Genomic DNA, 57,671 nt, shown 5'->3' with positions numbered 1-57,671 from the left:
GCGAAGTAAAACAAGAGGCTCAGGGCATAAATATACAGTATCGCATCGTAAAACCAGGTTTGCGTGACCATGGTCTTCCTTTCCGGTTAAGCCTTGGCCAGAGCATCGCCGCCAGGCACCGCATGCCGCACCTTCGCAAGCAGTTCCTCTTTCGCCCGCTCCTGTGCCGCCTCGGCTTCCCGCTGCCGCAGTTCCTGCTCCGCCCGCTTTTGCCCTTCCAATTGCTCTTCCAAAGCAAAAATTTTCGTGAACATGTCCAGCGCGTCATCCCCGTGACGCTCGGCAGCCATTTCTTTGATGCGGACAATGGGATCGCGCAGCATTTGATTGACAATGCTCTTCGTTAGTTTACGTATAACCTTCAGCTCGTGTTCGTCGAGCTCCGGCAGCTTCTTCATTAAGCTGTCCATCGTTTCCTCATGGATCGCGGACGCTTTCGTTTGCAGCGCTTGGATAACGGGACTGATGCCCAGCGTTTTGGACCATTGCTCGAATGCGGCTATCTCGGCCTTGATCATCTCTTCGATTTTCACCGCCGCTTTATGGCGTTCTTCCATGTGCGAATTGACAAGCGACTGCAAGTTGTCGATATCGTACAGGAACACATTCGGCATATCCCCGAGACGCGGATCCAAATCGCGCGGCACGGCAATATCGATCATGAACAGCGGTCGCGATCTGCGCCGCTGCAAAATACAGGACACCTGCTCCGACTTCAATACGTAACCTGCGGAACCGGTGGAACTGATTACGATGTCGGCATCCTCCAGATGCGTAAGCAGCTTGTCCATCGTACTGGCTACGCCCCGGAACCGTTCCGCAAGCTCTTGAGCACGGGTTAACGTACGGTTGACGACCGTCACCTTATTGGCGCCGTTGCTGACGAGATGCTTGACGGTGAGCTCGCTCATTTTGCCTGCGCCGACGATCAGCACGTTCTTGTTCTCATAGCTGCCGAAAATTCGTTTGCCAAGCTCAACCGCGGCGTAGCTGACCGATACCGGATTCTCGCCGATGCCCGTTTCCGTATGCGCCCGCTTGGCCATCGTGATCGCCTGCTTAAACAGCGTGTTGAACAGAACGCCCGTCGTCTTCTCTTGCTGAGCGAGCAGGAAGGCATCCCGCACTTGCCCCAAGATTTGCGTCTCGCCAATAACCATGGAATCGAGACCGCTCGTCACCCGGAACAAATGCTGGATGGCCATCTCGTTCTCATAAATATATAAATGCTTGTTGAACTGCTCTTTGGGCACGTTGAACCATTTCTCGAGAAAGGCACGCAAATGGTGCCCGCATAAGTGCTGCGTATCCACCGCCACGTACAATTCCGTCCGGTTACAGGTGCCCACAACGACGCATTCCATCACGCTCTTGGTCGCTTTCAGCTCCTGCAGCGCTAACGGTAAATCTCCGTCGACGAATGCAAACTTTTCACGAATCGACACCGGTGCCGTACGATAATTCAAGCCCGCTACGACGATATGCATCTGGTTCACCTGCCTCCCCCTCTATAAATTTCAATTTATTATACCATACGATACTTGATACTTCGATCTTATTTATGAAGATTTTATTACAGCCACAGCCTGAAGGACAGTTCTGCCAATTTAGTTTCAACGGAAAATCGTTCCGTTATACTTCTGACGGTTAATTCTTATGTACCCGACCACCGCTTATTACATCTCTAGGGCAGCAGCTTCCGGTCGAGCAGCTCCGCCAGCGCCTTGTCGGCTTCCGTCAGCTTGGTGTTCTGCGAACTGACGACCGCGTCGCCCGGCGACATCAGGCTGCCGTAAGCCGCGAACAATGCTGCGAAGCCGCGCGCCGCTTCGGCAAGTGTCTGCTGCTCATCGGCTTTCAAAGGGCGCGTTCCGGCAATTTGAAGCCGCACCAAATATTGAAGCAGCTTCGAGGGCGCCTCCAGCTTCGCCAGCTTGCCTTCCCCGTAGGCTAACACCAGATGCTCGTGCGCGTAAGCCGCGGAATACGCCGCCTGCCGCAATGAATTGAGCCCGTCGGTATCTTTCGCTTTCGCGCTTTCCGTCAAATGACTGCCGAGCAGCTCCATCTGAAACCGCGCGACTTGATACAGCATTTTATCCGCACGCTCCACTGGCGTCCCGCGGCCGGCCAGCTCGACGATTTGCAGCCCCGACCATAATACAAGGACGCCCACGACGGCGTACATAAACCATTTTTTTCGCTGCCGCTTCATTTACCGGTTCCACCTTTCCCGCACCGGACAACAGGCGCCGATGCCCATACAAGCCTTCTCTGAGATTGTATGGGCCAAGCGAAAAAGAAATAACCTCGGAATTTGACCTCCGAGGTTACCATATATGCATTGCCTTATTATTTAACCAATTGCGCTTGCTTCAGAACCGGTGTTTCAACTTGCAGCTCGCCCATCCCGCGAACCAGCTTCTTCGCATGAACCGTCTCAGGCTTCAAAACGGACAGCATATGCTCGATTGCGAGCTGTGGATCAACCGTTTCACCGCAGGTGTAACAGTCAAGGGCCGCGAATCCTTTCTCAGGATACGTATGAATGGAGAGATGGCTTTCCGAGAGCAATACGAGAACTGTTGCTCCTTGGGGTTCAAATTGTTTGGATTGTACCGACAATACAGTTGCTCCACATACCTCAGCAGCTTCTACCATTTGCGCCTGCAACCATTCTGCATTGTTGAGAAGATCAAAATCGACTCCCCAAGTGTCTACAGCTACGTGTCTTCCGAAAGTTGAGTATTCCATCTTTCGGTTCCCCCTTCCTAGGAATAAAATGTTTTGAAAATTTCATCCGCTAGGACCTACGTCATTCACTTCTCGAGGGAATAATCTCTCGCAACATTCAATGTCCTGAGTGAATCCTGGTTCCTATTTTGTTTTCAACGAGAATAAAAATAACATCTATTGAACAGAAATGCAATACTTTTTTTATGAAGATTATTTCCATGTCCCCGCTTCCTCTGCGCATGACACCCTGTATTCGATGCCCTGAGCGGTGTGATCGCCGCGGAATCCGCCAACTAGCCCGCTTATGCACGGTTGAGCTGAATAAAAAAAGAACCCTGATCCCCTGCTGTGTGCTCCAGGGAATCGGGCTCTCGGCCAATCCTGTATATTAAGCTTCAAGTACGAACAGTCGGTGTGTGAGTTTGTGCAAACGGCCGTCGATATGTTCGCGGATGCCGTTCTCTGCGATCTCGTTTCTCAAATCGAGCAAGCTGTTGATTTGAGCCCGGATAGCGTCGATCTCGGCTTCCACTTCGTTTTTGTTATACAACCGCTCCAACTGGCCGGCCGTATCGCGGTATTCGTAAACGATTTTTTCGGACGTTTCGGTATTTTCCGTAATCTTTACCACGGCGCCTTGCTTGTACGTATAAACCATCGTGTAGCCCGTGTAAATCCGGTGAACGATAGCATCGCCTTTGAAGACAGACACTGCTTTTCGCATCAAATTGACGATGTTTTTGTTATGAATGCGGCAGGTTCCTTGGCACACGTACAAGTTCATTTTTCGTTCGAACGACAGGACGATTTCTTCGCCCGCGTCATCCTGCAATACCACCTCTTGATTTCCGTTTTCGAGTACTTTGACTTGCATAGAAGCTCCATGATCTTTGAACATCCGAATAAAGCTGTCCATTTCGGCTTCCGTTAACTGTAGGCAGGTTTTGACATATTCAGTCGCTAACCTATTTGCCATAAAAATCCCTCGATTCATTTTTTTCGAACCATTTCGAACCATGCTGCTTGTGATTATTTTCGTTGCTCTATATACATTATACTACATATTTATTTAATATTCCTGCTAGACGAATTGTGTTTTTCGCCAGAATTCAGAAAATAATCCATTCTCCCGTGAGGAAGACGACGGAATGTTCAAAAAACTCGAGTTCCCTATCGATGTTCCGCAGTTCGCTCCCTGATGTAAGGAACGGGCACGGCCAAAACTCTTGGCCCGGGATAGGCCAAAAAGCCCCCGGCCATGTAGCGGCAAGAGGCTTTGTTTATAACGGGTACGAGGATACGCTTCGTTCTACTCGCCGTCGATAGACGGTTCTTTGACTTCGTCCTTGTCAGCGGCGTTCCCGGCCTTATCCGCCTGCTCGCCGGATGCAGCATAACCGATTCGCTGCTCGATCACGCTCCACAGCTCTTCTTTGCCCATGCCGGTTTCCGAAGAAAACAGCACGAGCGGGTCGGACTTGTCCGCCTGCAGCGTTTCCTTGATGATCTTGATATGCTTTTGCCACTTGCCCTTCGGTATTTTGTCGGCCTTCGTCGCGACGATGCAGATCGGTACCCCGTGATGCTTCAGCCAAGCGTACATCGCCTGATCGTCTTTGGAAGGCGGATGGCGCAAGTCAATCATATGCAGCAGCAGCTTCATCGGCTCGCGGTGCATTAAATATTGTTCGATGAACTTGCCCCATTTCTCACGTTCGGTTTTGGACACTTGAGCGTACCCGTAACCCGGCAAATCAACGAAATACAAATCGGAATTAATGCGATAATAGTTCAATTGCTGGGTTTTGCCAGGCTTCGAGCTTGTTCTTGCCAAATTTTTGCGGTTGATCATCCGGTTAATCAGAGAGGACTTCCCTACATTAGAACGCCCTGCCAGAGCAATCTCCGGCAAGGCATCGACAGGGTACTGACTCGGACCAACCGCGCTGATAATAAACTCAGCTTGATTGACCTTCATGTTCGTTCACTCATTTCACAAAGTTATACGCGCGCGGGCTTCACAAGCGCATGCTCGAGCACCTCATCCATATGCGACACCGGAATGAACGTCAGCTCGCGGCGGACGCTTTCCGGTATTTCTTCAATATCCTTCGCGTTATCCTTCGGCAGGATGACCGTGCGAATGCCTGCGCGGTGCGCAGCCAAACATTTTTCCTTCAGACCGCCGATCGGCAGCACACGGCCTCGCAGCGTAATTTCTCCGGTCATCGCCACATTCTTGGAAACCGGTATGTTGGTAAGCGCCGATATTAACGCCGTTCCCATCGTAATCCCCGCGGAAGGACCATCCTTCGGAATCGCGCCTTCCGGAATGTGAATATGGATGTCGAACTTCTCGTGGAAGTCCGGTTGAATGCGAAACTGATCGGCGCGGGAGCGGGTGTAGCTGAACGCGGCTTGCGCGGACTCTTTCATGACGTCCCCGAGTTTCCCCGTCAGCGTCAGCTTGCCGTTGCCCGGCATAACCGTCACTTCGATCACGAGCGTATCGCCGCCCACCTCTGTCCAGGCCAGACCGGTAACGGCGCCGATTTGGTCACGTTCCTCCGCCATGCCGAAGCGGAATTTCGGAGGTCCGAGAAAGTCCTGCAAATTATCCGGCGTCACGTGTACGGAGGCGGTGCCGCCGACCACCTGCTTCGCCGACTTCCTGCAGACGGAAGAAATCTGCTGCTCCAAATTGCGCACGCCCGCTTCACGCGTGTACTCACGCACGATACGCATCAGCGCAGATTCTTCGACGTGCAGTTGGCCGTCCTGCAACCCGTGATCGCGCTGCTGCTTCGGCAGCAAGTAATTTTTCGCGATATGCAGCTTCTCGATTTCCGTGTACCCCGGAATATAAAGCACTTCCATCCGGTCGAGCAGCGGCCGGGGGATATTATGCACAGCGTTGGCTGTCGTCACGAACATGACGTTCGACAAATCAAACGGCACTTCGACGAAGTGGTCGCTGAACGTGCTGTTCTGTTCCGGATCGAGTACTTCGAGCAAAGCCGAAGCCGGATCGCCGCGGAAGTCCATCGCCATCTTATCGATCTCGTCCAATAGAAAGACGGGATTGTTTGTACCCGCCGTCTTCATCCCTTGGATAATCCGGCCCGGCATAGCTCCTACATAGGTGCGGCGGTGACCGCGGATCTCCGCTTCATCGCGCACGCCTCCAAGCGAGATGCGTACAAATTTACGGTTGAGCGAACGGGCGATCGAGCGGGCAATCGACGTTTTGCCGACGCCGGGAGGCCCGACGAGGCACAAAATCGGCCCTTTCAGCTTCTGGACCAGCTTCTGCACGGCCAAATACTCCAGCACCCGTTCCTTTGGCTTCTCCAAGCCGTAGTGGTCCTCGTTGAGGATCTCTTCCGCTTTGCGGATGTCGAGGTCCAGATCGTCATTCCCCGCCGGCGACCAAGGCAGGCCCAGCAGCCAATCGATGTAATTGCGGATGACCGAGCCTTCCGCGGATGTCGCCGGCATTTTCTCCAGCCGGTCAATCTCCTTCTCGATCTTCTCGCGCACCTTCTCAGGCACTTCGCTCTGCGCCAGCTGATTGCGCAGATCGTCAGCTTCTCCGGCCCGGCCTTCCTTGTCGCCAAGCTCCTTCTGGATCGCTTTCATCTGCTCGCGAAGGTAGTACTCCTTCTGCGTCTTCTCCATCTGCTTCTTGACGCGCTGGCTGATCTTCCGCTCCAGCTCAAGCACTTCCCGCTCGTTGTTGAGGATGCCCAGCAGCTTCTCCAAACGCTGCTTGACGTCGACCGTTTCCAATATTTCTTGTTTATCTTTAATTTTTAACGATAAATGACTGCAGATGACATCGGCCAGACGGCCGGGCTCATCAATGTCCGACACCGCGGCAAGCGTCTCGGGCGTTACTTTCTTGGACAGGTTGATATAGTGTTCGAACTGGTTCAATACCGTACGCATCAGCGCATCGATCTCCGGGTCGGACGTTTCCTGCTCCGCCAACTCCCGGATGTTCACTTCATAGTATTCGTCGTTCGTCAAAAACTCAACGATTTCTGCACGGATGACGCCTTCAACCAGCACGCGGATCGTACCATTCGGCAGTTTCAGCATTTGCCGTACTTTCGCAATGGTCCCGATGCGGTAAATATCTTCGGTCTTCGGTTCCTCGATGTTGACTTCGGACTGCGAGCACAGCAGTATCATGCTGTCGTCGACCATCGCCTTCTCGAGCGCACGAACCGACTTCTCTCTGCCGACGTCCAAGTGCAGCACCATACTCGGGTACACCAACAGACCCCGCAGCGGCAGCAGCGGCAAGCGGCGCATCTTATGTTTGCTCGGTCCCATCCGCGAGCACCTCCAGACTATACTAACTTGCGTGTGAATTACATTTTAACAAAATTAAAATCAAAACACCAATGAGGGGCGGTTCGATCACCCCTCATGGAAAGACGCTCTCTATTCGAGCGCATCAGCGTGCAAAATCGTAACGGAAGCCGGCGACATCGCATCCTGCTGCGGCAGCGCTTCAGGTTCGGACGTTACGGCGAACCGAAGCCCGAGCGAATGAAACAACGCTTCCTCCACACTATCGACAGGAACGACCTCAAGCCCGTTCAACCCCGCGAATATTTCCTGCCAATTTTCTTTCGGAATGATCACTTTCGTAGCCCCCGCTTGAAAAGCAGCCTCCACTTTAGCGACGACGCCGCCCACCGGCTTCACTTTACCGTGGATGCTCATTTCGCCTGTCATGGCAATATGGTTATCCACCGGAATTTGCTTAATCGCGGAAGCGATGGCAACGGCCATCGAGATTCCGGCCGACGGACCGTCAATAGGCACCCCGCCGGGAAAGTTGATGTGCAAATCATAATCGTTCGGCTTCAATCCCAGACGCCGCAGGACGGTCAGCACGTTCTCCACCGAGCCGCGGGCCATGCTTTTGCGCCGCAGTGTCCTGCTGCCGCCGCCCATCTCCTCTTCGTCGACAACCCCGGTAATGGTGAAGCGTCCGGCTCCAGGCGCGGCTGCAGGCATCGAGGTGACTTCGATGTCCAGCAGCATGCCAAGATTCGGACCGTATACGGCGAGTCCGTTCACTAAACCGATTTCCGGACGGCTGTGAATTTTTTTCTCGGGACGCGGCGCAATTTGCGAGCTGTTGACAACCCATTCCACATCGGCGGCCGATAACTCCCTCCGTTGGTCCGTTAGCGCCATCCCCGCAGCCAACTGGATGATATTAACCGCTTCGCGGCCGTTGGTCGCATACTTCTTCACGACTTCAACGGCGGCCTCATTGTCGGGGAAGCCGATTTTCTTTAGTGCCTTGGCCGCAATCAAACCAATTTCCTCCGGCAGCAGCGGGCGGAAATAAATTTCCAGGCAGCGCGACCGAATCGCCGGCGGCAGCTCCTGCGGATTGCGCGTCGTCGCCCCGACAAGGCGGAAGTCGGCGGGCAGACCGTTTTGAAATACATCGTGAATATAACTCGGTACATTCGTGTCCTCAGAGTTGTAGTAAGCACTCTCCAAAAACACCTTGCGATCCTCCAGCACCTTTAATAATTTATTCAGCTGATGCGGATGCAATTCACCAATCTCGTCAATAAACAATATGCCGCCGTGCGCCTTCGTCACCGCCCCCGGTTTCGGCTGCGGAATCCCCGCTACGCCCATCGCGCCGGCGCCTTGATAAATCGGATCGTGCACCGAGCCGATCAATGGATCCGCGATGCCTCTTTCGTCAAAGCGGGCCGTCGTCGCATCGATCTCGGTAAATTTGGCGTCCGGCCGAAACGGCGACTCCGGATTTTTCTTCGCTTCCTCCAGCACGACTCGTGCAGCGGCCGTCTTGCCGACGCCCGGCGGCCCATAGATGATCACATGTTGGGGATTGGCTCCGCACAGCGCCGCTTTAAGCGCCCTCAGCCCTTCCTTCTGGCCGACAATGTCCTCCATCGCTTGCGGCCTTGTTTTTTCAGCCAGCGGTTTATTTAAGGAGATGTTCCGCAGCCTGCGAAGCTTCTCCAATTCTTTTTTCGACTCTTTATCCACCGCTGAACGGTTGGTTTGTTGGTTGCGCAGCAAATTCCAAAAATACAAGCCGATGACAATGGCAAAAAACAATTGAATCACCATCAAAACTACACTGATACTCATCCCACGGATCGACCTCCCGTTACTTAATATATTTGGTAGTATTGCCCTCCGTTGGTAGCATTAATCCCCCTATGCGCAATCTTTTTCGGGGAAGCTATGGACGATGCGATTTGCAAGCATCGTACACTCGGAAGAGGATGGTGACTGATGATGAAACAACGCGTTAGGGCCTTGCTTTACGCCGTAATTTTAGCGATAGCCTCGGTTTGGCCTGCCTCGCCGACCGCAGCCGGCTCCGTTCTTCCAGATTCGTTCTTACTGCCTGAAATCAAAACGGATCACCCGGCTATCTCGGGGGTTGACATTGTCATAGACGTCGGTCACGGCGGTATCGACGGCGGGACGTCCCACGGCTCCATTCTGGAAAAAAACATCAATTTGGCCATCGCCCAAAAAACGTATGAGGCACTGCGCCGCAACGGTTATTTGGTATTGATGAACCGGATGAACGACTATGCGCTCAGCGGCGAGAACCTTTGGCTGCGCAGCCGCTCCCGGCATATTAAAGACTTGGCCCAACGCAGCCATCTGGCTAATGAAGTAAACCCGAAGCTGCTGATCAGCCTTCACGTCAACTCGGCCCGCAACGCCAATACGCGCGGAGCGCTGCTGCTTCATCAAAAAAACGAGCAAAGCAAATCGCTCGCTGCCGCCTTGCAAAGCCGCTTAAACGAATTGTACGGAATCTCGAACGATGCGGTATACGGACGGACGTATTACCTTCTCAAGCATACGAACGCGCCCGCCGTTATCGTCGAGATGGGCTTTCTGACCAACGCGTCGGATCGCGCGTTCCTGACCAATGCTGCCGGCCAACAAGCGATTGCCGACAAAATTGCCGAAGGCGTCGTGGCTTACTTGAAATCCGCTGAGCAGCCGAATTGAACGCGCAAAACACGCAAAAAGCGCTCCAAGGATTATCCCTGGAACGCTTTGTTCACTTTACGCCAGCATGATGTTTTCTTCCGGGAATTTCCCCGGTTCGTTCGTAATGCTCCACGATGAGGTCGATTTCTTTCTTCAGCTCGGACAACAGCTCCGCTTCCGGCACTTTACGAATCATCTCGCCGTAGCGGAATAACATGCCCTCGCCCCGCGCGCCGGCGATGCCGATGTCGGCTTCGCGCGCTTCGCCGGGACCGTTAACCGCGCAGCCGAGCACCGACACTTTGATCGGCACCTTCAGCTTAGAGATGTAATCCTCCACCTCATTGGCGATCGAGAACAAGTCGATGTCCAGTCGGCCGCATGTCGGGCACGATATGAGGGTAGCGGCGTTGGTTATAAGGCCGAACGACTTTAACAGCTCGCGACAAACCTTCACTTCTTCAACCGGGTCGGCGCTGAGCGAAATGCGGATCGTCGATCCGATGCCCATGCTGAGCAGCGCTCCGAGTCCGGCCGCGCTTTTCACCGTACCCGAGAACAGCGTCCCCGCCTCCGTGATCCCGAGATGCAGCGGATATTTAAAGGTCGACGCCGCTTGCGTATAGGCGGCAATCGCCATAGGCACGTCCGATGCTTTCAGCGAAACGATAATATCCCGGAAATCGAGCTCCTCGAGAATTCGAATGTGGTATAAGGCGCTCTCCACCATCGCTTCAGGTGTCGGGTAACCGTACTTCTCCAGCAAATGGTTCTCGAGCGAACCAGCATTCACGCCAATACGGATAGGAATGCCGCGCTCCTTGCAGGCTTTCACGACCGCTTCGACCTTCTCCCGGCGGCCGATATTGCCCGGATTGATGCGCACTTTGTCGATGCCGTTCTCAATCGCCATCAAAGCCAGACGGTAATCGAAGTGAATATCGGCGACGAGCGGAATCGAAATTTGCTTCTTGATGTCTTTAATCGCTTCTGCCGCTTCCTTATTGTTTACCGTCACGCGCACAATTTGGCAGCCCGCATCTTCCAGACGGTGAATTTCCGCGACGGTCGCTTTTACATCGGCCGTCTTAGTCGTGCACATGCTCTGAATGATAACGTCATTGCTTCCCCCGATGGTCAAATTGCCGACTTTAACCGGTATCGTTTCCCTTCTGTGGAACATGCGTTTTCTTCTCTCCCATGATACCAAACATCCTCCGCTCCGCTGACGGATTTCGCCTGACAAGAAGACGATCCATCAACGGATTGGAGGTGTCCGGTTTTTTTAGTATACGTGCGCTTACGCGCTTTCTTCTTTTTTCTTGACCGGCGGCGCATCGGCAGCCGTTATCGGCGGCGCGATTTTCGCTTGAACGGCATCCTTCGTGACGAGGCATTTGGACGATTCGGTGCGCGAAGGCGCTTCATACATCACTTCCAGCATAATGCCTTCGATGATGGCCCGCAAACCGCGGGCTCCGGTATTCCGCTTGATCGCTTCCTTGGCAATTTCTTCAAGCGCCTCGGAATCGAATTCAAGCGTCACGTTGTCCATCTCCAGCAGTTTCTGGTATTGCTTCACCAGTGCGTTCTTAGGCTCTGTCAAGATACGCACAAGCGCAGCTTCATCAAGCGGCTCCAGGGTGGAGATGACTGGCAGACGACCGACGAACTCGGGAATTAAGCCGAATTTGAGCAAGTCTTCCGGCAGCACGAGCGACAAATATTCACCCGGTTTCAGGTCGGCTTTGTGGCCGTCCGTACCGAAGCCGATCACTTTCTTGCCGATACGGCGTTTGATGATCTGCTCCAGGCCGTCGAACGCCCCGCCGCAGATGAACAAGATGTTCGTCGTATCGATCTGGATAAACTCTTGATGCGGATGCTTACGGCCTCCTTGCGGAGGAACGGAGGCAACTGTGCCTTCCAAAATTTTCAGCAACGCCTGTTGGACGCCCTCGCCGGATACATCGCGCGTAATCGACGGATTCTCGGACTTGCGGGCCACTTTATCGATCTCATCGATATAGATAATGCCGCGTTCCGCTTTTTCCACGTCGTAATCCGCCGCTTGAATCAGCTTCAGCAAAATATTCTCGACGTCTTCGCCTACATAGCCGGCTTCCGTCAAAGACGTCGCATCGGCGATCGCAAACGGTACGTTCAAAATTTTGGCCAGCGTTTGGGCAAGCAGCGTCTTACCACTGCCCGTAGGGCCGACAAGGACGATGTTGGACTTTTGCAATTCCACGTCCTCGCCTTTGCTTGCTTGAGAGTTAATCCGTTTATAGTGGTTGTATACCGCGACGGACATGGACTTCTTCGCTTGCTCCTGGCCGATGACGTAAGAATCCAGAATGGCGCGGATTTCTTTCGGCTTCGGCACGTCCTTCAAGTCGAGCTCTTCCTCGTGACCCAACTCTTCCTCCACGATTTCGGTACAAAGCTCGATGCATTCGTCGCATATATAAACGCCGGGTCCGGCGACCAGCTTACGCACTTGTTCCTGCGACTTGCCGCAGAAGGAGCATTTCAGCTGACCTTTCTCATCGTTAAATTTAAACATGGGATCACTCCTTTTCTAAGTCAAATCACTCCGAGTGATAACCGCATCAATAAGCCCGTAAGCTTTCGCTTCTTCCGCGCTCATGAAATTGTCGCGGTCCGTGTCGCGTTCGATTTTCTCGTAAGGTTGACCTGTACGGTTCACGTAGATTTGGTTGAGCTTTTGCTTCGTCTTAATGATCCAGTCAGCGTGGATTTTAATGTCCGACGCCTGTCCCCGAACCCCGCCGAGCGGCTGATGAATCATCACTTCGCTGTTCGGCAGCGCAAACCTCTTACCCGGCGCGCCTGCCGTGAGCAGCAAAGAGCCCATGCTGGCAGCCATGCCTACGCAAATCGTCGACACGTCCGGCTTGATAAACTGCATTGTATCATAAATACCCATTCCGGCAGTAACTGAACCGCCCGGCGAGTTAATGTACAAGCTGATATCCTTCTCGGAATCTGTAGCAGCCAAAAACAACAGCTGCGCAATAACCAGGTTGGCGACGTCATCGTCAATCGCGCTTCCCAGAAAAATAATGCGATCCTTCAGCAAACGGGAGTATATATCGTAAGATCGTTCTCCGCGTCCTTCCTGTTCCACTACCATAGGTACTAGAGTCAAATGTCCCAACCCCTTTACGCCAAAGTGCCTAACCTTTTACGCCTCAACCAACATTGTAACACGTTTGAAACCCAAAGTCATATTCCGCTGCCCCATGCTTGTTTTCCCGCGACGTTCCCGGGCTTCCTTGCCCGCCCTGCGGCTATTGTCACCAAGGTCTGCCCTATGTATGTATAGCGTTTGAAGGTAAAACAAAGGCACGCATGAAGGTACACGTGCCTTTGTTAACTATGTGCGCCGTTCGCGACGCTTAAGCCGTTTTGCTGTTGTCTACAAGGAATTTAACCGTTTTGCGGGCTACGATATCTTGCACCAGTGTACCAAGCGTACCGTTGGAAGCGAAAATGCTGCGAATCTCGTCCGCGGAACGGCCGTACATTTTGGACAAGCTTTCAAGCTCGGCTTCGATTTCTTCTTCCGAAGCCTCAATGTTTTCCGCTTTCGCTACCGCTTCAAGCACCAGGTTGTTGCGTACGCGTTTTTCCGCATCGCCTTTCATTTGGGCTTTCAAGTCGTCGGCGCTTTGACCGGTGAACTGGTAGTACATTTGGATGTTCATGCCTTGCGTGCGCAAACGGTTTTCGAATTCTTTCACCATTTGCTCCGCTTCATCATCCAGCATAACTTGCGGGATTTCCACTTGGGCAGCGGCTGCCACTTTCTCGACAACTTCCGCTTCTTTTTTGCTGTTGAGCTCGTTTTGCTTGCGTTCCTTCAGCTTCTCGGCAAGATCCGCTTTGTACTCGTCAAGCGTTTCGAATTCGCTTACGTCTTTAGCGAATTCATCGTCGAGCGCCGGCAAGTTTTTACGTTTGATGTCGTGCAGCTTGATTTTGAATACAGCTTCTTTGCCTTGCAATTCCTCGGCCTGATAGTTCTCAGGGAACGTGACGGTGATCTCTTTCTCGCCGTCTTTGGCCAGTCCTACAACCTGCTCTTCGAAGCCAGGGATAAAGCTGCCGGATCCAAGTTCGAGCGAATAACGCTCGGCTTTACCGCCTTCGAACGGTTCGCCGTCGACGAAGCCTTCGAAATCGATCACGACCACGTCGCCATTCTCGGCTACGCCTTCTTCAACAGGCACAAGCTCGGCATGACGTTTTTGCAGTCTTTCCAGCTCTTCGTTGATTTCTTCTTCCGATACGGATGCATCGCCGGCTTCAACCTCAATGCCTTTGTACTCGCCAAGCTCCACTTCCGGCTTAACGACGACTTTCGCTTTGAATTTCAAAACCTGGCCTTTACCAAATTGCTCGACGTCCACTTCAGGACGGTCGACCGGAACAATGCCGGTTTCTTGTACAGCCGCCACATAAGCGTCCGGTACAATAATGTCAAGCGCGTCTTGATACAAGCTTTCCACACCGAATTTCGATTCGAAAATCGCGCGCGGCACTTTGCCTTTGCGGAAGCCCGGGACGTTCACTTTTGCTACAACTTTCTTAAATGCCTTGTCCAGAGCGGCGGCCACCTGTTCCGCATCCACTTCGATATCCAGAACGCCGACGTTCTTCTCTATTTTTTCCCAACTTGCTTTCATTTTATGCCTTCCCCTCCAAAAATGTTCCTTCGCGTATTTTTTCACGTGCGGCTGCCAGCCTCCGATCATTCGGACAAGCCCGCCCATATAACCATTCTATTATAACCATAATGAATTTCGTTTTCAAGGTATGGATCAAACGGAATCGAGAGAGTTACAACCTCCGCGTAAATACGGCCGATGCGAAATGCTGCATAATCCGATACGACTGCTCCCACTGAAAAGAAAGCTCGGAGGTGATTCCGTAAAGTTCCATCAATTCGGCCTTATCTCCGCCCTCGAAAACATGCTCAAGCAGCGTCAGATGCAGGGCGGCCGCCCACACATCCACACATGCGGCGTCCTGCCTGAGCATTTGCCGGTAAGCGGACGTACCATAAATGTAAGCAAGAAATTCGTTCCACATCTCGCTGGCGAAATACGCCAGCGCCGGGTGGTTCATTTCGCTGATTTCCTGCACGCGGGCGATAATGTCCTGGATTTGCGAAGGAAATCTTTCGAAATTTTCAGGCGTGTCTTCGATGTCGCAAATGACGTCTTCGCCGTTTTTCCGGATCGAAACAGAGCCCGCAGCTCCCCGCTTCTTCAACGTCTGCAGCGTTTTGAACTGGATCAGGGGGTGAAGCTCCTCCTCCTCCAGCCATCCGGTCAACGTTTCGTCGATCCCGGGGTGCTCGAGAAACGCAAGCTGGTCGAGCGCCAGCATCAGCTTATCGGGCGCATGCTGACTGCGAATGCTCTCCAGCAGCCGCTGCGCGTAGGCTTCGCTCTGCTCGCCCTTCGCCAGCATTTGCTGCCGCAGCAAATCGGACTCGCTCTCATCCTCCTCATCCGGTTGGTCCTGATTCTGCAAGGCCATATCCGGAAACATCATCTGCAGCCATCCGAGCAAAGATTGCCATTCCTCCCGCGCGGTGACATCATCCGAACGGCAGCCCAGCAAAAAGCGAAGCATCTTCATCGCTTCGGCGTATCGTTCCGCTTCAAGCAGCCGAGTCAGCTCGTATTGGTAGTACTCGACGGTTTTCGGAAAAAGAATCACGTTTTCATGGGGCAGCGAATTCATCAAGTCACCGCCTTTCCTCGGTACTTTCGTCTTTGAAAGCCAGTGTACCGGAATTTGTTGGCGAAAGCAAAACTTCTATCCGCCATGCAAAAAAGCAGCCGGAGTGCGATCCCCGGCTGCCGTATGTAACAGGCCTATTCCATTTTCATGGCGGCTTGAATCAGCTGCGCTTTAATGTTCGGATTTTGATCGATGAATGCGTACATACGATCGACGGAATCTTTGTTTTTCAAATAGTCGCGCTCATTCTGAATCATTTCGTGCGACCATTCAAGCAGTGCCTTCTCCGCAGCCCCGAGCCGGTTTAAAGCGGTGTGCAGCCCCGTATCCTCGACCAAACGCTCCATCACTTCCTGAGTGACCTTCCCAAGTTTCTTGGTCGTAGCCAGCTTTTTCTCAAATTCGCTGTTTGCTTGTTGGAAAAGCTCCTTGGCTTCTTTATATTCCTTTTGCTGCTCAGACATTGTCCTTTTCAATGTGACGACCACCTTTCATGTTGATCCATTCCACCCTGCCCTCGTCCTAAGGATAGATTGGGACAAAACCAGCCTTTTCTATTCACGGAGAAGTTGGCGGGACCTACCAAGTAATTACTGTTCTATTAGTGTAGCTTGTCCGAAGCCTTTTGTCCAATCTGTACCTGTCAATTTCGGATTGTCGAAACGAAGCGGACAGACATGAACCGCCCCCCGCCCGCATAACCTTTATCATCTTGCTGTCGCCTGCGAAGGCCTAGAAAAGCCGCTCACTTATGAGACCAGAGAGGATGAGACGTATGTGTGGCATAACGGGATGGATTGATTGGAACCGAGATTTAACCCAGCATCCTTCCATTCTTGTCAATATGACGGATACGCTGTCGCTGCGCGGACCGGACGCATCCGGGACGTGGATCACTCCGCGATGCGCACTCGGACACCGGCGCCTTAGCGTTATGGATCCGGCGAACGGCTCCCAACCGATGACGCGCAAATACGGCGACAATACATTCACCGTGGTGTATAACGGAGAGCTTTACAACGCCCCCGAATTGAAGAGGGAGCTGGAAGCGAAAGGCCACCGTTTTACTACGACGTGCGATACGGAGGTGCTGCTCGTTTCGTTTATTGAATGGGGCCGCGCTTGCGTAGACCGTTTTAACGGCATTTTTGCATTCGCAATATGGGAAGACGAGGAACAAACGTTGTTTCTCGCCAGGGACCGGCTCGGCGTCAAGCCGCTGTTCTACTCGCATTCCCCGGGTCGGCTGCTGTTCGGCTCGGAGCCGAAGGCGATTTTGGCGCATCCCGATTTCCCTGCGCAGATCAACGGGGAAGGGCTCGCTGAAATATTCGCCGTCGGACCGGCGCGCACGCCCGGCCACGGGATCTATAAAAATATGCATGAGCTCAAACCCGGCCATCTGATGGTGATGGATGCGAACGGCATTCAAATACGCGCCTATTGGAAGCTGGAAAGCAAGCCGCATGAGGACGACGTGGACACGACGGCGGCCACCGTGCACGATTTGCTGAAAGACACGGTAATCCGCCAGCTGGCGTCCGACGTGCCGATCTGCACCCTGCTGTCGGGAGGTCTCGATTCCAGCGCGTTAACCTCGTTCGCCGCGGCCTATTACAATGAGCAGGACCTCGGTACGCTTCATACGTACTCCATCGATTATGTCGACAACGATAAACACTTCAAGGCGAACGTCTTCCAGCCGAATGCGGACGCCCCGTGGATCAAACGGATGACCGAATACCTGGGCACGGTTCATCATTATAAGGAATTCGATACCCCGGAGCTCGTTGAGTCGCTGAAAACGGTCGTAGCGGCCCGCGATATGCCGGGGATGGCCGACGTCGACGGCTCGCTGTACTTGTTCTGCCGGGAAATCAAGAAGGACGCTACGGTCGCGATATCCGGCGAGGCCGCCGACGAAATCTTCGGCGGGTATCCCTGGTTTCACCGGGAGCAATCGCTTAACGCGGATACGTTCCCTTGGGCGCTGGCCACCCCGGACCGCGTGTCGCTGCTGGCGCCGGACTTCGTGGACTGGGTGAAGCCGGAGCAGTACGTGCATGAGCGCTACCGTCAAGCCTTATCCGAAGTGCCCCGGCTCGCCGGGGAAAACCAGCAACAAAACCGGATGCGCGAGATGTCGTATCTGAACATCACCCGCTTCATGCCGACGCTGCTCGACCGCAAAGACCGGATGAGCATGGCTGTCGGCCTCGAGGTTCGGGTGCCGTTCTGCGACCATCGCCTCGTCGAATACGTCTGGAACATCCCCTGGGAGATCAAAACGTCCGGCGAACGGGAAAAAGGCATTCTGCGCAAGGCGCTTCGCGGCGTGCTGCCGGAAGACGTGCTCGGCCGCAAGAAAAGTCCGTACCCCAAAACGCACAACCCGAACTACTTGGCCGCCGTCCGCAGCTGGGTGCTTGAAATATTGAACGATTCCTCCTCGCCGCTGCTCCAATTCATCGACGTTGCCAAAATCCGCGCGCTCGCGGAGAACGACAACGGCGCCTTCAACCTGCCGTGGTTCGGCCAGTTGATGACGGGTCCGCAGTTGTTCGCCTATTTGGCGCAGGTGGATACGTGGCTGCGTCAGTATAAAGTCGCGATTCGTTGAGGAACACCGACCCGATTGGCGGAAAGCGATGCCGGTCGGCGGGGCGCTCGGGAGGGCCCGGCGCGATGCGCTGGGCGGCAGCTAGCCGCGCCTGTTACGGGCGCGTACTTTTCCAAAAAAGGCGAGTTTCCGCAGCCGCGGGAACTGGCGGAACCGCAACACAAATAGCGGAACCACCGTACCTTATTTCACCCGAAACCGTGCCGGAGCACGGATTTTCGAGAAATAGAGTACCAGAGTTCCGCTATTTGGTATACCCATAAATAAACGGCGAAATAAGGCATCGTAATGCGGCTCTAGCCCTGCTTGTCCATGGCCTGCCACAGCTTGCGCAGCGCTTGCCCCCGGTGGCTGAGCGCGTTCTTCTCTTCCATCGACAGCTCAGCCATCGTGCGGCCGAGCTGCGGGATGTAAAACAGCGGATCGTAGCCGAAGCCGTGTTCGCCTCTCGGCTCCGCCGCAATCGCGCCGTCGCATTCGCCCTCTACCGCCGCAAGGACTGTCCCGTCCGCGTCAACGAACGCCATCGCGCAGACGAACTTCGCGGCGCTGAGCAGCTTCACGCCGCCCGGATTCGCGGCAGCGCCGGCCGTCGCCCCAAGCTGCCCGAGCTCGGCGAGCAGCTTGCGGTTATTCGCCGCGTCGTCGGCCGGTTCACCCGCATAACGCGCCGAGTAGACGCCGGGGGCGCCGTTCAGCCGCTCCACGGCGAGACCCGAATCGTCGGCGACGGCAGGCGCGCCGATAGCCTTCGCTACCGCTCTCGCCTTGATGAGCGCGTTCGCTGCGAACGTTTCGCCGTCCTCCACGATATCCGGAATATCCGGATAATCCCGAAGGCTTCGGACGGCGATTCCTCGTTCACCGAACAGCGCTTGAAATTCCTTCACCTTACCGGCGTTCTTGGTGGCGATGACCACCTCAGGACCGGGAAGCGGCATGCGAATTCCCCCTTATCCGATCTGCGATCGGCCCCAGGGCTTGCTGCTGTTCCGCGATCATCGCCTGGATGCCCGCTTCGGCTAAAGCGAGCAGCTCGTCGAGCTCCTGGCGGGAGAACGGAGCTTCCTCGCCGGTTCCCTGCACTTCGACGAACTTTCCTTGACCGGTCATCACGACATTCATGTCGACCTTGGCTTTCGAATCCTCTTCGTAATTCAGATCGAGGCAGGCGGCGCCTTGAATGATGCCGACGCTGAGCGACCCGAGAAAATCGTTGATCGGAAAGCGACTCAAATTTTTCTCCCGCGATATTTTATCGATCGCGATCGCCATCGCGACGAATGCACCCGTAATCGACGTCGTTCGCGTGCCGCCGTCCGCTTGAATCACGTCGCAGTCAAGCGTAATCGAGCGTTCGCCGAGCGCTTCCAAATTAACGACAGAACGCAAGCTTCGGCCGATCAGACGCTGAATTTCCATCGTGCGGCCTCCCAGCTTGCCTTTGGCCGACTCCCGCTGATTGCGAACCGTCGTAGCCCGGGGCAGCATCGAATATTCCGCCGTCACCCAGCCTCGCCCTTGTCCTTTCATAAAAGGCGGCACCCGTTCCTCAACCGTCGCCGTGCAAATGACCTTGGTGTCTCCGACTTCGATTAATACGGACCCTTCCGCATGTTTATTATAGCCCGTCGTAATCCGGACCGGTCTTGCCTGATCGGCTCTTCTCCCGTCGCTTCTCATGAACTCGTCGAATCCTCCTTTTACTTTAACGTACCCATTGTACCAAACGCTTCCTGGAAAACCAAACGCCTGATGACCGGCCGCGTCAAAGAAAAGCGCCCGATCCCCGAGGCGTCGAAGCTTCCGGAGAGGGCGCGGCTTGCGGCGAAAGCCCTATAATTTATTCGGGTTGACCGTCGAAGGGCGGCTGACCGGCTTGGCATAACTTTGATTGTCGGTTCCGTTGACTTTGGCATCGCCGTTCACGAGAATTTGCACCTTCGTGCCGGTCCCGGCATTTTCGGTAATCGACAGAACGACCGCCTTCAACGCTTCAGCCGGCGCTTTGGCATCCGGTCCGAGCACTTTGTCAGAGAAGTTGACGGTGATCACGTCGGACGACTGACTGACGCCGAGCAGCTCGCTGCCCGCGTTCAAGACGGCTTCAAGCCCTTTGCTTTGATCCGGTCCCGCGATCAGCTGCTGTACGACCGCTTCGGAGATTTGGTCTGTACGTTTAATCAAACGGGTAACCGGCACATAATACGGATACTCTTCTTGGTTTTGGCTCAGGAAGTACAGCGTGACCGGCGTCGTCTGCCCGTACTCAACGCCGTCCGGCTTCTCAATGTTGATGCCCATTGTGCGGGACAGCGGCTCGTCGAGCGGCGTTCCGCCAACCGGCATCTCTTTGATCGCCGTGCCTTCGACCCGGATTTGCACCTTATCGACAGTCGGAAATCCGGTCACGGTCCACGTTACGGCTTCCAATATTTTACGCTCGTCCTGCAGGTTGTAGTCGTTAAAGGCTTTGGAAAAGTCGACAACCGCGAGCTTCTGATCTTTGATAATGTTGATGCCCTTGACCTCGGTGCCTTTGGGCAGCAGCGCGCTGAAGCCCGCAGGCAGACGTCCCTCGGAAGGACCGCCTTCGACCATATACTCGAGCGCTTTCTTCGCTGTGCCTTCGGTTTTCTCCACCTGCAGCGAAATCGGGGCTACGAACCCTCGCTCGTCTTTGGCGTACACGGTCAGCTGCATCGGATTGGCGATCTCCGCGGACGGCTGTACACTCGTCGTTTTCGCTTCTATACCGCTCGGAGGCTGGTCGATGGGCTGCGATTGTTCCTTCGTGTCCAATAACGAGCAGCCTGTCGTCACAACCATGACAAGGCCGGTAACGGCGGCCCACCGGATCCACTTATCCTGTTTCATTTACGTTTCCTCCTTGGTATTGGGGTGTTGTCCGTTTACCTCTATATATACGGGAGGAAGACAAGTTTATGCCTGTACTTTGTCCATTTTGAGCAGAAACTTATTTGCTTCCAAAGTCGCATATTATCTTGATTTAACTAGCCCCCGAAACCTATAATAAAGGAGAGTTTTTCCAAAAAGAGGTGATTCCGATGGAAAACCGTCTCCCCGATTCTTTCACCGACCGTCTATACCGGACAGCCGTTCAGCAATCGCCGGACTGGTTGTGGCTGTTTGATGCAGCCGGAACGCCGATCGGCGTCTCTCCTGCTCACAATGCGGGCGAGCCTTTATATGCCAAGGTATTCGACGGGGATTTACAGGGGCTTCAAAACGCCTGCCAGGTGTTGCTTCAGCAGTCCCAATCCTTTGTCATGATGTTCCGCATCTTCCTGCCCGACGGCAAGCTGCTTTGGCTGGAAGCCAAAGGCTACCCGCTGAACCACGACGGAGCCTGTGGACAAGCCGCTCTATCCGCGAAAGACATCAGCTCCTATAAGCAGCAGGAAGAACGGCTTACTCGTCTTGCCTATCATGATGCGTTAACGGGGCTTCCTAACCGCCGTCTATTTCACGATCGATTCACGCAAGCGCTGCATATTGCGAGGCGCTATCATCATAAACTAGCCCTGTTGTACTTGGATTTGGACGATTTTAAGCGCATCAACGACACCTACGGGCACGCCATCGGCGATGAGCTGCTCGCTACCGCCGCCTCCCGTCTCTCCCATTCCATACGCGAGCCGGATACGATATGCCGGATGGGCGGGGATGAATTCGTTGTGCTGCTGCAGCAGTTCGAACTGCGGGAGGATGTCGCCAAGATCGGAAGGCGCATTGCAGAGGTGCTCAGCCAGCCGTTCGAGCTGAGCGGCCAACAGATCGCGATTACAAGCAGCATCGGAGCTGCTTTCTACCCGGAGGACGCCCCTGACGCCGATTCGCTCCTCCAGTGCGCCGATATCGCCATGTACGCGTCGAAGCAGCAGGGCAAAAACGACTTTCAGTTTTACACGCAGCCCAAAGGAGGATCCGCATGACCTACAGCTTGAACAGTCAACAAGTAGCCGAGGCTTCCAAGCAATGGCTGCAGGAGCGCGGCGTTCGTATCGAAGATATCGCCGAACTTACGTTCTTACTTCAGCAAAATTATTACGACACCTTGACGATCGAAGAATGCCAAACAAGTGTCGAGCAGGTGTTGTCCAAACGCGAGGTGCAGAACGCCATCCTGACCGGCATTCAGCTCGATATTCTCACCGAAGAAGGAAAGCTGCGTTCCCCGTTGCAGGAAATGATCGAGAACGACGAAGGCCTGTACGGCTGCGATGAAATTTTGGCGCTGTCGATCGTCAACGTGTACGGCAGCATCGGATTAACGAACTTCGGGTACATCGACAAGCTGAAGCCCGGCATCGTCCAAACCTTGAACGATAAATCCGGCCCGCACAAGCATACGTTTCTGGACGACATCGTCGGCGCAATCGCCGCCTCGGCCAGCAGCCGCATCGCCCATCGCAAGCAGGAGGAAAAAGAAAAGAAGGGCTTGCTCCCTCCTTCCTGACGAATTGAAAACGGCGCTTTCTCTTTGCGAGAAAGCGCCGTCTTCTTATGCATTCACTTTAAACCCTCCGCCGCTGCCGTTCGAACGAACCCGGTCCACAGTCCCGGCGTTGCGGCATGCGTCCAGCGTAAGATCGTTGCTGTACTGGTACAGGTTGGCTTCATCGAGCGTACGTCCGCGGCTCCATGCATACGTCAACCATATATACGTCACGTCGTCGACCCGGTCCCGGATGTACGTCACCGCGTCGTACGTGCCGTAAATGCCGAGCGGCCAGCTCGCGCCGCCGTTGTCTTGCGCATACTGCCGCATCCGCTGCTGGACGCCTTCGAAATACCGCTCCACATTCGCCAGACGCGAATCTTGCGCCCTCACTTCGAAGTCGACGGCAAAATAAATCGGCGTGCCGGTCGGTTGACCGACGTCCGTTGCCCGTTGAATCGCCCTGCTGCAATCGCTGACCCCGCGCTCATACGTAAAATAGCCGGGGTTATTCGCCGCATCCTGATAAACCGTCACGATCCAAAGGCCGCGCGAAGAAATGAGCTGCGCTTCGCTGCGGGTCAAGTTTTTCCAATCGGAATTGCTGTAATATCTGCCGATAAACGTGATGCCGTTGCTGCGCAAACAGTCGAGCGGCGCCGCCGTCGTAAAAGGGGCCGCGCGGTCGATGCCTTCCGCCATGATGGATCCCTCCCGCAAGTATCGAATCGAACTGCTGCATTCATCCTATGCGCGCAAGGGACAATCGAGCTGAGAAGAACGCCCGTCTTCGCGGTCGGCAGGTACCCGTTACTTCATGGGCGCCAACGTTTCGGCGATGGCTTCAATTTCTTGCGGCGAGACGGATTTTGCCGAGCTTAGCGCCAAATACGTATCGCCGAGCTTCAAGTAGAGCGTAGGCTGCCCGGCGACTGTGACCCATTTGCCCGTGCCGATGTTGAGCTTGACCTCCCGTTCCGATTCGGGCTTGTCCGCCGGTTTGATTTCTTGAGCCGATTCGACAATTTGCATCTTCAAAAAGACAAGCGCGAACGCCTTCTCCATTCCCTGCACCTGGCTCAGTCTATCGTCGGGAGCGCCCTGCTGCGGCAAATAGACGGTTTTGACGCCGAGCTTATTTGCGGTTTCGCGAATAAACTTTTTCTCTTCTTCCAGATAGGAGAGCGGCGTTAATTTAACCGGCTCATTCGGCTGTGCAGCCGTTCCGCCGGGGGCCGTACCGGTCCCGCCCTGGCCGGCTGGAGGCGTTTGACCAGCCGATCCGGGCTGCTGCTCCCCGCCGGTCGCCGGAGCCGGTGCGGTTTGAGCGTTATCCTCCGGCTTCTTTTCGCTTTTCTGGCATGCGGCGAGCAGTGTACCCGCAGTGAGCAGCGCCGCCGCGGCGAGTGCCGCTCTCCGCACCATCTTATTTGTTAGTCGATTCGTCATTGTGTGACACCTCCGCGAATGTGTACGTTCACGTCAAGCTGAATGCTTGCTTTAGCGAACGCCGATCTCCACCGATCCGCCGTCCAAAATCCGGGGTACTGCGAACGCATCGCTTCTCCCCAATTCAACGGATCGATCTCCAGCCTCTGCAGCTGCTCAATCAGCGCTTTCGCCTGCATGTACATCGACCGCTCGTAAGCGGATGCCTCGGCAGCAGTAACGGCGTCCGAAGCGTCAATGCCGTTCACATGCAGGGCGATGCGCAGGCGAGGCCGCTGCAAATCGCCGTTAGCGGCTACGCTTGTCCGGCAGGACACCGACGATACGGACAAGCCCCCGTTCCCGGCTTGCGGCTGTAACGCAGCTTGCGCCGCCCCCGCTCCGAGCGGCTCCTGAAGCGAGCTTCCTCCGCGCAAGCAGACCAGCAGCCGGCTTTGCTGCGGCGGGAGAATGGCGACAAGCTGTTGTTTTTTAAACAGCATCGCTTTCACTGAAACAAGGGGATTTCTTCCAATTTCATTTCCGTCCGTGCCAGTCCCCGTACCGGAAGGATCCAACGCAAAGAAGGGAAGCGCGAGATCGGATTCGTATTCCGGCTTCGCTTCGTACAGCGAGCTGCGAACGACCGCTTGCGGCTCCAGAGCCATTCGACCGAGCGAACCTGCGTCCGGGCGGCGGACGAAAGCTTCCGCCGTCCCTCCGACAACGGCGACGGCCGGCCTGCTGCCTTGTCGAATCCCCATGCGGCGGAACTCGGCCAGCCAAGACGCCGGAATCCCGTGACGGCGCACCCAGGCCTCGCCGATGACCACCACCTGCGGCGGATCTTTCTGCTTCCATCGCATCGCCCCCTCGGCCAGCGAAACGAACGACCGCGCCTCGACATTCGTCACTGCGTTCGCCTGCAGGCCGCTCCCCGCTTGCCCGGGAACCGCTTGCCGCGTGGTCATGCGAATACCGGCGGGGTCTTCGTCCACTCCCGCTAACGTTACGGCAGTGCCGGCGGCTTCCTGCAGCCGGTATGCGGCGTCCTCCGTCCCCCCGCAGCCCGCGCACCCCCATATCAGCAGCAGCGCCGCCGGCAGCAGCAGTCGTCCCGGACGACTGCTCATCCTCCCATCCATCCGGCCGTCCTCCTTCGTCTACATAAACTAGGTATTCCCGATCGTATTATCGGTCGAATACCTACTATTTCCTAGTTTCAGCCTTTTTATGCAGCAATCCCCATCCGCCGAAGGAACGCCGGACGTTCATGAGAAGCTTGGGCCCGGGACAAGGACCTCAAAGAAAATAAAAAAAGCTCCTGATCGGAGCCCTTCAAGGAAGATACCTATTCATGTTTGGGTGGCAGCTTTACTCGCGATACAGAACCTGTCAGCTCCGCTGAAAACTTTATACTTACTGAAATAACTTAAAAAAACACGCCGCTGACGGTTCGGTTTCCGTCCCGGCGTGCTTCCAGCGCGTTTACCTGCCTGTTCAATTGTGCCCGAAAAATACGATGCCGCCCTGCTCTTCAACGCCAGCCCGCTCCGTTTCCCGCAAATAAATCAGATGCGCGATCGTTTCCGATAGCGCGAACCGCAGCTGGTGCAAGCTGAGCGCTTCGCCGAACGTCGCCCGGCATACCGCATAAGCCGTTGCCGGCTCCGTCAAGCAAGCCTGCATCGCCTCCAGGCGCTCGGCGTGATGCGCGATCAGCTCGGTTGCCCGCGCAGCCAGCCGTCCGAACGGCTCGCGATGCCCCGGATACGCAAGGCGAACCTCAAAGCGGCTAATCGTGCGCAAGCTTTCCAAATAACTGGCGAGCGGGTTCTCGTCGATGCCGCCCGGCAAGTAGCTGACGTTCGGCGAAATTTGCGGCAGCACATGATCGCCGCAAAACATTTCTTTCGTCTCCGCCTGATAAAAGCAAAGGTGCCCGGCGGCATGCCCCGGCGTGAGTATCGACGTGTAAGTCCGCTCCCCTAGCCGCATCTCCTCGCCCCCGGACAACACGGTCACCTCGGGCTGTGGCGACACAGCCGGCATGAAGCCGTCCATATGCTCGCGCATCGGCGCCTCGAGCTCGGCCGGCAGCCCATGCCGCCGAAACAGCGCAAGCAGCCGCTCCGTCATCGGCGCGCCCTCGCCCCAAAGCAGGCGCACCTGCTCCAAGCCCGGTTGCGACAGGAACACCTGCGCGTTCGTGCGCTCCTGGAACCAGCCGGCAAGCCCGTAATGGTCCGGATGGTGATGCGTCAGCACGATGCGGTCGATGTGCCGAAAAGATACGCCCAGCTCCGCAAGCGCCGAGGTCCAGACCTCTTCGGCGGCCGTCGTTCGAAGGCCCGGATCGATCAAGGTCCAGCCTGAGGGGCCGGGCAGCAAATAAGCGTTCACCCAGCGCAAAGGAAACGGGAGCGGAACTTTCACCTGCACGACGTCGCCATGCTTCGTCAAGACAGCCGGTTGCCCCGGAACCGGAACGCGGCTACTCATCTCCTTCACCCCTCCTGCCTACAAAGATCATCCGTTTTGCCGATTCTGACTCGTAAGGCGAGGCGTCGTAACCGCCGTATACGGCGTCGACTTTCAAGCCCGCACGGCACAACAGATCCAGGAACGTGTCGAGGTCGATCAGCTTCACCCGTTCCTCGTAGACGCGCGCCTCGTCTGATGTCTGGGCGTTTTCTTCCACCAGCCTGATCGTCTTGCATACGTAACCGTTCTCGATTCGGCGCGTTTCTTCGATGCGAAGCCCGTCTTCCGTCCGCACGGAATGCGGCACCAAATGGGCCCTCACGTATTCCGGGTTGAGGAAATCGACGATAAACCGTCCGCCGGGACGAAGCAGCCTCCAAATTTCCTTCAACACGCGCTCATGTTCGGCATCGTTGTCGAAATAACCGAACGACGTGAACAAGTTCACGACCGCGTCGAAGGGGCCTTCGAGCGGAACTTGCCGCATATCGCCGTGGACCCAGCGCACTTCGCCCTTCTTGTCCAGCTTGCGGGCTTCCCCTAGCAGCACTTCCGACAAATCGACGCCTGTGACCTTGAAACCGAAACCGGTCAAGGCCATTGAATGACGACCCATACCGCAGCATAAATCGAGCACTTCCGATCCTTCCGGCAGCTCCAGCCATTCCATCATGCGCCGGACTTCCTCGTAAGCCCCTTTCATATCGCGGTGTTTGTATACGATTAAATAGTCGTCTCCGAAACTTTTTTTGTACCATTCCGACATAGGACTCTTCTACTCCTTCTTCGCTTACACAGACTACGCCCTATTTTACCAGAATCGTGTTTGTAAAAGCTATGGTTAACCGGAAGGGCCTGTAGTATAATGATTTTCTGTAAAACAGGTCTCCAACCCATGGAGGAATATACGTGAACCGTACACGAATCGAACAAATGATCAACGGGCGGAAATCGAAAGAAATTTATGAGCATATCCGCAAGCACGGCGTCGTCTCGAAAATCGAGCTGTTGGAAAAAAGCGGCCTGACCGGCAGCACGTTGACCCGTACGCTGGAAGAACTGACGAACCAAGGGTTTATTGCCGAAGCCGGCTTCGGCGAGTCGACCGGCGGGCGCAGGCCAATCTTGTATACGATTAATTCCGATTATGCCTATGTGTTCGGACTGGATATATCCCGCATCTACTCCAAGCTGATGCTCTTCGACATGCAAATGAACCGGCTCGAAGCGAAACGCTGGGTCATGACCGAACAGACGACGCCGCAGGTACTTCTGGAAGAAATTGCGGCGGAAGCGGAAGCGATGCTGCTTAAGCGCGGTCTGACCGGGGACCGGGTGCTCGGCATGGGGATCGGCGCGGTCGGACCGCTCGACCGGGAATCCGGCGTTCTGCTGGACCCGCTTCACTTCCCGGCCCCCGGCTGGACCCAAGTGCACGTGACCGAGTTTCTGGAGCAGCGGCTCGGCTTCCCCGTCATGCTGGACAACGGAGCGAACACCGCGCTCATCGGGGAATCATGGTCCGACCGCGGACGCGACTACCGCCACTTGCTCTACGTGCATGTCGGGGTCGGATTGCGCTCGGCAATGATGACCGGCGGTCATGTCGTCTACGGCGCCGTCGACATGGAGGGCTCGATCGGTCAGATGATCATCCAGACGGACGGTCCCCGGCTCTGGGGGCAAGGAAACTACGGCGCGCTGGAATCTTATGTTTCCATCCCCGCGCTCGAACAGCAGGCGCGCTCACGCCTGAAGCAAGGACGCGACAGCGCGCTGCAGCGAATGGAACGGGACCCCGATCTCATTCAATTCGCCCACCTGCAGCAGGCGCTGCAGGAGAACGATCCGCTAACGGTAGAGCTGTTTACCCAGGCAGCGACTTATTTCGGCATCGGCCTGTCCAATTTGCTGAACATTTTGCACCCGGAGAAGGTTATTCTGGGAGGCGCGGTCATTGGCAGCCACCCCGGATTTTTCCACATCGCGACACGCGCAGCGATTCAGCGCACCTATTATTATCCGAAATATCAAGTCGTCTTCAGCCAAGGCTCGCTCGGCGATGACGCGCTTGCCGCCGGAGCCGCCCTGATGGTCATCAACCGGCTGAGCGTTGTATAGGCAGGCGGCCCGAGCCTTTTACCTAAAGGCCCGGCACAGAGCGGCGGCGCTGCCCCGGCTCTTATCCACAAAATGCGACCGATCCGCGCGTTTCATAAACCAAAAAGCTCTGCCCCTCGCGTTCGAGGAGCAGAGCTCATAACGTTCATGCCCGGATGCAGACGCACAGGCTGCATCCATATGCGGCATTATGCCGTTGCTTCGTCTTCCGATGACGGTTCGCCGTACAGCTCTTGGAACAGTTGAACCAATCGTCCGTGCTTGCGAAGCGATTTCTCGTGAATCAAATTCAGCTTGCCGTTATCGAGCAGACCGAATCGTTCGATCAAAAGTTCGTTCTCCTGCGTCCAATCGAAGCCTTCGAAGATGCGCAGACATGTCGTCCAATTTTTCGTATATTGACCGTCTGTGAATAAGTACCGGTGTGCAAACAAGGCGATGCTCTCCTGCATGGCGCGCGCCGACGAGCTGTATTGCGGCAAGCCCGGCTGCTCCGGCATAAGCGGAAGCAGCGTACTGTAGAACTGATGCAAAATTTCGATATACAGGGTCGGATCTTTTTTGATTTTGCGCGCCAGCTCGTAAGACGGCTGCATTTTGCCGGTAAACAGCATCGTCGCCGTCGAGTACAGCCAGCTGAACGACGTAAAGTTTTTGTTGTACGCCGTTAAGTTCGCCCGACGCTCCACCCCGGCCCCCTTCAGGAACATGTTGTGCTCGAGGACCTGCTGAATGACGAGGTTGAGCGGGTCGATCGAATCGAACGAATGACCGAGCTCCTTGCTTACGAGCTGCACCTTCGAGTTGATGTCGCCGAACAGCTGCTTCTCCTCTTCTTCACTCAGTCCGATGTAAATTTGCACCGCCAGCTCGCTCTCCATCAATTCCAGTCTGCGGCGTTCCAGCTGCTCGATCTGACCTTCCAGCAGTTCCAGCTCGGTCGCGGCTTCCGTGTCCTCCGGATTTCTGCGAACCTTGACCTTCAGACCGGACAATTTGCGTTCCAGCCGTCGAGACTCTTTCAGCATTTGCTCATTCACGTAACCGAGCGCCAAAATCCGGTGCTGACCGTCGAGAATGCTCAGCTTCGAACCCGGGCGCAAGCTTAATCCTTCTTCCGTCTTGGCTAAACTGGCCACATCGCGCAGCGACAGCGTCACCGGTCCGAAGAAGACGCGATCGAGCTCCCGCTCCTGCAAGTAATTGGCGATTTTCCGACGCTGGCCCCCGCTCAGCTTACGCTGCACCATCGGGTCGATCGTCGTGTAATTTAACAGATCCTGAACCTGGATCGGAACCGTCGCGAGACCGAAACGGTCGCAAAACGGATGAATTGTCATTTTCAAACGCAAGCCGTCCATTAACCGACATCCTCCTTAGCTTCCTTCTCGTCCTCCATCTCATCTGCCATGTCCGATTCGCGAATCAGGAACAAGTGGTGCTCCTCATAAAAACCTTTCACGTATTGGAAAGCTTTCATAATGCGCGAACGTCTAGGCAGCCGGTCTTTCTCGTCTCCGGAATAAATCGCGTTCCAATCCAAGTGCGGCAAAATGTGAAGCGCATAATCAAGCGCATATTTGTTAAACGTGCCGCTTTTCGTCGCTTCCCCGTGGAAGAACATCGCCAGTGCGATCTGCAGGTTCTCCGACCAGCACAGCTCGCCCTTCTCCGGCTCCGGCAAGTGTCGCAGCATGCCTTCGAAATAATGCTCCGCCACTTTCATCTGGCTTTCGATTTCATGATCCTCGAAGTAGTAGCCATTGCCCCGCGAAGCCGATTTCAGCCTGCCCTCGAACAATCCGATCAAGATTTCGATCAGCAAATGGTACGAGAACAAAAACTCCGGTCCCTTGCCCCGCTCCGTGAACATATCCACCGGAATCCGCTTCATGATCGGCGATTCCTCCACCAGACGCGTGGCGAGGACGTGGTAGAAACGGCGCTGTTCGCGAAGCACAGCCAGATTGCCCCCGATTTTACGCGGAAGCTTGTTGATGTCGGAGAACAGCTGACGCTCCTGTCTGGCGTTGATGTCCAAATAAATCATCGTCGACATCGGGAAGGTGTACAGTTTGCTAAGCTTCTTGCCGATTTCTTCCATCCGGTCGTACTCCCGGCGGTCTTTGGCGCGCGCCATCGCGCTTTGCAGCGTTTCCATCAAACGGCGGAAAGCGGCCAACCGGTGCTGCCCATCCACGACATAGAGCTTCTCGATCGCTTGCAGGCGGTATACACCGGATGCCGGATCATATTCCCCGGCTCCTCGGGCAGACAGGATGATCCCCGGAAAATAAATGCCTTGGCCGTGGTCCAGATACAACATGATATAGTCCATCATCCGGGATAAATTAAGCGGAACGATGGAGCGCTGTACTTCGAGATCCACTTCGTAAATCGCGAACAGCTTGCTCATCGGCAGCGTAGTGGACAACGTCGTTTGACCGAACGTTCGGGAGAGCGTTCCCGGAATTTCGATGAACGACGACGTTTTTTGTACAGCCAACAATTCAGATAAAGATGAGATTTGATCCAAAGCTAAATTCCTCCTTTGCGGGTTCGTTATTAAGAAGCCGTCATGCCTTTCGAATCAAAATGGCAAAAATAGGTTGATATGACTCCATTATACACGTTTTAAGACCTAAACATTCAGCTTATCCCCGAATTGATTCGTTTTTTCACGAAAAAAGTGAATCTCTCCCTCTCGTTCCGCTAGAGTACCCCGGTCGATTCACTAGCTTCTTAGACAAAAAAGCGTCGAACGAGCGGCCGAACGCATACATCCAGACAGACAGCGAATTGCAGCTACTCCCATCATAAAATAAAAACTGTGGCCGATTCAAATACTAACGGCTGACTGTGGAAGTGTAATTTTTGTTATTTTCATATTTTCGACAAATCTGTAGAACGACTCCCCGCGTATATGTTATATATTATTACATATATATGACTTTATAGCGGTCAGGATTTTCGGGGAGGGGTTGGCATGACCATCGGATTTCGCACGATCAAAACGGCGGTTGGCGTCAGCATCGCTATATTGATCGCACAATCGCTGCACTTGTCGTCTTATACGTCGGCCGGGATTTTGGCGCTGCTGTGCATTCAAAAAACAAGAAAACAGTCGTTCACAGCCGTCTGGGAACGGCTCCTCGCCTGCCTCGCAGGAATGGCGATGTCCGGCTTCATGTTTCACTTTTTCGGGCGTCATCCGTTAATTTTCATTCTGCTGTACATGCTGTTCATTCCGGTTTGCGTCAGGTTCAAAATTCAAGGCGGCATCGCCAGCAGCTCCGTCATCATCATGCACATCTATATGAACGGCGCGCTTAACACGTCCTTCGTGCTCAATGAGTTGGCCATCATCGCAATCGGCCTCGGCGTGGCGCTTATCGTCAATTTGTATATGCCGGGCATTGATAAACAAATTTCACAATACAAAGAAGAGATTCATGCCAACATGTCCGCCATCCTCGGCCAATTCGCTAAATATTTAGTCGAAGGTTACGGGCTGTGGGACGGCAAAGAGCTGCTCACGCTCGCCAAGCTGCTCGATAAAGGCAAAAATTTGGCCATTCTCGAAGTGGAAAACAACATGATGCGGAAGGATAATCCGTTTCTGTACTACTTCGAACAAAAGCAGCGGCAGTATCAAATACTCGAACGCATGCTGACGCTCGTCTCGATGCTGGACACCACCCTCGAGCAAGGCGTGCGCATCGGACGCTTGATCGACGAGCTCGGCCGTGACCTTCAAGCGGGGCGAGACCTCGCCTCGTACCATGAGAAGCTGAGAGCGATCCGCGAATACCACAAGCAGCTGCCTCTCCCGGTCACGCGCGCCGAGTTCGAGAACCGGGCAAACTTGTTCTCCTTAGCGAATGAGCTGGAGAAGTTCATTGAAACCATGTAATTCGCGCTCACAAAAGCCTTCTGCTTTGCACAGTCCGGACGGGATGCGCGAAGAGAAGGCTATTTGGCTGGGCTGAACGACTACTTCGCTGCAGAAGCAGCTGTCGCACTTTGTACCTAATCATAACAAATCTTATTGTCGAAAGATAGCTAAAAGTACCTGAGATTCGCCTTCATATCAAGGATTCCGGCTGTGCCCTAAATAAATAAACGCAGTGCGAACATGCTCAGAATGCCAATGAGGACCGTCCCCAGCAGGCTGCGTGTGATCATGGCTGCCGTAAAAGTAAGCAAGGCGGCTACTAACTCCGCTTTATTTATAAAAAACGAAGCCTCCCCTTGCGGTGCGAACAGTTCCTGTCCAATCAACGCAGCCATAATAGCAATCGGAACATGCTTCAACCACTGCAATGCCCAGCTTGGCAATTGAATACGGCTAAGCGCTACAAGGGGAAGAATTCTCGGAATGAAGGTTACAATAGCCGCTCCGATAATAATGAATACGATGTGCCATCTTATTTCCATTTATCCATCACCAATCCTATGGTTGAAGCTAGAACGGTAGCCACGATAACACCTAAGCTTCCGGATGAAATCATGCTCATTCCCACGATAATGAAGATCGCGCTGATTGCGACAACAACGTCTTTCATGATTTGACCGCGGCTTGCCATTTGCAGTACAAGAAGTCCTATAAACATCGCCGGCAAAGCAAAATCAAGACCATACCTCTCCGGATTTGTAATCCATTGTCCAAAATACGCGCCGGCCATATTCGCGACAAACCAGTTCAAGTATGCTGTCACGTTAAGACCGTGCATCCATCTTTCACTGATCCGCTCCTTGCCGGCTGCCCGGGTTAATGCCACTCCGAACGTCTCATCGGTTAGCAGGGAACCTATCCCAATATTTTTCATCGGAGAGAGATGTCGAAAATAAGGCGATAAGGCCGCGCTTAGCAAAATATGGCGGAGATTCACAAAAAAAATCGTAAAGATCATGGCGGTAACGGAATAACTGGCCGTGATCATCCCGGCAAAAATAAATTGTGCGGAACCCGCATAAAGCAGCAAGGACAGAAGAGCGATTTCCGCTAAGCTTAAGCCTGCGGTCTTCTCCACGACGCCTGCGGCGAACCCGATGCTTAAGTACCCGAGCAAAGTAGGAATACAATCCTTTACCCCCTGTATGAACGTATCGTCCTTGGGGGCAGCTGTCGTGTTTGTTTGCATGTGATCTGCTCCATCATCTCATCAGTTTTCAATGCCATATTCTATTAATTATATCATTTTCGCACTCGCCAACCAAAGAGTCCTCCTCATGCGCCCGCAAATTTTCTCCCGATTGACCAGACCTATGATGTTTTTCTCTATTTTTTTTGATATGATTATAGAATGTGTAATTTGTCAGACTAGAAAGCAGGTGTCTAGGAATATGCTTCTGAAGTATGACTCTAGCGGACATTACGTGCGTTCCCGGATGAAGACCGTGTGGTTAATCCTGGGGATATTGCTGGTCGCCGCAAATCTTCGGGCCGCCATCACAGGATTAGGCCCCTTGGTAGATGCGATTCGTTTAGAGACTCATTTATCGAATACGGTAACCGGCATGCTAACCGCTTTGCCGTTACTGGCCTTTGCCGCGCTCTCCCCGGTTGCCCCTAAAATTTCACGCAAAATCGGGATGGAAATGACGCTTTTCCTAAGCATGATCGTGCTAATTGTCGGGATTCTTCTAAGGTCCTATGCTTCGGTCGTCACGCTATTCATGGGTACAATCATCATCGGTCTTGCCATTGCGATCGGAAACGTGCTGCTGCCGGGCCTTGTTAAACGGGATTTTCCCGAGCATGTAGGATTCATGACCGGTGCGTACTCGGTTTCGATGAACGTCTTTGGCGCACTGGCTTCGGGTATCAGCGTCCCCCTTTCGGTGGGGGCAGGACTTGGCTGGCGGGGGTCTCTCGCAAGCTGGGCTGTCTTAGGCGGATTGGCCGCGCTCTTCTGGCTGCCGCAGCTTCGTTCCCGCCAGGCAGCGTCAACTGCGGGCGGCGGCGGCTCCATCTGGCGCTCCTCCCTGGCATGGCAGGTCACCTTGTTCATGGGCTTGCAGTCGTGGCTTTTTTACATTAATGCGGCATGGCTGCCCGAAATTCTGCATAGCCGGGGGATGAGCGTCTCAGCCGCCGGATGGATGCTATCCGCCATGCAGTTTGTAAGCCTGCCGGTTTCATTCATCGTTCCGATTCTCGCCGGGCGCAGTTCCAACCAAAGAGGCATTGTAATCGTAACGGTGCTCTTTCACCTTATTGGATACCTCGGATTGCTTAGCGGGAATACCTCGCTGATCTGGCTTTGGATTATTTGTATTGGGATTGCAGTAGGTTCAAGCATCAGTTTGGCGCTTGCTTTCTTCGGGCTTCGCACGCAGAATGCGCGTCAAGCCGCCGAGCTGTCGGGGATGGCGCAGTCCGTCGGATATTTGCTTGCCGCGTTCGGCCCCGTCCTGTTCGGGTTTCTTCATGACGTGACCAACACTTGGGCAATTCCGTTGTTAATCACTGTGGCGGCCAGTCTTCTGCTGCTGTCCGTGGGCCTCGGGGCCGGACGCAACGCGTATGTGACAGCCGGCAGCAAGAAAGAATCATCATGAGATCAAAGCTTTGTTGGAGCGGATTTACCCGATGATTTAACTGGAGCGTAATCTGAAGCAGGACCTTCGCAATTGCGGAGGTCCTGCTTCAGATTCGTGCGGGGCAGGGGGCCGCCGGCACAAAAATCTTCGCTTGATATTACGGATAAAAGGATTCGTTCTTCAACCAAGTTCCACCCTCATCGGTGCTCCGGTAAAACATCGTTGCCGACCGGAGCGCTCCCCGTGCCGCCTCTTCGACTGAAGCAAACCGATTGTCCGTTGAAACGTACGGGTTGGCATTATCCGCTCCTCTATAATAATGACTTAGTTCATAAAAGTAATGACCGGCTTCATTCTTCAGGATTTTAATTCCGACTTCTTTACCATCAATGCGAGCCTTTAAAGCCTGGACGACCTCGTGAACAGCTTCAATATCAGGATGAAGATTCGCCAGCTCAAATAAATTCAACATCAGGTGCCTCCATTCGTGGATTTTGGTCTGAACGCAGCAGCTCTAATTAATGCTTCAAATGAAAAGGTACAGTCGAAATCGTAACGTCTTTTCGATTTAATCAATAGGCACGAATTAATATACTGGATTGATTATGCAGAAAATTGTGCCACCAACTCCTTGTAATAAATTGCGGAATCATCACCGTTACATAATCCGTCTCGCTGGTTTTCCATTCAATTGTATCGATAAATTTAATTAAAGGTCTCAGTATGCTCCGATAACTGGATTTTAAAATAACAAGCCGAACGCCTGAATTCCACTCCTCCCATTTTTTCTCCATCTTCTGTGCATCATCGTCGTCAAAAGCAACATAAACGGCAATAATGTTCTCTGATATCGACTTGGCATACCCGATCGTATTTAAAACGACCCGATTAACCCCTGCCACCGGGACAACGATCACATTTCCTTTGGTCACTGGCGTCTCTGCTTTCGGATCAATCCGCAGTTCATTAGCCATATTCAGGTAATGCTTGTGGATACGAATAAAGAAATAGATAACAACCGGAAGGAAAAGGAATGTGATCCATACTTGTGAAAATTTTGTAATCAAAAAGATTAAGCAGATGGAGAACGTTGTGATCATTCCGATTGTATTGATTAAAAAGCTGATAGCCCAACCCTTCGGTTTCATTTTCCACCAGCGGCGCATCATTCCTGTTTGGGACAAGGTAAACGGAATAAACACGCCTAAAGCATACAAAGGAATCAGGCCTTCCGTATGTCCCTGAGCAATAACAATTAAAATAGCCGATAAAACACCGAGTACGATGATCCCGTTTGAAAACCCGAGTCGATCCCCTCTGGCGGTAAACATACGGGGCATAAATTTGTCTTTTGCCATCATGTAGGCAAGCAGCGGAAATGCGGCATAGGCTGTATTCGCAGCGAGAAATAAGATCAAAGCCGTAGAAGCTTGTATGGCATAATACATGGGCCCCCGGCCAAACGTGGAAGCGGCGATTTGGGAAACGACGGTTTCTTCAGGTCTCGGTGTAATGCCATAGGTATAGGCTAGAAAACTAATCCCCATAAATAAGCTGCCTAAAATAAGTCCCATCATCATCAGGGTTCTTGCCGCATTTTTCTCCGCCGGTGCCTTGAAGTTAGGTATTGCATTAGATACGGCCTCAACCCCGGTCAATGCGGAACAGCCGGAACTGAAAGCCTTAAGGAGTATAAATAAACTAATTCCCGAGATTGCCATATCATGAGTTTGGGGCGCTGCAGAAACACCGCCTGCAGCATATTTATATAACCCGCTCAGGATAAGAAGCACAATTAGAGTGACAAACAGGTAAACCGGATAAGCAAGGATAGAAGCCGATTCCGTGATTCCCCGTAAATTCATGATGGTCAAAAAAGCAATCATCACAATAGCAATGAGAACACGATGGTCGTGAAGGCCAGGGAAAGCGGATGTGATCGCATCGGTTCCAGCAGAAATACTAACAGCCACAGTTAAAATATAATCAACTAATAAGGATCCCCCTGCTAATAAACCGACAGGCACCCCCAGATTCTCCTTCGATACGATGTATGCCCCGCCCCCCGTCGGATAAGCATATATGGTTTGGCGATAGGAAAGAATTAAAATCGTTAATAACCCTAATACAGCAATGGAAATCGGAATGGAATACCATAATGCCACAAAACCTACTGTCATTAAAACCAGCAATATTTGTTCCGTGCCGTAAGCAACAGAAGACAGTGCATCCGATGATAATACGGCAAGAGCCTTAAATTTGCTCAACTTCTCTTCCGCGAGTTCTTCGGATTTCAAAGGACGACCGATTAAGAACCGTTTCAAAGCAGACATCATCTTGAATGCTTCCCCCTTTTGAAGCCGATTCTCTGCTTCATGATTTGGATATTTTACCCGATGTTGCTGTGTTTTTATCCACATTAAATATCAACTCCTAAAGTCACAAACGGTTGTACATCTTCAAATCCTAAAGAGACATAAAAAAAGAAGCCTGACAGAAGAGGACTCTTCTCGCGGCTTCCTGGGTACGGCAAAAAAACCGTATCTTTCGCACGACAAAATCGCCTCTCTTTTTACGCTTACGAGGTTAGCTGACGGATTCGGACGTAAGAGTCGCCCTATTCTAAGCAAATGTACAAATGTACGGGATTGCTTTAGAAATTCACCCCAAAGTAATAAGCGGTGTAACAACCTTGCCCATTACCGAATGGTTCCCCCGATCCCCTAAAGGACTCAGCGATAAAGACGCATTTCATTTTTGATATCCCGGTTTTTGGCAATAAAAAGCCACAGAGGCGCTTCCCCTGTGGTCACGTTAGACGATCACAGTTTCCCCATCTCCTCCACACAACGCTTACGAGGTTAGCTGACGGATTCGGGTGGTGAGAGTTGCACCCTACCTCGGACAAAAACACTACCGATGTTTGTGTCCAAGGATTCACCCCTTCAAACTTTGATTTTTGGCTCTCACACCAATAAGCAAAGCTCGAGTTTGGTTCCCCCGCTTTCCCAAAGGGAAATTAAGCGAATTAGAATTAGAAACGTTATTTTGTTTTCATGAGTTGTATCATACGCTTATTCAAAAAAGCTGTAAAACAGATGAAATCAAGATATTAGACATCGTTTTGATAAAACGACGCGTGATACCGCTTACATATCATGCGGTCTTTTATTTCATGCTTTTTACTCGATGAATCGCGTTTTTTCTTTTCCCCAACAACCAAAAAGCCTTCATCTCACGATCCCTCTTATAGAGGAAACGTAAAAAGAAGGCTTGATTAGGGGGGCGACAGCTAAGAAATCTGCACACCTTTTTTAAGTGATTTAAAGTCGATGTTCGAGTTTAAGAGCAACGGCAGTATCTTCATGCTGCTTACCATCGGAGCAAGACACTGTCGGCAAATCGGCTGACATTCAAAGGCAAAGTTGTCACGAATCCAACCCTTACAGTCTTCATTTTCACATGACCAAATCATCGTATTTTCCGTAGGGATATCCTCTAACAATTTTTTCCGAAAATACATGATGAACCCCTCCTTATGATCCAAAAGAAAAGCTGCCCTCCATATTTGTTAGGGCAGCTTGCTTTGGGTTTTACAGCTTTACAACATTTTCGGCTTGCGGACCGCGATTTCCTTGTACGACATTGAATTCAACACGTTGACCTTCATCTAACGATTTGAAACCATCGCCTGTGATTGCACTGAAATGCACGAACACGTCGTTGCCGCCTTCCACTTCGATAAAACCAAAACCTTTTTCAGCATTAAACCATTTCACTGTACCTGTTTGCATAATATGACCTCCAAATTTTTATTTAACATGTACTTTTTATTTTTGGAAACAAATAAAAAATTCACACATTGAAAAAGGTACCATCGCACAAATGATAACCCTTTGCAATATGTGAATCAAGGTTTCAAATATATGATTAAAGTAATCATACCACACTCAAACGCAAAGGGCAAGTTTTTCTCTCCTCCACAAACCAAAAAGCCCTCGTCTTACGATTCTCCGCAAAGAAGAACCGTAAAAAGAAGACTTTGTTAGGTCCATTGGATTTCCTCAGATCTGCAGCTCCCCAAGCTTAATCAGCTCGACAACCGCTTGCGAACGCCCTTTTACATTTAATTTCTGCATGACGTTGGAGATATGGTTGCGTACGGTTTTCTCACTGATAAACAGCTGCTGCGCGATATCTTTCGTCGTTTTGTCCTGCACCAGCAGTTCAAATACTTCGCGTTCGCGATTGGTGAGTAAAAATTTACTTTTGTGATCGCTGCCCTTCAAATGTCACCCCTCCTTGCCCGGGTTTTTGTATCAATACAAGGTCTAGGGATACAGTCAAATTCAGTTTATGAAGGGTCACGTATACTGGTGCGGCAACCGTCCAAAAATGGGCGAGACGATGAGGCATCGCAGCTATTGGCGGGGAATCCGCCAGGGTACGGTTTTCCGGCATACGGTTATGAATGCAGGCGGCATGTTATAAGGCTGATGAATAAAGACGAGTTGTTCCTGCACAGCCGAGCCTATATTCATAAACATGTCCATCCTCTCTGGTCTGTTACATCTTAAGATACCCAACATGGAATGGATCTACTGAAGTGCCGCTATGGATCAGGCTTGTCCGTTCGCTTGCGCTTTCACGACAGCCGTGCAATATTTGCAGCGAATCGCTTTCTTCGGGATCTCGGATAAACATTCCGGGCATTCCTGCAAGCCGGCTTTCGGATCGGGCTTTGCCTCCTCCTTCTTGCGCAGTCGGTTCAATTGCTTCACGGCAATGAAGATGACGAACGAAATGATCAGAAAATCAAGCATTGTGCTGATAAACAAGCCGTAGTTTAACGTCGGCGCCGACGCTTTCTTGGCATCTTCCAGCGTAGCGAAAGACCGGCCGTCCAGACTGATGAACAAGTCCTGGAATTTTACACGGCCCAGCAGCAGGCCGATCGGGGGCATAACCAAATCGTTGACGATGGACGTGACCACCTTGCCGAAGGCGCCGCCGACAATAACCCCGATCGCCAAATCAATCATATTGCCCTTCATGGCAAACTCTTTAAATTCTTTCCAGACCGTTGCTTTCATCTCGTTCAAACCTCCGTTTTTTTATTAGTTTATAACAACAAACAAGCTCCCGCAAAGTTTGTGCTTTGCTGGAGCTTGCTCTGGTTTGGTTATTTAGAGATAAACATCTGTGTGAACATTTTGCCGCACGGACCGCCGTCGACGATGCCGACGCCGATGTGCGTGAAATCGTTACTCAATATGTTGGCGCGGTGTCCGGACGAATTCATCAGCGCTTGGTGTGCCGCCTCTACCCCTTTGTTGCAGGCGATATTCTCGGCGGCGTTGCGGTAGCTGATGCCGAACTGCTTCATCATATCGAAGGGCGAGCCATACGTCGGGGACTGGTGGGAAAAATAATTTTTATCCACCATATCCTGACTTTTCAACTTCGCCACATGGGACAACTGCGGATCGACAGTCAACGCCGGTAAGCCGGCCTGGGTACGCGCCCCATTGACCAAGTCGATCATCTGCTGCTCCTCCGCGCTAAGCTTGTTGTCGCTTGGCGACTGCGGATTCGGAGCCGGAGCCGGGGTTGGCGTTGGCGTCGGAGCGGGCGCAGGCTTCTTCGGAATTTTCAAATTACCGTAAGCCCATAGGATCGATTGCAGCGTCTTATCGTCGACCGCCCCCGTTACCGGAAGGCCGTACGCCTTCTGGAACCTCTTGACCCCGTTCTCCGTGACGGGTCCGTAATAACCCGATATGGAGCCGGAGAAATAACCGAGCGACTTCAACATCCCTTGCACAGCGTAAACATCTGGTCCTTGGGCGCCTTTGCCGAAGGCGAACACCGTTCCTGAGACGGCAAAGCTAAGCAGCAGAGCGATCGTAAGCAGCAGTGTTGTTTTCTTCGTTCGTAATCGGTTAAACATGTGAATTTATTCCTCCTGAACAGAAGTGAGATGGGGCTGATCGATTGCCTACTTCCAGCATCCCCCGACGATTGCAATATTATGAACGGATATTCGGCCGGTTTCTCCACGCTTGCCGAAGCAGGCAGCAGGCGGAATCCGTGGAGCCGCGATCCGGTGAAGCGGAGCGGTATCGGCCGATCTGACGGACCGTATAAGCATGGGTTGTAGGGGAATGCGCGGATGCCGCAGGAGAAAGCGCCGCCGTTCTGCCGACAACGCAAAAAGCCTGCTTCTCCCGGAAGGAAGAAGCAGGCTTACCGCGAATCGGAAGTTCGCTTATTTCTTGCGCACCAGTGAAACAAGCAGAGACGCTGCGCTCAGCACAACGGCTGCGATCGATAAGTAAAGCGGCGTGTTCGATGCCCCGTCAGTCGAAGCTGCGGCTGGCGAATCGCCCGCTGACGGCGCTGCGGTATGTCCGTGGCTATCGGCTGCCGCACCTGCCGGCTTCGCATTCACCTTCGTCACGGAAGCCGGCTTGTCCGAACCTTCGGCGCCGACCCATTCGACTACGCTGCCGTCTTTATAAGTCTGATACGCCTTCCACGTAATCGCGGTAGCCGTATCGGCGACTTTGCCCTGCATGTAAAATTCGCCGAATTCCGTCGGTCCAAGGCCTTCTCCGGTTGCCGTCCAGATGACGCCGCTGATTTTATCGCCTTCTTTGGTCAGCTCGTACTTCCAGCCGGGCTTCGGCTCGAAGCGGGAAACGGTTACCGCGTCCAGCGGAAATTTCACTTCAACCTTTACGGTCGGTTCGTTTTTTTCCGACGGTACGCGGACAGTGAATTTCTCATAGCTTCCCTGTGTCGTTTCTTTCGGTTGCACGGTCACGTGAGCGCTTGCTAAGCCCGACAACAAGAGAGATAAAAGCAGGACGAGTCCAAACGTGAATGGCAGCTTTTTCATTTCCAAATTATCCCCTTCCCTGGTTACAGCGATCAGTATTTCCATTCGTAATATATCGTAAACCGCTGCTTGGAAGAATGACTCAACCGGGCTATTTTTCGTTGTCTTTTTGGACGTTTTGTGACTGAGCGCATTCGGGCATGTCGCCTGCCGCTTCTCGCGCTTACTCCGGCCAATCAGAGTTGACTTTCCTGGGCCAACCGCACCACCCGCTGCCCGCCTTCCGCCAGCATCGATCGGATGAACGGCAGCTGTTTGCGATAATGTTTACGCCAGCTTTGCGCCGGGCTCGAGGCATTGGCGGCATGGCACAAGAAGAACAAGCTGACTCTGGCTGCCGCGATGGGCATAATGGCTGCTTCCTCCTCGGTCAACTTCCCGTAGCCCCGGAGAAAACAACGATCAAACGTATCCGCATGCTCGGGAAGCAGCAAGTTAATGACCCACAGCGCATAGGCGATGTCTTGAACACGCTGTCCCTGCTGCATAAAATCAAAATCCATCACGAGGCAAACGCGGTCTTCCGCATAACACTGATTCCAAAAATGCCAATCGCCGTGAAGCGTCGTGCAAGGCAAGCCGCTTGCGGCATCCCCCCACTGATCCAGCACCCGCCGGGTCAGCTTCTCGGCCTCGGCCCGTTCATCCGCCGGTATACCGGACAAGCTGCGCATCCGCTCAAGCGCTTCCGTATAATAGGCCGCATCGGCATAGAACGACCACGAAGGACGGGGGCCTGCCGGAACTTGGACAAGCGATTCGTGAAACGCTCTTAACATGCGGGCGCTCTCAAAAACCTGCGCTTCTCTGCATTGAAACGAATCCGCGCTTACGAACGGAGTCACCTGTACCAGTTTTTCCTTATATCGGATAAACGGATCGCCTCCCACCGCCGTCAACGGGCACGCAGCGGGAATGCCGTTCGCACGCAGAAGCGCAATTGCCTGCCGGGCATGCCCCAAATGCTCCGGAGCGGCAGAGCGGTTCAGCACCCGGACCGCAAAGGTTCCGTCGGACGTTGTCATTTTCATGTTCACATTGAATGAACCGCCCAGCATACCGTCAAATCGGATGAATCTGCCCAATTGGAATCGCTCGCATACGAACTCCAGCAGCGCGTCGTCGAACGGTTTAGAAGGTTGGGAGCTTTCCATAGCGTTCACTCCTTGACTTGGAATAGGTGACCCCAAATGCTTCACCTCATAACCACTGCCAAACTTATTGGTACTACACTATATTCGCCTTCTGCAAAATTTTAATAGGATATATGCGTATTTAATAAAATTTACAGCCTATCCACGAATGCACCTATCATTCCCAATCCATGAGACATATGCATGAGTATAGGTACGCCCCATCCTGATTGGAGGTGAAGTCTTGAAAAAAAGCAGACGCGCGTTACCTAAAAAATCCGTAATTCCGCTCAAAAAAAGAACGGCGTACAACGAAAGCACGAGTCCGAAGTCATATGCCGGAATCCGAAAACGGCGGGCTAAGGCGGGCCCGCTCCGTTTGATTCTTCCCAGATCCGGGCTGGAATTCCCCGCTCCCCCCCTTCAGGTTCTGATGGTACTCGATCAGTTGAATATCGGCGGGACGGAAACCTATACGCTGTCTCTAACGAGAGAACTGCTTCGAAAAGGAGCCTCCGTCTTGATCGCCGCCAAAAAAGGAAAGCTGCTGGAGCCATTCCTGGGGCTCGGCTGCCCGGTATACGAGATTGATTTCGTCGGGGACGACTACGAGCGGGATGAGGCCAATCGCAGCGCCCACATGGCCATGCTTCAATCGATTATTCGAACGGAGAAGATCGATCTCGTCCATGCCCATCAAGTTCCCTCCGGGATCGTAGCCCTGGAGGCGGCTCGAACGCTGCGGGTGCCGTTCCTGTTTACGGTCCACGGCACTTACTATGATCCCGCATTTTTAAGCGTTCTAAGAAGAAGCGCGACCGTAACCTGTGTCAGTCCCGCCGTCTTGCGCATGCTTCAGAACGCGGGGATCCAGGCCTTTGTCGTTCCGAACGGCGTCGACCCATCGGAGTACCATCCCCTGGACACCGCTTACCGCTCTTATCTCAGGCGTAAATTAGGGCTTCCGCAGCAAGCCCCGGTCGTCATGTATGCAAGCCGCCTGTCGTGGGAAAAAGCGGACATTTGCGAAGAAACCATTCATGCTTTGACTCTGATGAAGCAAACCGACTACCCCGACCTGCAGCTGCTTATCGTGGGCGGCGGTAAGAAACAAGACGAAATCCAACAGATCGTCGAAAGCAAAAACGAACAAACGCAATCCCCGTTCATTCACTATGCCGGCGAGATTTTGAATATGAACGCCTATTATTCCATTAGTGATTGTGTCATCGGAACGGGAAGAATCTCGCTGGAGGCCATGTCATGCGAGCGCCCGCTTATTGCCGTAGGCAGCAAAGGCTTTTGCGGTCTCGTGAAACCGCAGCGGTACGAACAGATATGGAACTGTTGGTTCGGCGATCATGACGCCGATCTCCCCTTAACGCAAACCTTATTGACGGAACACGTGAGAAAAGCGCTGCATGAAGATCGGACGGACATCGTCCGGAACGTGCGGTCCGGAAGGTCGTTCGTGATCGACCGTTTCCATATTTCACAAACTACGGATAAGCTGATCGACGTGTACGCGCACATGCTCAAATCGAGGAAAGATGCCCGAATTTCCGATTTGTCGTGAATACATGTCGAATCGCTGAACTTGATGATGGAGTGATGACGTTGGAAGAGTACAGAATCGGTCCATGGGACCATCTGGAAGGTACAGTTGACCCGGGGATTGTCTTGGAACAATATGTTCCGCCCGAGCTGGAAGCGATCGCTTGGAAAGTCGCCGAGCTTTACGAGATGAAGGTCTCGGATATGACGCTTGTCACTTCGAAGCCTGACAAAGGCGGCGCTATCTGGAAAATGAATACCGATCGTGGTCCGCGCAGTATTAAGGTGCTCCACCGCGAACCGAAACGGAGCCTGTTCAGCGTCGGCTCACAGGAGTACTTGGTGAATCAGGGGGCACGGGTTCCGTCCTTGATTCGGACGAAGGATGATCGGCTTTATGTAGAGGCCGGCGGTAAGCTGTGGATCGTCACGGAGTGGATCGAGTCGCTCGTTCAGGCGTCCAAAATCGATTTGGAAGGCGCAGCCCAGCTATGCACAGGGCTTGGCGAATTCCACAAACTGTCGCAGGGCTACATTCCGCCGTTCGGCGCTGCGCGTTCGACCCGGCTGCCGAGATGGCCGAAATATTACGAGAAAATTATTGCCAAAATCGGCTGGTTTCGAGATATCGCCCAAGCGTACCCGGAACTGTCCGCCAGCTCCCGGTTGTTGTCAATCGTTGACGATTACGACCGGCAGGCCCGGGAGATTTATGAGAAGTTTAAACTGTCGTCCTATCCCCGGATGGCAGCCATGGGCGATCCCCATTGGGGCTTGGCCCACCAGGATTACGGTTGGTCAAACGGGCAGATGGGTCCTGGCGGGATTTGGATTATCGACTTGGACGGCGTGGCGTATGACCTGCCGATCCGCGATTTGCGCAAGCTGATCACCAGCACGATGGATGATATGGGAGTGTGGGATTTAACCTGGATTCGCGGCATGATTGAAGCTTACCATCAAGCCAATCCGATCGACCGTGAAACCTTCGAGCTGCTGTGGCTTGATATGGCGTTTCCGAATGAATTTTATAAACATGTAAAAGAAATCGTTTATCAGCCGACCCTATTCATGGAGACGGAATTGAACGGCATTTTGGACCGGGTTCTGATTGCCGAGAGCACCAAATGGCAGGCGCTGGCCGAGCTGGAGCAGGACAAAGCGAATTACGTCCCTGGCCATTATCCGGAGCAGGAAGCGGCTGTGCTGCTGCCTGTCGAACGGACAGAGCGCGTGCTGGAAGGCCAAGAGCTTCCCATGCCGGAACTGCTCCCGCCCGCTGCCATGGTCGAACCGGTTACGACCCAGCCAAATATCATTCCTATCAGCCCGATGGAGCCGGTCGCCGTTTTGCCTCTTATCGAAACAGGTCAACCGGCTCGACGAATCGCAGCGTCGCGTCCTCGACGTACCGCGAAGGACAAATCGCAACGTCGAAACGCGAAGGCCCTGCCGCCAAAGCGAAATACGAAGACCCGACCGGCTCGTCAAGACGTGAAGGTCCTACCGTTTGCTCGGGACACGAAGGCCCAACCGGCTGCACAAGACGCAAAGGCTCTACCGGTTGCTCAAGACGCGAAGGCCCAACCGGCTGCGAAACGCAGAAGGAAGCCGGCCAGCTCCCAGAAAAGGTCTGCAGCGAAAAAAAGCGTACTGAAAAAGCAAGCTGCAAAGAAACGAAGCGTCCAAAAAAGCGCCTCCCTGCTTAAACCGGCCGTACGCGTAACACCGCCCAAACGCCGGACGAAACCTGACCGCTCGAAGCAGGCCCTGAAGCTCGCACCCAAACAGAAACAAAAAACAAGCCAAACGAAGAAGCCCGCCGGCGTCTTCAACCCGAATAAAAATAGGGCCGGGAAAACGACTCGCGTTCGGAAACCCGCCGCCGCCAATAATCGAAAGGCAGCTAGGCGGTAACGGACATTTTGAGACAGGATGGTGAGCTAAGAGTGAATGTATTGATGATTTGCACGGAAAAACTGCCTGTACCGAACATCCGAGGCGGAGCGATTCAAACGTACATCGTCGGAGTGGCCGGTTTATTGAATAAGCACCACAACCTTACGATTCTCGGACGAACGGACCCCGAATTACCGAATGACGAAGTGGTCAACGGAGTCCGTTATGTCCGTGTCCCTTCCGATGGCCTACTGGAGGTATACGCCGAAGGTGTGCTGGACTTCGTTTCAAGATTCGGCGGGAACTATGATCTGATTCATATATTTAATCGGCCGAAGCTTGTATTGCCCGTAAGGAAGGCAGCGCCCAGCGCCAGAATCGTATTAAGCATGCACAACGATATGTTTAACTCCGCCAAAATTCATCCCAGCGAAGGCGCCGCCGTCGTCGAAGTGACGGAGCGTATCATCACGATCAGCAACTATATCGGAAATGAGATTGCCGCTCTTTTTCCAAATGCGAGGGCTAAAGTGAAGACGGTTTATTCCGGAGTCGATTTAAACCGGTTTTCCCCTTGGTCGGAATCGGAATCGTCGCATCGCGATAGAGAGACGATCCGGTCCGAATACGGACTCGGATCTAAAAAAGTAATTTTGTTCGTTGGCCGGTTATCACGAAATAAAGGTCCGCATGTTTTGGTGAAGGCGATGTCCCAGCTCTCGCATAAGGATGCTGCGCTTGTCGTTGTCGGAGGTGCCTGGTACAGCGACAACTCGATCAGCGATTATATCGCTTACGTACGGGCGCTTGCCGAAAAATCACCGATACCCGTCATTACGACCGGTTATGTGGAAGCTCACGACGTACACCGCTGGTTTAATGCGGGAGATGTGTTTGTGTGCACCTCGCTGTGGCAGGAACCGCTGGCCAGAGTTCATTACGAAGCGATGGCAGCCGGGCTACCGTTTCTTACTACGGCAAGGGGGGGCAATCCCGAGATCGCAGCCGATCCGTTCGGCAAGCTTATTCAGAACCCGGAAGATCCGGCCGAATATGCCCAGAAGCTGAATGTGCTGTTATCGGATCTGCAATCGGCTCGTCGTCACGGACTCCAAGGCCGCCGTTTTGTCGAGAAGGGCTTTACTTGGGACCGGGTGGCCAGGGACATCTTAACCGTCTGGCAGCCGTAACCATGACGCTCTCCCTATCCGCCATGCAAGCTGAGCTTGCATGGCGGAGGACCGGAGGTTTGGCTGCAGCGCGCGTCCGAGCCACGAAACACTTATAGCCTCATTCATAAACGGTCTCTATGGACCGTAAATAAAAGAGGCCTGCAGGCAGGAGGCTTGTTCGATTTATTGGGCTGCGCGATTGGAGAGACGGGCGAGTGGCGCTGCTTGCCCGTCCCTCCAATCGCGCAGCAGCGGAAAAGAGTGGATCGTTTCAAGACGAAATTACAGCAGGTTAGTCAGTTTCGTCCTCATCTTCATCTTCATCTTCATCTTCGTCCCCGTCTTCTTCTTCGTCTTCATCTTCATCTTCATCTTCATCTTCGTCCCCGTCTTCTTCTTCGTCTCCGTCTTCATCTTCGTCCCCGTCTTCTTCTTCTTCTTCGTCTCCGTCTTCATCTTCATCTTCGTCTTCGTCTTCGTCCCCGTCTTCATCTTCATCTTCGTCCCCGTCTTCATCTTCATCTTCGTCCCCGTCTTCATCTTCGTCCCCGTCTTCGTCTTCATCTTCGTCCCCGTCTTCATCTTCGTCCCCGTCTTCGTCTTCGTCTTCGTCTTCATCTTCATCTTCATCTTCGTCTTCGTCTTCGTCTACGTCTCCGTCTTCGTCTTCATCTTCGTCGTCATCTTCATCTTCATCTTCATCTTCGTCTTCGTCTTCGTCGTCTTCGTCGTCGTCGTCTTCGTCGTCATCGTCGTCGTCGTCTTCGTCGTCATCGTCGTCGTCATCGTCGTCATCGTCGTCGTCCAATTCTAACTTTTCTGTTTCGCCGTCAGCCATCTCCACTTCTATTTCTTCAACTTCCTCCCAGTCCACTTTGCTCATCAAAGCAGATACCCCTTCGTCCAAGGAGTAATTGATCTTATCGCCGTTCGCAAACTCAATTTCAACTTCAGCAGCATCAGGGTAGGCAGCCAGCCACTGCTTCACTTTTTCGGTTTTAGACAAAACAACCATTCCTCTCCATGTTCGTCTCGAAACTTTTTTGGTTAGTTTCACTGTATACTATGATCTCGTAGATGCAATGTATAGGCTAGTTATAGAAGACGAAAGCGGATATTTACCAACTTATTGTTATTTACACAACAAATGCACATACACACATATTTAGGTGCTCATCCGCGAATACCCTTACGGGGTATAGATGCTTTACATAACATTTATAATAAAGCACCTAAGTCACAAGGAGTAAAACCATACGGAGCAAGAAAAAAAAGAATAAACCCGAGCAATTTGGGGATCACCAAATTGCTCGAAATTTGTATCATGCTGGAGGGACGGGCAAATGAACATTTTGATTGTAGGCATGGGTTATGTCGGCGTCACGACCGGACTCATCTTGGCTGAGCTCGGTTGGAAGGTAACCGGATTCGATACGAACGAGGCCAAGCTGAACCGTCTGGCCGTAGGAACCCTGCCCTTCTACGAGCCCGGCTTGGACGTTCTGCTTGAAGAACACAGCCGTGCAGGAAGCATCTCGTTTACCTCCGATTTTGAAACCGCCCTGCGGGAGCATCCGATCATTTTTTTATGCGTCGGCACTCCGTCCCGGCCTGATGGAAGCGCCGATCTGCAGTTTATACGGCAGGCTGCCGAACAGATCGGTTCCCTGATGACGGAATACAAGCTCGTAGTTATTAAAAGCACCGTTCCCGTAGGCACGAACGAACAGGTTGTCCGGTGGATCGGCGAGGCGCAGCGGGAGCCGGTTTCGTTCGATGTGATATCCAACCCGGAGTTTTTGCGAGAGGGCAGCGCTCTGCACGATGCGCTCCATCCCGACCGCGTCGTAATCGGCAGTACGAACAAGCAAGCGACCGCAATCATCACCGCTTTATACAAAGATATGACTTGTCCCCTGATTGTCACCAAGCCGCAAACCGCGGAGATGATCAAATATGCGGCAAACGCTTTTTTGGCGACGAAAATCTCCTTCATCAACGAGCTTTCAAGGCTCTGCGACCGGCTCGGGGTTTCCGTTACTGATGTGGCTCATGGGATGGGAACCGACCCTCGCATCGGACCGCACTTTCTAAGGGCAGGCATTGGCTTCGGCGGATCCTGTTTTCCCAAAGACATTCAAGCGCTGCTGTATACCGCAAAAGAGCATGGCAGCGAGATGACGCTGCTGAACAGCGTCGTCGCCGTGAACCAAACGCAAATCTCTTACGCCGTGCATAATTGGGAAAGAACCTTCGGATCCTTTCGCAATAAAACCGTAGCCCTGCTAGGTCTGTCCTTCAAGCCTGAAACAGACGATCAGCGTGAATCCCCGGCACTTTCCGTTCTGAAGCACCTGATGGAAGAGAAAGCCATCGTTCGCGTACATGACCCTGTCTCCAAGCTGCCGGCCGACATGGCATCCGACCGCGTCCGCCAGTTCGAGACGCTGGAAGATACGGTCGCCGCTTGTGACGCTGTCATCCTTTGCACGGAGTGGAAGCAGTATACGACGGCAGATTGGGGCCTGCTGAAAGAAAGCATGAGGCAGCATTACTTTCTTGACGGAAGAAATGCGCTGGACGGTAAGCGGATGAGCTCTCTGGGGTTTAGCTACCGATGCCTCGGAAATCCGTGAGGAGAGATGACGCTATGAAAATATTAGTGACCGGAGCGGCCGGATTTATCGGCTCCCATCTATGCGAGAGGCTGCTTCAAGATGAGCGTGTCGAGGTAATCGGCCTGGACGCTTTCGTTCCTTCGGCGTCCCCCATATGGATGAGGGAAAGAAATTTACACGCATTGCTCCGGCATCCGCGCTTTACTTTGGTCAAGATCGATTTGCGTACCGTCAGCTGGGATCAGCTTCTCCCTAACGTCGATATCGTCTTCCACCTGGCGGGAATGCCTGGCGTACGGTCAAGCTGGGGGGAAGATTTCAAAACCTACATTGCCCACAATATCGCAGCGACGCAGCGATTGCTGGAAGGGTGCAAACGGTATAGCATCCGCAAATTTATTTATGCTTCCACCTCGTCGGTTTATGGCCAGAAGACGGGACCGGTTGTGGAATCAGCCGTCGTGGAGCCGCTGTCTCCGTACGGCGTCAGCAAATTAACGGGGGAGCATCTGTGCAAGGTGTATGCTTATAATGAACAACTGCCCTTGGTCATTCTCAGATTTTTCACGGTATACGGACCCAGACAGCGTACAGACATGGCTTTCCATCGGTTTATTCGGCGCATGCTGGAGAACAAGCCGATCCCGCTATATGGAGACGGGCGCCAATCTCGCGATTTCACCTATATAGCCGATTGCGTGGATGCGGTAGCCAGGGCTGCTTACGCCGATGGATTAATCGGGGAAACGATTAATATCGGAGGGAAGGAAAGAGCCTCTGTTCTGGAATGCATTTCCATCATCGAAGAGCTGTTCGGACGTAAGGCGGACCTTCAGAAAGTCGGAGACATTTATGGAGAACCGAAGCAAACGTGGGCGGATATCGGAAAAGCGCAGTCGCTGCTCGGCTACCAGCCTCAAACCGACCTGCGCACCGGGCTGGAAGCGGAATACCGGTTCTTGCGCGATCTGTACAGGGTCCAGTAAGGCTGAATAAACCCGCTTTCCATAGGAGGAACCAGTTCCGCCGGGGAATGCGGGTTGATTTAGAGGAACCCGTTCTGCCGGGGAATGCGGGTTAATTAGCGGCCGTCGCCTTGAGACATATTCTGGGTTAGCCCATGACGAACGGCATAGGCGGTCAGCTGAACGCGATTGTCCAAGGCGAGCTTGCCCAAAATGTTCTTGATATGGTTCTTGACCGTATTTTCGGAGATGACGAGCGTTTCAGCGATTTGCCGATTGCTCTGGCCGGTCGCGACACAGCTCAAAATTTCTAGCTCCCGCTGCGACAGGACGCTTGGAGGAGCTTCGTCCGATGAAGTCCTGCCTTCGGAGCGGAACGACTGAAACAACCGGTCAGTAATGACCCTGGAAATTTCGCTGTTCTCGTCCAGCAGTCCTCGCAAATAGTGAACCCAGTCCTCGGGGTTCATGTTTTTGAGCAAGTAGCCTTGGGCGCCGTAGCGCACTGCGGTAAACAGATCGGCCACGTCATCGGATACCGTCAGCATAACGATGCGAATGTGCGGATACAACTGCTTAATCCGTTTGGTCGCCTCGAGTCCGCCGCCATCCGGCATGCGGATATCCATCAGCACAACGTCAGGCAGCAGCTCGCCGCACCGCACCACCGCCTCGCTTCCGCTCGCAGCCTCCCCGATCCATTCAAAGTCGGGCTCTCCCTCAATGAGCGCCCGTACCGCACGGCGGGCCAGCGGATGATCGTCGGCCACCAATACCCTATAGTTCATGACATTCTCCCTTCCCGCATCGGACCGGTCAAGATGAGCTCCGTCCCGGTACCCGGCGACGAGCGCAGGAGCAGCTCAGCCCCCAGGTCAATTGCGCGTTTGTTCAAAATGGACAGCCCGTAACGGTTTACGGCCACACCGTCCGACATGTCGAAGCCGAGGCCGTTATCGGCGATCCGCAGCCGCCACCGCTGGCCGTCCTCCGTCCGGGCAAGCTCGAGCCAAGCTTGGTCGGCGTTCGAATGCTTGCGAATATTCGTGAACGCTTCCCGGACGATGGAGAACAGCGCCACCTCGGCGGACGGCGGAACGTTCTCTTCCGCCGGTTCGACCAGCCAATCGACCGCAATGCCGGTCAAGCCGCTCCACTCCTCCAGCCAGGCTTGCAGCCTCATAGCAAAGCCGGCCCCTTCTTCCGGGACAGTCCGCAGGTTGAAGATCACTTGCCGCAAGTGGTGGTCAATCTCGGAAACCGCCTCCCGCGCTTCGGAGATTTGACCTTTCGTCAGCTGTACGTTCAAGAAGAACAGCACTTGCGCGATATTATCGTGCAGCTCTTCGGCGAGACGCTCCCGCTCCTCGTAGACCGCCCGTTTAGCCTGCTCCCTCGCCAGCGTATCGTTCATTCGAGCGATACGTTTGAACATCCAAGTGGCGAACACGAAGGACATCAGCAGCGTCAGCAGCGTGATATATAGATTGCCTGTTTCCATCGATAAAGAATCAAGCAGAAAGTCGTGCCGGACGTATTCGAATCCTCCGATCAGCAGCGTAGGCAGCAATATCGTCAACCATTTCAGCGTTCTCATGGACATGATGATTCCGTTCCCACACTTTCATTGAAAATTAAGGCGTTGCAGAGGGCCACCTTCAAATTCGCGGACGCTGCCATAACGTTAGTTACATTATAATGGGTTTTCTCGAACAAGCCAGCTGAATCTGAAATTTTCCGCATACAGACACAATTCGCCCTCATGCGAGTCACTTGCCCGAAAGACGCTTCAGCAAGCCAAAGACGCCGGGAGACGAAGCTCCTGACGTGGTTGCCCGGTTTAGACTTGCGATGGGCCGAGCGGGTTTGAATGTTGCTGCGGCACCTGCTTAAATCCAAAAAAACTTCCCTTTCAACTTCAGGATATGCGGCGCCGGAATCCATAGGATAGACATGACAAACAACTTCATTTAAAGCATATTCATGTAAATCTGTTAAACCATTCACTTGCGTCCACATTGACAAACGAACAACATCCCGCTAAAATTTTAGTATCTGGTACTAATACTTGATACTGGTATTAACCAACATATTCTTGCATACATGAACAGTGACCCCATTTTATTCGATCGAGGTGTTTAATCATGTTTACCGAACCTGTTCTCCCGATGTCCGGGCCGCGTTACCGTTCCCGGATGACCGCTATCGGCAGTTATGTGCCTGAGCGCATATTGACGAATGCCGAGCTTGAACGCATGATCGACACGAACGACGAATGGATCGTACAGCGCACCGGTATCCGCGAACGCCGCATCGGCGAGCCTGACGAGTTCACGAGCCGTCTGGCCATTCGAGCCGTGCAAAATATGCAGGAGCGCTACGGCGTGGCGCTGCACGATGTCGATCTGCTGCTGGTTTGTACGAGCACGCCTGACTTCTCGTTTCCTTCCACCGCTTGCCTGGTGCAAGCGCACTTCGGCATCGAGCAGACGTTTGCGCTCGATTTGAGCGCGGCTTGCGCGGGCTTCGTCTACGGCCTGCATGTGGCGGACGGGATGATCGCTTCCGGCATGCACCGGAAGGCGCTCGTCATCGGCGCGGACGCGCTGTCCAAAATCGCCGACTATACCGACCGCACGACCTGCATCCTGTTCGGGGACGGGGCGGCTGCCGTGCTGCTCGAGCGGACGGACGATCCCCGCTCGGAGCCTGCGTTTTTCAGTTATACCGCAGGCAGCGACGGCAACGGGGCGGCGCATCTGTACCGCTCGAACACAGCGGCAAGCTTGAACGGCGCCCCCCTGCGCGGAGACGGAAAGCTCGTTCAGAACGGGCGCGAGGTGTACAAATTCGCCGTGCAAACCGTCCCAAAGGGCGTTGCCGAGCTGCTCGCCCAAGCCGGCTTGACAACTGCCGACATCGATTGGTTCCTCCCCCACAGCGCCAACCTGCGCATTATCGAATCCATCTGCGACAAAACCGGCCTCCCGCTCGAACGAACGCTGCACACAATCGAGCGTTACGGCAACACATCGGCGGCCACCATCGGGCTGGCCATGGATGAAGCCGTTCGGATGGGACGGTTCCGGGACGGGGATCGGCTGCTGCTCTTCGGCTTCGGCGGCGGCTTCGTCCACGGCGGGCTATTGATGCGGTGGAGCGACCTGAAGGAAGGATAAACGCGGAACATCCGGACGAATGCCTACGACACCTGTCCATACCGCCAGACGATCCCCGACATATGCTGTATAAACGATCGTCACAGGTAAGGATCGATAACAGATCGAGGAGGGATCGCCGTGTATCCTCCCTACGTGGGCATTCTCGTGAATGATAACGAACTCCGTAAAATCCCGTTGGGAACTTGGAAATACGAAGCTATTGAACATTATGAAGAGGCGGGGAAAAAATACGGATTCACCCCCTGCTTCTTCAGAATTTGCGATCTTCGCGCCGGGCAAAAGACGGTGAAAGCCTACGTAAAGCAGCTCGAAGGTTATGTACGGCGGAAAATCCCCGCTCCGCTTGTCATACACAACCGGGCGATCTATCTGAGCAAATCCCAGGATCGCCGGTTGTCTTCCTGGGTTCGCGACGGCCGCCAGCTGTTCAACCGCTGGAACCGGTACGGCAAGCTGCGCATCCATCAATTGATGCTGGAAAACCCTTCGTTGCATCCGCACCTGCCGGCAACCCGACGAGCTACGCCGGACGGTATCGCACGATTGATGAAACGGTTCGACTCGTTGATCATCAAGCCGAACAACAGCAGCATCGGACGCGGCGTGATGAGAATGGACCGGACCCCAACAGGATGGAAGCTGTCCTATCCGATTTCGTTCGGCCCGGTGAACCAAAAGTGGCGCACCGTCAGATGGAAAGGAACGCGGCTGCCGGCCGTCCTACGCAGCCGCCTCCGAAAAGAAACGTACATCGTACAGCAGCGATTGCCGCTGGCAACGTTTCAAGGAAGCCCGTTTGATCTGCGCGTCTCCGTGCAGCGGACGGCGGACGGAAGCTGGGATGTAACGGGAATCGTCGCCAAAGTCGCCTCCAAGCATACGTTCGTGACGAACGTCGCCCAAGGCGGCACGACTTACCAGCTGCCCCTCATCCTGCAAGAAGAATATGCTCACCTGGACCCCGAGGAAGTCGTACAGCGTATTTATAACTTCTCCATACTTGTCGCCTCCCATCTGTCCGATCGGCTTCCGCATCTGGCAGATTTGGGGCTGGACGTCGGAATCACGACGGACGGTTACCCGCTGTTTATCGAATGCAACGGTAAAGACCAGCGCTACAGCTTCCGCGAAGCCGGCATGCTGAGCGAATGGATCGCTACGTACGACAATCCGATGGCATACGCCAAATATTTGCTCGACAGCTGTTCCGGCCACGTTTGAACGTCCGAACATGAAGAAAGGACCGTTCAGGTCCTTTCTTCATGTCTCGCCGCATATGGCGAACCAGGCGTCGCCTGATCGTTCGACCTTATGCCGGCACGGCGCTTCGAAGATGCCGCGGGGGGCCAGTGCCGCCTTATTCGCTCAGGGGGCCGATCGCAATCCAGTTCACGATCCCTTGAATATCGGCCGCCGATTTCAAACGAACGAGCTCGAGGATCGCGCAATCAGCCAGCTTTTCTTTCACAACGGCAAAGGCATCCGACTGGCTTGACGTGGCTACGAGCACGTAGTTAGCGTCAGCGAACGGTTGATCGAACGTGACAAGCAATTCGACTTTCTCCTCTTCCGTGTACAGGTTGAACAGGCTTAATCCGAATTGCTGCACAACGGTTTGCCCCGCTATCGCTTGCACCGGACGCAGGTAGGACCGCGGGGAAGCTGCTTCGCTTTCGGTCACCATCCCGCTTTCCGGCGATAGCGCATGCAGCCGGAGCTTGTTCTCAGCCTCTTGCCGAGCGCTCTGGTCCTCTGCGACGGACTCTATCGTAAACGCTTCGGCCGTCTCCGCAACCGGTTCGATGTACGAAGCATCGATGAACGTTTCCGCAGCCGAGTTCCCGGGAAGGATGACCGCTGCCTTCGTCTCCGTCTCGGCCGCTTCTAATTCGGCTTCCGGCGTTGCTTTAAGCTCCAGCTCGGCTTCAACGGCCTCTTTAAGCTGCCTTGCCGCTTCGCTCGCCGAAAATCCGTTCAACAGCGTTTGGAGCGACGTGTCCAAATGAAGCATCGAAATCGTACCGGGGATCAAGTGGTACCCCGATAAGGTTTCCTGCATAATGTGCAGGCCGTCTATGGAATCGACGCTTACATGATCCGTCGATACCGCCCCGGCCGCCAGCTTTTCCGCCGTCACCGCACCCCTTTCAAGCGCCGAGCTGTTCACGGCGTTTGCGCTCAGCTTCTCCGACGTGACGCTGCCATCCGCCAGACGGTCGGTCGTGACGCTCCCGTCCGCCAGCTTTTGCGAGGTGACGCTGCCATCCGCCAGCCGATCCGTCGTCACCGATTCCGCGGCAAGCTGCTCCGTGCCGATCGCCCCCGGCGCCAGATGCGCGCCGCGCACCACCCCTTCCGCCAGGTTTACGCCGGTCACCGCACCCTCCGCCAGCTTTTCCGTCGTCACCGCGCCGTCATTCAGCTTCTCGCGCGTCACCGCACCGGTAACCAGCTGCTGGGTGCGAACGGAGGCTTTGCTCAAGTGCACGTGATGAATCGCGCCCGGGGAAACGTGTTCCGCTTGCACCGCTTCCCGGCTAAGCTTCTCCGACGTGACGCTCCCTTGCCCCAGCTTCGCCGAGGTGATCGCCAAATTCGTCAGCTTATCGGTCGACACCGCCTCGCTGGAAATTTTTGAAGTCGTGACGCTGTGGTTGCCGAGATGGCCGTTCAATACCGCGCCGTCATGCAGATGCTGCGAACGCACTGCGCCGATTCCCAGCTTGTCGGACGTGACCGCGCCGTCTTTCAGCTTCTCCGTCGTGAGCGAGCTCTCCTGCACATGCTCGGTACCGACCGCCTTCGGCGCAAGCTGTCCCGCCTGCACCGCCTGATCGGCCAAATGCTGCGTATCGACCGTACCGGCCGATACATGCTCGGCCTTGACGGCCCCTCTCCCCAGCTTCCGCGAGCTGACAGCTCCTTCCGCCAGCTTCGCCTCGGTCACGGCTCCTTCCGTCAACTGCGGCGTGCCGACGCTCGACGATGCCATCTTGTCGACGGTGATAGCGCGATCGGCCAAGTGACGGCTCACGATGACGCCCGGCTC

54 protein-coding genes and 2 riboswitches (2 of these 56 cut by a window edge) are annotated in these 57,671 nt (G+C 53.8%); of the genes, 15 read left to right on the top strand and 39 right to left on the bottom strand.

Annotated features, from left to right (window positions below; translation table 11 throughout):
- The 8 genes from ccsA to lonB form a co-directional block, all read right to left on the bottom strand.
- Positions 1-71, bottom strand: the 5' portion of a protein-coding gene (gene ccsA / locus JMF85_RS10775) for a cytochrome c biogenesis protein CcsA (RefSeq protein ID WP_127607778.1). Its footprint begins 754 nt before the window's first position; the window shows 71 of its 825 coding nt (coding positions 1-71); it begins with the start codon at positions 69-71; its stop codon lies beyond the left edge, outside the window.
- A 15-nt stretch (positions 72-86) separates the two neighbouring features.
- Positions 87-1,487, bottom strand: coding sequence for a glutamyl-tRNA reductase (gene hemA / locus JMF85_RS10770; protein WP_054796938.1), 1,401 nt, complete (start codon positions 1,485-1,487; stop codon positions 87-89).
- Positions 1,488-1,684: 197 nt separating this feature from the next.
- Positions 1,685-2,215 carry an S-adenosylmethionine decarboxylase gene (locus JMF85_RS10765; protein WP_127607776.1) on the bottom strand — a complete coding sequence of 177 codons (531 nt, stop codon included), beginning with the start codon at positions 2,213-2,215 and terminating at the stop codon, positions 1,685-1,687.
- A 137-nt stretch (positions 2,216-2,352) separates the two neighbouring features.
- Positions 2,353-2,754, bottom strand: coding sequence for an adenosylmethionine decarboxylase (gene speD / locus JMF85_RS10760; protein ID WP_054796898.1), 402 nt, complete (start codon positions 2,752-2,754; stop codon positions 2,353-2,355).
- Positions 2,755-3,124: 370 nt separating this feature from the next.
- Positions 3,125-3,712: a non-ribosomal peptide synthetase module gene (locus JMF85_RS10755; RefSeq protein WP_174817579.1), complete on the bottom strand. Its 588-nt coding sequence runs from the start codon at positions 3,710-3,712 to the stop codon at positions 3,125-3,127.
- 333 nt (positions 3,713-4,045) lie between these two features.
- Positions 4,046-4,714 (bottom strand): ribosome biogenesis GTP-binding protein YihA/YsxC, encoded by a 669-nt coding sequence (yihA, locus tag JMF85_RS10750; protein ID WP_127607775.1) that lies wholly within the window; start codon positions 4,712-4,714, stop codon positions 4,046-4,048.
- 23 nt (positions 4,715-4,737) lie between these two features.
- Positions 4,738-7,074, bottom strand: a complete 2,337-nt coding sequence (gene lon / locus JMF85_RS10745; RefSeq protein WP_127607773.1) for an endopeptidase La — start codon at positions 7,072-7,074, stop codon at positions 4,738-4,740.
- A gap of 111 nt (positions 7,075-7,185) precedes the next feature.
- A complete protein-coding gene (gene lonB / locus JMF85_RS10740; protein WP_127607771.1) occupies positions 7,186-8,892 on the bottom strand; it encodes an ATP-dependent protease LonB in 1,707 nt (568 codons plus the stop codon).
- 147 nt (positions 8,893-9,039) lie between these two features.
- Between lonB and JMF85_RS10735 the strand changes: the two genes are divergently transcribed.
- Entirely contained in the window at positions 9,040-9,777 is a 738-nt protein-coding gene (locus tag JMF85_RS10735; RefSeq protein ID WP_127607769.1) for an N-acetylmuramoyl-L-alanine amidase family protein, read from the top strand.
- Between the two features lie 52 nt (positions 9,778-9,829).
- Here JMF85_RS10735 and ispG read toward each other — a convergent pair whose 3' ends face one another.
- The 6 genes from ispG to JMF85_RS10705 all read right to left on the bottom strand — a co-directional run bounded on the left by ispG (position 9,830) and on the right by JMF85_RS10705 (position 16,013).
- Positions 9,830-10,942: a flavodoxin-dependent (E)-4-hydroxy-3-methylbut-2-enyl-diphosphate synthase gene (gene ispG / locus JMF85_RS10730; RefSeq protein WP_054796901.1), complete on the bottom strand. Its 1,113-nt coding sequence runs from the start codon at positions 10,940-10,942 to the stop codon at positions 9,830-9,832.
- A 117-nt stretch (positions 10,943-11,059) separates the two neighbouring features.
- Positions 11,060-12,325, bottom strand: coding sequence for an ATP-dependent protease ATP-binding subunit ClpX (gene clpX / locus JMF85_RS10725; protein ID WP_127607767.1), 1,266 nt, complete (start codon positions 12,323-12,325; stop codon positions 11,060-11,062).
- A 15-nt stretch (positions 12,326-12,340) separates the two neighbouring features.
- Positions 12,341-12,931 carry an ATP-dependent Clp endopeptidase proteolytic subunit ClpP gene (gene clpP, locus JMF85_RS10720; RefSeq protein ID WP_127607765.1) on the bottom strand — a complete coding sequence of 197 codons (591 nt, stop codon included), beginning with the start codon at positions 12,929-12,931 and terminating at the stop codon, positions 12,341-12,343.
- A gap of 250 nt (positions 12,932-13,181) precedes the next feature.
- Complete coding sequence (gene tig / locus JMF85_RS10715) at positions 13,182-14,471, bottom strand: trigger factor (RefSeq protein ID WP_127607763.1); 1,290 nt, start codon at positions 14,469-14,471, stop codon at positions 13,182-13,184.
- A gap of 154 nt (positions 14,472-14,625) precedes the next feature.
- Complete coding sequence (locus JMF85_RS10710) at positions 14,626-15,537, bottom strand: hypothetical protein (protein ID WP_127607761.1); 912 nt, start codon at positions 15,535-15,537, stop codon at positions 14,626-14,628.
- 134 nt (positions 15,538-15,671) lie between these two features.
- Positions 15,672-16,013: a hypothetical protein gene (locus JMF85_RS10705; protein WP_127607759.1), complete on the bottom strand. Its 342-nt coding sequence runs from the start codon at positions 16,011-16,013 to the stop codon at positions 15,672-15,674.
- A 299-nt stretch (positions 16,014-16,312) separates the two neighbouring features.
- Here JMF85_RS10705 and asnB point away from each other — a divergent pair, with 299 nt between their 5' ends.
- Positions 16,313-18,157, top strand: coding sequence for an asparagine synthase (glutamine-hydrolyzing) (gene asnB / locus JMF85_RS10700; protein ID WP_127607757.1), 1,845 nt, complete (start codon positions 16,313-16,315; stop codon positions 18,155-18,157).
- A gap of 296 nt (positions 18,158-18,453) precedes the next feature.
- Here asnB and JMF85_RS10695 read toward each other — a convergent pair whose 3' ends face one another.
- The 3 genes from JMF85_RS10695 to JMF85_RS10685 all read right to left on the bottom strand — a co-directional run bounded on the left by JMF85_RS10695 (position 18,454) and on the right by JMF85_RS10685 (position 21,034).
- Positions 18,454-19,098, bottom strand: a complete 645-nt coding sequence (locus tag JMF85_RS10695; protein WP_054796904.1) for an XTP/dITP diphosphatase — start codon at positions 19,096-19,098, stop codon at positions 18,454-18,456.
- Complete coding sequence (gene rph, locus JMF85_RS10690) at positions 19,079-19,840, bottom strand: ribonuclease PH (RefSeq protein WP_054800177.1); 762 nt, start codon at positions 19,838-19,840, stop codon at positions 19,079-19,081. The genes JMF85_RS10695 and rph overlap by 20 nt, the downstream gene beginning before the upstream one ends.
- Before the next feature lie 153 nt (positions 19,841-19,993).
- Positions 19,994-21,034, bottom strand: a complete 1,041-nt coding sequence (locus JMF85_RS10685) for a GerMN domain-containing protein (RefSeq protein ID WP_054796905.1) — start codon at positions 21,032-21,034, stop codon at positions 19,994-19,996.
- 191 nt (positions 21,035-21,225) lie between these two features.
- Here JMF85_RS10685 and JMF85_RS10680 point away from each other — a divergent pair, with 191 nt between their 5' ends.
- Together JMF85_RS10680 and JMF85_RS10675 are read left to right on the top strand one after the other, a co-directional pair.
- Positions 21,226-22,113 (top strand): sensor domain-containing diguanylate cyclase, encoded by an 888-nt coding sequence (locus tag JMF85_RS10680; RefSeq protein WP_054796939.1) that lies wholly within the window; start codon positions 21,226-21,228, stop codon positions 22,111-22,113.
- Positions 22,110-22,637, top strand: a complete 528-nt coding sequence (locus JMF85_RS10675; protein ID WP_054796906.1) for a phosphatidylglycerophosphatase A family protein — start codon at positions 22,110-22,112, stop codon at positions 22,635-22,637. The genes JMF85_RS10680 and JMF85_RS10675 overlap by 4 nt, the downstream gene beginning before the upstream one ends.
- A gap of 45 nt (positions 22,638-22,682) precedes the next feature.
- Here JMF85_RS10675 and JMF85_RS10670 read toward each other — a convergent pair whose 3' ends face one another.
- From JMF85_RS10670 to JMF85_RS10650, 5 genes are all read right to left on the bottom strand, one after another.
- Positions 22,683-23,321: a DUF1906 domain-containing protein gene (locus JMF85_RS10670; RefSeq protein WP_141335079.1), complete on the bottom strand. Its 639-nt coding sequence runs from the start codon at positions 23,319-23,321 to the stop codon at positions 22,683-22,685.
- 108 nt (positions 23,322-23,429) lie between these two features.
- Entirely contained in the window at positions 23,430-24,068 is a 639-nt protein-coding gene (locus JMF85_RS10665; RefSeq protein ID WP_127607753.1) for a hypothetical protein, read from the bottom strand.
- Entirely contained in the window at positions 24,065-25,192 is a 1,128-nt protein-coding gene (locus tag JMF85_RS10660) for a Ger(x)C family spore germination C-terminal domain-containing protein (RefSeq protein ID WP_127607751.1), read from the bottom strand. The genes JMF85_RS10665 and JMF85_RS10660 overlap by 4 nt, the downstream gene beginning before the upstream one ends.
- 355 nt (positions 25,193-25,547) lie before the next feature.
- Positions 25,548-26,549, bottom strand: coding sequence for an MBL fold metallo-hydrolase (locus JMF85_RS10655; RefSeq protein ID WP_141335081.1), 1,002 nt, complete (start codon positions 26,547-26,549; stop codon positions 25,548-25,550).
- Positions 26,542-27,297: a class I SAM-dependent methyltransferase gene (locus tag JMF85_RS10650; protein WP_127607747.1), complete on the bottom strand. Its 756-nt coding sequence runs from the start codon at positions 27,295-27,297 to the stop codon at positions 26,542-26,544. The genes JMF85_RS10655 and JMF85_RS10650 overlap by 8 nt, the downstream gene beginning before the upstream one ends.
- Before the next feature lie 167 nt (positions 27,298-27,464).
- Here JMF85_RS10650 and JMF85_RS10645 point away from each other — a divergent pair, with 167 nt between their 5' ends.
- Positions 27,465-28,652 (top strand): ROK family transcriptional regulator, encoded by a 1,188-nt coding sequence (locus tag JMF85_RS10645; RefSeq protein ID WP_127607844.1) that lies wholly within the window; start codon positions 27,465-27,467, stop codon positions 28,650-28,652.
- A 188-nt stretch (positions 28,653-28,840) separates the two neighbouring features.
- On the opposite strand, the gene JMF85_RS10640 is transcribed toward JMF85_RS10645, so the two are convergent.
- A complete protein-coding gene (locus tag JMF85_RS10640) occupies positions 28,841-30,013 on the bottom strand; it encodes a DNA sulfur modification protein DndB (protein ID WP_127607745.1) in 1,173 nt (390 codons plus the stop codon).
- On the bottom strand, positions 30,013-31,188 hold the full coding sequence (locus JMF85_RS10635) for a DGQHR domain-containing protein (protein WP_141335083.1): 1,176 nt from the start codon (positions 31,186-31,188) through the stop codon (positions 30,013-30,015). Before JMF85_RS10635 ends, JMF85_RS10640 begins: the two co-directional genes overlap by 1 nt.
- A gap of 450 nt (positions 31,189-31,638) precedes the next feature.
- Between JMF85_RS10635 and JMF85_RS10630 the strand changes: the two genes are divergently transcribed.
- Positions 31,639-32,565, top strand: coding sequence for an aromatic acid exporter family protein (locus JMF85_RS10630; RefSeq protein WP_201318167.1), 927 nt, complete (start codon positions 31,639-31,641; stop codon positions 32,563-32,565).
- A gap of 197 nt (positions 32,566-32,762) precedes the next feature.
- On the opposite strand, the gene JMF85_RS10625 is transcribed toward JMF85_RS10630, so the two are convergent.
- Together JMF85_RS10625 and JMF85_RS10620 are read right to left on the bottom strand one after the other, a co-directional pair.
- Positions 32,763-33,089 (bottom strand): AzlD domain-containing protein, encoded by a 327-nt coding sequence (locus JMF85_RS10625; protein WP_127607740.1) that lies wholly within the window; start codon positions 33,087-33,089, stop codon positions 32,763-32,765.
- Positions 33,080-33,796, bottom strand: a complete 717-nt coding sequence (locus JMF85_RS10620) for an AzlC family ABC transporter permease (RefSeq protein ID WP_127607738.1) — start codon at positions 33,794-33,796, stop codon at positions 33,080-33,082. The genes JMF85_RS10625 and JMF85_RS10620 overlap by 10 nt, the downstream gene beginning before the upstream one ends.
- A 202-nt stretch (positions 33,797-33,998) precedes the next feature.
- Here JMF85_RS10620 and JMF85_RS10615 point away from each other — a divergent pair, with 202 nt between their 5' ends.
- Complete coding sequence (locus tag JMF85_RS10615) at positions 33,999-35,216, top strand: CynX/NimT family MFS transporter (RefSeq protein ID WP_127607736.1); 1,218 nt, start codon at positions 33,999-34,001, stop codon at positions 35,214-35,216.
- Between the two features lie 139 nt (positions 35,217-35,355).
- Here JMF85_RS10615 and JMF85_RS10610 read toward each other — a convergent pair whose 3' ends face one another.
- From JMF85_RS10610 to JMF85_RS10580, 7 genes are all read right to left on the bottom strand, one after another.
- Positions 35,356-35,670 (bottom strand): hypothetical protein, encoded by a 315-nt coding sequence (locus JMF85_RS10610; RefSeq protein ID WP_127607734.1) that lies wholly within the window; start codon positions 35,668-35,670, stop codon positions 35,356-35,358.
- A 100-nt stretch (positions 35,671-35,770) separates the two neighbouring features.
- On the bottom strand, positions 35,771-37,534 hold the full coding sequence (locus JMF85_RS10605) for an APC family permease (RefSeq protein WP_201318177.1): 1,764 nt from the start codon (positions 37,532-37,534) through the stop codon (positions 35,771-35,773).
- Positions 37,535-37,757: 223 nt separating this feature from the next.
- A riboswitch (cyclic di-AMP (ydaO/yuaA leader) is annotated at positions 37,758-37,946 on the bottom strand.
- A gap of 87 nt (positions 37,947-38,033) precedes the next feature.
- A riboswitch (cyclic di-AMP (ydaO/yuaA leader) is annotated at positions 38,034-38,234 on the bottom strand.
- Positions 38,235-38,490: 256 nt separating this feature from the next.
- Positions 38,491-38,721 (bottom strand): cold-shock protein, encoded by a 231-nt coding sequence (locus JMF85_RS10600; RefSeq protein ID WP_127607732.1) that lies wholly within the window; start codon positions 38,719-38,721, stop codon positions 38,491-38,493.
- A 70-nt stretch (positions 38,722-38,791) separates the two neighbouring features.
- Positions 38,792-38,992, bottom strand: a complete 201-nt coding sequence (locus JMF85_RS10595) for a cold-shock protein (RefSeq protein WP_054796919.1) — start codon at positions 38,990-38,992, stop codon at positions 38,792-38,794.
- A 270-nt stretch (positions 38,993-39,262) separates the two neighbouring features.
- Complete coding sequence (locus JMF85_RS10590; RefSeq protein WP_010493958.1) at positions 39,263-39,487, bottom strand: helix-turn-helix domain-containing protein; 225 nt, start codon at positions 39,485-39,487, stop codon at positions 39,263-39,265.
- A 330-nt stretch (positions 39,488-39,817) separates the two neighbouring features.
- On the bottom strand, positions 39,818-40,291 hold the full coding sequence (gene mscL / locus JMF85_RS10585) for a large-conductance mechanosensitive channel protein MscL (RefSeq protein ID WP_127607730.1): 474 nt from the start codon (positions 40,289-40,291) through the stop codon (positions 39,818-39,820).
- A gap of 89 nt (positions 40,292-40,380) precedes the next feature.
- Positions 40,381-41,148, bottom strand: a complete 768-nt coding sequence (locus tag JMF85_RS10580; protein ID WP_155613741.1) for a peptidoglycan-binding protein — start codon at positions 41,146-41,148, stop codon at positions 40,381-40,383.
- A gap of 81 nt (positions 41,149-41,229) precedes the next feature.
- Between JMF85_RS10580 and JMF85_RS28360 the strand changes: the two genes are divergently transcribed.
- A complete protein-coding gene (locus JMF85_RS28360) occupies positions 41,230-41,358 on the top strand; it encodes a hypothetical protein (protein WP_269103250.1) in 129 nt (42 codons plus the stop codon).
- 108 nt (positions 41,359-41,466) lie between these two features.
- Here JMF85_RS28360 and JMF85_RS10575 read toward each other — a convergent pair whose 3' ends face one another.
- A complete protein-coding gene (locus tag JMF85_RS10575) occupies positions 41,467-42,099 on the bottom strand; it encodes a YcnI family copper-binding membrane protein (RefSeq protein WP_127607727.1) in 633 nt (210 codons plus the stop codon).
- A gap of 176 nt (positions 42,100-42,275) precedes the next feature.
- Complete coding sequence (locus tag JMF85_RS10570) at positions 42,276-43,253, bottom strand: phosphotransferase (protein WP_201318166.1); 978 nt, start codon at positions 43,251-43,253, stop codon at positions 42,276-42,278.
- A 223-nt stretch (positions 43,254-43,476) separates the two neighbouring features.
- Here JMF85_RS10570 and JMF85_RS10565 point away from each other — a divergent pair, with 223 nt between their 5' ends.
- The 3 genes from JMF85_RS10565 to JMF85_RS10555 are packed head-to-tail and all read left to right on the top strand — an operon-like array spanning position 43,477 to position 47,875.
- Positions 43,477-44,808 (top strand): glycosyltransferase, encoded by a 1,332-nt coding sequence (locus JMF85_RS10565; protein WP_141335091.1) that lies wholly within the window; start codon positions 43,477-43,479, stop codon positions 44,806-44,808.
- A 41-nt stretch (positions 44,809-44,849) separates the two neighbouring features.
- Positions 44,850-46,703 (top strand): CotS family spore coat protein, encoded by a 1,854-nt coding sequence (locus tag JMF85_RS10560; RefSeq protein ID WP_141335093.1) that lies wholly within the window; start codon positions 44,850-44,852, stop codon positions 46,701-46,703.
- 32 nt (positions 46,704-46,735) lie between these two features.
- Positions 46,736-47,875, top strand: a complete 1,140-nt coding sequence (locus JMF85_RS10555) for a glycosyltransferase family 4 protein (protein ID WP_127607719.1) — start codon at positions 46,736-46,738, stop codon at positions 47,873-47,875.
- A gap of 274 nt (positions 47,876-48,149) precedes the next feature.
- Here the strand turns inward: JMF85_RS10555 and JMF85_RS10550 are convergent, their stop codons facing one another.
- A complete protein-coding gene (locus tag JMF85_RS10550; protein WP_201318165.1) occupies positions 48,150-48,863 on the bottom strand; it encodes a hypothetical protein in 714 nt (237 codons plus the stop codon).
- Between the two features lie 337 nt (positions 48,864-49,200).
- Between JMF85_RS10550 and JMF85_RS10545 the strand changes: the two genes are divergently transcribed.
- Both JMF85_RS10545 and JMF85_RS10540 read left to right on the top strand, forming a co-directional pair.
- Positions 49,201-50,493 carry a UDP-glucose dehydrogenase family protein gene (locus tag JMF85_RS10545; RefSeq protein ID WP_127610750.1) on the top strand — a complete coding sequence of 431 codons (1,293 nt, stop codon included), beginning with the start codon at positions 49,201-49,203 and terminating at the stop codon, positions 50,491-50,493.
- Positions 50,494-50,507: 14 nt separating this feature from the next.
- Complete coding sequence (locus JMF85_RS10540) at positions 50,508-51,461, top strand: NAD-dependent epimerase/dehydratase family protein (RefSeq protein WP_127610748.1); 954 nt, start codon at positions 50,508-50,510, stop codon at positions 51,459-51,461.
- Positions 51,462-51,556: 95 nt separating this feature from the next.
- Here JMF85_RS10540 and JMF85_RS10535 read toward each other — a convergent pair whose 3' ends face one another.
- Together JMF85_RS10535 and JMF85_RS10530 are read right to left on the bottom strand one after the other, a co-directional pair.
- On the bottom strand, positions 51,557-52,228 hold the full coding sequence (locus JMF85_RS10535) for a response regulator (protein ID WP_054796928.1): 672 nt from the start codon (positions 52,226-52,228) through the stop codon (positions 51,557-51,559).
- Positions 52,225-53,043, bottom strand: a complete 819-nt coding sequence (locus JMF85_RS10530) for a sensor histidine kinase (protein ID WP_201318164.1) — start codon at positions 53,041-53,043, stop codon at positions 52,225-52,227. Before JMF85_RS10530 ends, JMF85_RS10535 begins: the two co-directional genes overlap by 4 nt.
- A gap of 541 nt (positions 53,044-53,584) precedes the next feature.
- On the opposite strand from JMF85_RS10530, the gene JMF85_RS10525 reads away from it, so the two are divergent.
- Both JMF85_RS10525 and JMF85_RS10520 read left to right on the top strand, forming a co-directional pair.
- Positions 53,585-54,619, top strand: coding sequence for a ketoacyl-ACP synthase III (locus JMF85_RS10525; protein WP_236595814.1), 1,035 nt, complete (start codon positions 53,585-53,587; stop codon positions 54,617-54,619).
- 120 nt (positions 54,620-54,739) lie between these two features.
- Entirely contained in the window at positions 54,740-55,843 is a 1,104-nt protein-coding gene (locus JMF85_RS10520; protein WP_201318163.1) for a YheC/YheD family endospore coat-associated protein, read from the top strand.
- A 136-nt stretch (positions 55,844-55,979) separates the two neighbouring features.
- On the opposite strand, the gene JMF85_RS10515 is transcribed toward JMF85_RS10520, so the two are convergent.
- Positions 55,980-57,671, bottom strand: partial view of a WIAG-tail domain gene (locus JMF85_RS10515; protein ID WP_201318162.1) — the 3' portion only. It continues 1,068 nt past the right edge of the window; only the last 1,692 of its 2,760 coding nucleotides appear in the window; the start codon falls outside the window, past its right edge; it ends in the stop codon at positions 55,980-55,982.

It is taken from the genome of Paenibacillus sp. EPM92, assembly GCF_016586185.1.
GTDB classification, from domain to species: domain Bacteria; phylum Bacillota; class Bacilli; order Paenibacillales; family NBRC-103111; genus Paenibacillus_G; species Paenibacillus_G validus.
The sequence above is the reverse complement of the archived record's forward strand: the minus strand, read 5'-3'. Positions and strand labels throughout refer to the sequence as shown.

Coding starts and splice junctions, on each gene's coding strand:
- hemA (WP_054796938.1), bottom strand. CDS start 1,487: ATGCATATCGTCGTAGCGGGCTTGAATTATCGTACGGCACCGGTGTCG.
- JMF85_RS10765 (WP_127607776.1), bottom strand. CDS start 2,215: ATGAAGCGGCAGCGAAAAAAATGGTTTATGTACGCCGTCGTGGGCGTC.
- speD (WP_054796898.1), bottom strand. CDS start 2,754: ATGGAATACTCAACTTTCGGAAGACACGTAGCTGTAGACACTTGGGGA.
- JMF85_RS10755 (WP_174817579.1), bottom strand. CDS start 3,712: ATGGCAAATAGGTTAGCGACTGAATATGTCAAAACCTGCCTACAGTTA.
- yihA (WP_127607775.1), bottom strand. CDS start 4,714: ATGAAGGTCAATCAAGCTGAGTTTATTATCAGCGCGGTTGGTCCGAGT.
- lon (WP_127607773.1), bottom strand. CDS start 7,074: ATGGGACCGAGCAAACATAAGATGCGCCGCTTGCCGCTGCTGCCGCTG.
- lonB (WP_127607771.1), bottom strand. CDS start 8,892: ATGAGTATCAGTGTAGTTTTGATGGTGATTCAATTGTTTTTTGCCATT.
- JMF85_RS10735 (WP_127607769.1), top strand. CDS start 9,040: ATGATGAAACAACGCGTTAGGGCCTTGCTTTACGCCGTAATTTTAGCG.
- ispG (WP_054796901.1), bottom strand. CDS start 10,942: ATGTTCCACAGAAGGGAAACGATACCGGTTAAAGTCGGCAATTTGACC.
- clpX (WP_127607767.1), bottom strand. CDS start 12,325: ATGTTTAAATTTAACGATGAGAAAGGTCAGCTGAAATGCTCCTTCTGC.
- tig (WP_127607763.1), bottom strand. CDS start 14,471: ATGAAAGCAAGTTGGGAAAAAATAGAGAAGAACGTCGGCGTTCTGGAT.
- JMF85_RS10710 (WP_127607761.1), bottom strand. CDS start 15,537: ATGAATTCGCTGCCCCATGAAAACGTGATTCTTTTTCCGAAAACCGTC.
- asnB (WP_127607757.1), top strand. CDS start 16,313: ATGTGTGGCATAACGGGATGGATTGATTGGAACCGAGATTTAACCCAG.
- JMF85_RS10695 (WP_054796904.1), bottom strand. CDS start 19,098: ATGCCGCTTCCCGGTCCTGAGGTGGTCATCGCCACCAAGAACGCCGGT.
- rph (WP_054800177.1), bottom strand. CDS start 19,840: ATGAGAAGCGACGGGAGAAGAGCCGATCAGGCAAGACCGGTCCGGATT.
- JMF85_RS10685 (WP_054796905.1), bottom strand. CDS start 21,034: ATGAAACAGGATAAGTGGATCCGGTGGGCCGCCGTTACCGGCCTTGTC.
- JMF85_RS10680 (WP_054796939.1), top strand. CDS start 21,226: ATGGAAAACCGTCTCCCCGATTCTTTCACCGACCGTCTATACCGGACA.
- JMF85_RS10675 (WP_054796906.1), top strand. CDS start 22,110: ATGACCTACAGCTTGAACAGTCAACAAGTAGCCGAGGCTTCCAAGCAA.
- JMF85_RS10670 (WP_141335079.1), bottom strand. CDS start 23,321: ATGGCGGAAGGCATCGACCGCGCGGCCCCTTTTACGACGGCGGCGCCG.
- JMF85_RS10665 (WP_127607753.1), bottom strand. CDS start 24,068: ATGACGAATCGACTAACAAATAAGATGGTGCGGAGAGCGGCACTCGCC.
- JMF85_RS10660 (WP_127607751.1), bottom strand. CDS start 25,192: ATGGATGGGAGGATGAGCAGTCGTCCGGGACGACTGCTGCTGCCGGCG.
- JMF85_RS10655 (WP_141335081.1), bottom strand. CDS start 26,549: ATGAGTAGCCGCGTTCCGGTTCCGGGGCAACCGGCTGTCTTGACGAAG.
- JMF85_RS10650 (WP_127607747.1), bottom strand. CDS start 27,297: ATGTCGGAATGGTACAAAAAAAGTTTCGGAGACGACTATTTAATCGTA.
- JMF85_RS10645 (WP_127607844.1), top strand. CDS start 27,465: ATGATCAACGGGCGGAAATCGAAAGAAATTTATGAGCATATCCGCAAG.
- JMF85_RS10640 (WP_127607745.1), bottom strand. CDS start 30,013: ATGGACGGCTTGCGTTTGAAAATGACAATTCATCCGTTTTGCGACCGT.
- JMF85_RS10630 (WP_201318167.1), top strand. CDS start 31,639: ATGACCATCGGATTTCGCACGATCAAAACGGCGGTTGGCGTCAGCATC.
- JMF85_RS10625 (WP_127607740.1), bottom strand. CDS start 33,089: ATGGAAATAAGATGGCACATCGTATTCATTATTATCGGAGCGGCTATT.
- JMF85_RS10620 (WP_127607738.1), bottom strand. CDS start 33,796: ATGCAAACAAACACGACAGCTGCCCCCAAGGACGATACGTTCATACAG.
- JMF85_RS10615 (WP_127607736.1), top strand. CDS start 33,999: ATGCTTCTGAAGTATGACTCTAGCGGACATTACGTGCGTTCCCGGATG.
- JMF85_RS10610 (WP_127607734.1), bottom strand. CDS start 35,670: ATGTTGAATTTATTTGAGCTGGCGAATCTTCATCCTGATATTGAAGCT.
- JMF85_RS10605 (WP_201318177.1), bottom strand. CDS start 37,534: ATGATGTCTGCTTTGAAACGGTTCTTAATCGGTCGTCCTTTGAAATCC.
- JMF85_RS10600 (WP_127607732.1), bottom strand. CDS start 38,721: ATGTATTTTCGGAAAAAATTGTTAGAGGATATCCCTACGGAAAATACG.
- JMF85_RS10595 (WP_054796919.1), bottom strand. CDS start 38,992: ATGCAAACAGGTACAGTGAAATGGTTTAATGCTGAAAAAGGTTTTGGT.
- mscL (WP_127607730.1), bottom strand. CDS start 40,291: ATGAAAGCAACGGTCTGGAAAGAATTTAAAGAGTTTGCCATGAAGGGC.
- JMF85_RS10580 (WP_155613741.1), bottom strand. CDS start 41,148: ATGTTTAACCGATTACGAACGAAGAAAACAACACTGCTGCTTACGATC.
- JMF85_RS28360 (WP_269103250.1), top strand. CDS start 41,230: ATGAACGGATATTCGGCCGGTTTCTCCACGCTTGCCGAAGCAGGCAGC.
- JMF85_RS10575 (WP_127607727.1), bottom strand. CDS start 42,099: ATGAAAAAGCTGCCATTCACGTTTGGACTCGTCCTGCTTTTATCTCTC.
- JMF85_RS10570 (WP_201318166.1), bottom strand. CDS start 43,253: ATGGAAAGCTCCCAACCTTCTAAACCGTTCGACGACGCGCTGCTGGAG.
- JMF85_RS10545 (WP_127610750.1), top strand. CDS start 49,201: ATGAACATTTTGATTGTAGGCATGGGTTATGTCGGCGTCACGACCGGA.
- JMF85_RS10540 (WP_127610748.1), top strand. CDS start 50,508: ATGAAAATATTAGTGACCGGAGCGGCCGGATTTATCGGCTCCCATCTA.
- JMF85_RS10535 (WP_054796928.1), bottom strand. CDS start 52,228: ATGAACTATAGGGTATTGGTGGCCGACGATCATCCGCTGGCCCGCCGT.
- JMF85_RS10530 (WP_201318164.1), bottom strand. CDS start 53,043: ATGTCCATGAGAACGCTGAAATGGTTGACGATATTGCTGCCTACGCTG.
- JMF85_RS10525 (WP_236595814.1), top strand. CDS start 53,585: ATGTTTACCGAACCTGTTCTCCCGATGTCCGGGCCGCGTTACCGTTCC.